Raw genomic sequence first — 55,840 nt, forward strand, 5'->3', positions numbered from 1 at the left:
ACGGATCGAAGATCGTCTCGCCCCAGCGCTCATAGAGGAGTGCCCATTGACTGACTTTCTTACGGTCCACCCCGAACTCTTTTCCTAACGTTGTGCATCCGTCTTTGCCCGTCAAGTAGCGTTCGGCTACATGAATTTTGAAAGCCTTCGTAAATTTGACCATAAAAACACCCCATAAAAGTAGACTGACTTAGCGAAATGAGACACTAATAAAAACACCTTGATTAGGCTGCCATCCCACCGTATTTTATCGGTGTGAGGTAGCCTAATTTTTCTTGGATACGTTCTTCTTTGTAGTAGGTCAAGTAATGGTTCACCCGTTCATGCACTTCCTGGTCACTTAACGAGTTGAATTTGACGTACTGGAAGCCCTCAGACTTCAAGTTCGAATGAAATGATTCGATTACCGCATTGTCCCAACAGTTTCCTCTTCGAGACATGCTGCTCGTCAGATGGTTCCTCTTGACGAAATCTTGAAAGGCATATGAGGTATAGACACTTCCTTGGTCCGAATGGATGATGACCCCTTCGGGGTTGTTCCGGCGCTCCAACGCCTTCTTTAACGTATCGATGACGAGGGGCGTCTGTTGATGCTCGTATAACTTATAGGCAACAATCTCATTGTTAAATAGATCGATGATTGTCGAGAGATATTTCGTCGTGCTCCCGTATTGGATATAGGTGATGTCCGTCACCCATTTCTTATTCGGTTCACTGGCCGTGAAGTCTCGTTTGAGAAGGTCAGGTGCGATGATGATACTCTCACCCTGAGACCTCCATTTTCGTTTGGGTTTGATCCGACACTGGAGATGGTGTTTCTTCATGATTCTCTGTACGGTGTTCCGGTTTGCTGTTAACTCATAGTTTTGTTCTAACAGGGCCTTTATCTTTCGATGTCCATATCGATACTTCGTAAGCTTACATACTTCGACGATTGTTTGCTCTAGCACCGAAGGGTGCTTCACCGGTTCTCTGACCCAACGGTAATAGGTTGCCCTTGGCACCTCTAGCACACTTAGGATGGTCGTGACAGTATATTTCCTCCTCAGGAGCTCTACAGCCTTTAGGACTACTTCTTTCTCAACTCTCTTTCGATCCCCATGAATTTTTTTAAGATTTCGTTCTCCGTCTTCAGGTGGGATAGTTGACGCTCTCTCTTGTCATCCTCACTAGCGGAATCAGGACCGAGTCCATAGGTGTATTGCTTCCCGATCGGCTGGTCAAATCGATAGATTTCATTGGACCGATACCATCTCATCCATGTATGGATCTGGGATTCATTTTTGATTCCGTGTTTCTCCATGATTTCTCTAGTCGTCAACTCACCGCTTAGTTTGTCTTTCACCACTGCCCATTTCACTTCACTTGAATATACGTTTTTGCCGACGCAAAAACACCTCCGATGCTAGCACTTTTTTAAAGTGTACTACTGCGAAGGTGTTTTTATATTGTCTCAAAAATTTAGGTTAGCCCAAAGTTGGATTTTTATGTCCAACTTTTATGGGGCAGTTCAAATGGGTCACTTATTTCAAGTGTCCTTCATTCGGGGTTCAGTTCAAATAACGAGGGGCGGACATCTTCATAACCAGATTCTAATCATTGTTGGTTAAGGAATAGACTAAATCTTAACGGAGAAGTTGAAGAACCGCTTGCGGCTGCTGGTTCGATTGGGCCATCATCGCTTGTGCAGCTTGGTTCAAGATGTTGTTCTTCGTGAAGTTCATCATCTCTTTCGCCATATCAACATCACGGATACGTGACTCAGCAGCCTGAAGGTTTTCGGCCGACGTGCTCAAGTTGTTGATTGTGTGCTCAAGACGGTTTTGGTTCGCTCCAAGCAACGAACGCTCTGATGATACTTTTTCGATTGCGCCATTAATAACTGTAATCGCTCCATTTGCTGCTGTCTGAGATGAAACATCAATTCCATCAGTCGTTATGGCCGCAGCTGCAGCAGTAGCAACTACACCACTAGCTCCAGCTACACCTAGAGACTCAGCATCCATAGCTCCAATTTTAAGTGTAAGTGACTGCCCAGTGTTAGCACCGATATGGAACGTTAAATCTGCAGCGTTAGTTACACCAGAACCCGTGCTTGCTGAACCATCAAGTAATTTCTTCGTGTTAAATTCTGTGTTGTTAGCAATACGCGTGATTTCTTTTGCTAACTCGTCTACTTCTTTTTGAATTTCGCCACGATCTGTATTCGTGTTCGTGTCATTCGACGATTGAACCGCAAGCTCGCGCATGCGCTGAAGGATCGAGTGCGTCTCGTTCAAGGCGCCCTCCGCCGTCTGGATCAACGAGATGCCGTCCTGCGCGTTCTTCGCTCCCATGTCGAGACCACGGATTTGGCCGCGCATCTTCTCAGAGATGGCGAGGCCGGCCGCGTCGTCGCCGGCACGGTTGATGCGAAGTCCTGAAGACAATTTCTCCATCGCTTTGCCCGTCTGCGCCGTGTTGAACGACATGTTGCGGTGTGCGTTCATCGAGTTAAGGTTGTGGTTGATAATCATAGTATTTTCCCTCCATAGGTGTGATTTGGCCAAGTCCTTTTGACCATCTTAGTGTATTAAATTACTGCTTAACGAAGAAGTTGAAGCACCGCTTGCGGCTGTTGGTTCGATTGGGCCATCATCGCCTGTGCCGCTTGGTTCAAGATGTTGTTCTTCGTGAAGTTCATCATCTCTTTCGCCATGTCGACGTCACGAATACGTGACTCGGCAGCCTGGAGGTTCTCGGCCGACGTGCTCAAGTTGTTGATTGTGTGCTCGAGGCGGTTTTGTGTGGCACCCAGTTTCGAACGTTCTCCTGAGACCGTTTCAATCGCTGTATTGATTGTACCAATAGCAGTGTTTGCTAATGCTTGTGTAGAAACGTCAATTCCAACAGTAGTGGCTTCAGTAGCACCAGTAGCTACGGCTAAAGTGGTGGCATCCATTGCACCAATTGTTAGTGTCAGGCTTTGGCTAGCATTTGCTCCAATGTGGAACACTTTACCGTCTGCATCTGATCCATCAAGCAATTTCTGAGTGTTAAATTCAGTATTTGCAGAAATACGTGTAATTTCTTTTGCGAGTTGTGTGACTTCTTTTTGAATTTCGCCACGATCTGTTGTCGTGTTCGTATCATTCGACGATTGAACCGCAAGCTCGCGCATGCGCTGAAGGATCGAGTGCGTCTCGTTCAAGGCACCCTCTGCCGTTTGAATCATTGAAATGCCATCTTGTGCATTTTTAGAGGCCATGTCGAGACCACGGATTTGGCCGCGCATCTTCTCAGAGATGGCGAGGCCGGCCGCGTCGTCGCCGGCACGGTTGATGCGAAGTCCTGAAGACAATTTCTCCATCGCTTTGCCCGTCTGCGCCGTGTTGAACGACATGTTGCGGTGTGCGTTCATCGAGTTAAGGTTGTGGTTGATAATCATAGTATTTTCCCTCCATAGGTGTGATTTGGCCAAGTCCTTTTGACCATCTTAGTGTATTAAATTACTGCTTAACGAAGAAGTTGAAGCACCGCTTGCGGCTGTTGGTTCGATTGGGCCATCATCGCCTGTGCCGCTTGGTTCAAGATGTTGTTCTTCGTGAAGTTCATCATCTCTTTCGCCATGTCGACGTCACGAATACGTGACTCGGCAGCCTGGAGGTTCTCGGCCGACGTGCTCAAGTTGTTGATTGTGTGCTCGAGGCGGTTTTGGTTCGCCCCTAATTTCGAACGTTCAGCTGATACCATTTCAATAGCATCATTTACAACTGTGATCGCAGCATTTGAACCATCGAGTAATCCACCAGTTGTAGTAGCTACATCATCAACATCAACAACTGCTAAATCAGTTAATTTGTCACCGATGCCAGTAGTTCCTAAAGTAGAGCTGTCCATTTGAGAAATGCTTAGAACCAATGTTTGCCCTGCATTTGCTCCAATATGAAAGTTCAAGTCAGCTGCCCCTGCAACTCCTGAAGTTACGTCCGCTGCACCATTTAAAAGTTTCTTTGTGTTGAACTCTGTGTCCGTTGAAATGCGATCGACTTCTTCAATAAGTTGGTTGAACTCTTTTTGAAGTTCTTTACGATCAGTCAAAGTATTCGTATCGTTCGAACCTTGAACCGCAAGCTCGCGCATGCGCTGAAGGATCGAGTGCGTCTCGTTCAAGGCGCCCTCCGCCGTCTGGATCAACGAGATGCCGTCCTGCGCGTTCTTCGCTCCCATGTCGAGACCACGGATTTGGCCGCGCATCTTCTCAGAGATGGCGAGGCCGGCCGCGTCGTCGCCGGCACGGTTGATGCGAAGTCCTGAAGACAATTTCTCCATCGCTTTGCCCGTCTGCGCCGTGTTGAACGACATGTTGCGGTGTGCGTTCATCGAGTTAAGGTTGTGGTTGATAATCATAGTATTTTCCCTCCATAGGTGTGATTTGGCCAAGTCCTTTTGACCATCTTAGTGTATTAAATTACTGCTTAACGAAGAAGTTGAAGCACCGCTTGCGGCTGTTGGTTCGATTGGGCCATCATCGCCTGTGCCGCTTGGTTCAAGATGTTGTTCTTCGTGAAGTTCATCATCTCTTTCGCCATGTCGACGTCACGAATACGTGACTCGGCAGCCTGGAGGTTCTCGGCCGACGTGCTCAAGTTGTTGATTGTGTGCTCGAGGCGGTTTTGTGTGGCACCCAGTTTCGAACGTTCTCCTGAGACCGTTTCAATCGCTGTATTGATTGTACCAATAGCAGTGTTTGCTCCTGCTTGAGTTGCAATAGTAACAGCACCAACTGCGAGACCTACAGAACCCATGTTAGCCACAGTTAAGTTCAAGTTTTGGTCCTGGTTCGCACCAATATGGAAATTTCCATTGAAAGTTCCGTCCAATAATTTTTTAGTGTTAAATTCTGTATCTGTTGCGATGCGATCGATTTCTTGAATTAATTGTCCAACTTCTTTTTGCATCTCAGTACGATCAGTGTTGGTGTTTGTATCACTAGCCGATTGAACTGAAAGTTCACGCATACGTTGAAGAATTGAGTGCGTCTCGTTCAAGGCACCTTCAGCAGTTTGGATTAATGAAATGCCGTCTTGTGCGTTTTTTGAAGACATATCCAGACCACGGATTTGACCGCGCATTTTCTCAGAGATGGCGAGACCAGCTGCGTCATCACCCGCACGGTTGATGCGAAGACCTGAAGATAATTTCTCCATCGCTTTACCAGTTTGTGCTGTGTTAAATGACATGTTGCGATGTGCGTTCATCGAGTTAAGGTTGTGGTTAATAATCATTGTAATTTCCCTCCATAGGTTTGAGTTTTTCCGCTCTTCCAAATCCATTTGTCCGAGCATACAAGGCTTAGGCCGGCCCTTGCCTTGCAAATGTTGGAACGTTTTATCGTTTCCATACTCTATATCGGAATCTACAGGTATCTCTTTAGTAATTATCAAAAAAAATTACACACTCTGACTACTTCTCTGCAAAACGCATAGAAAAACGACCCATCACAGGGTCGCTCCTCCTTACGCTTCCACTTTCACTTGTTCCGTCTCGTTCTGTAAACTCTCCGCGACACGGACGAGCTCCGTCATCGCGCCGTTCACTTCACCAAGGCTTGCCGCCTGCTGGCTCGCCGCCGACGTGACTTCCGTCGCGTAACGTGACGCTTCTTCGACCATACCAACGATACCGGCCGAGTTCGTGACGACCGAATCGATCTGTCCACGTGACTCGTCTAAGAGCGCATCGACCGAATGGACGTGGCTGTACACTTCGTTCGCCGAACTGTGGATCGTCGCGAACGCACCGCCCGCTTTCTCGACGAGCCCGACGCCCGTCTCGACTTCTGCTTTCACGTTCGCCATCGATGACGACGTGTCACCAACTAACCGTTTGACGTCGACGATCAAATCTGTGATCTCTTGCGTCGAGTTCGCCGTCTGTTCGGCGAGCTTTTTGACTTCTGCCGCGACGACCGCGAAACCGCGTCCGTGCTCACCGGCCCGTGCTGCTTCGATCGACGCGTTCAAGGCAAGCAAGTTCGTCTGCGCCGAGATGTCGCTGATGACGTCTGTGATGCGTGAGATCTCACCTGTCTTCTCCGTCAATTGACTATTGAGTGTTGATGACTGTTCGACTTTTCCAGCGATCGCATGCATCGCGTCGACTGACGTCGAAGCCAAACCTTTCCCGCTCTCGGCTTCTTGTTGCATCTCGCTCGCCGACTCGAGCGCCGAGCCCATCTCTTTACGGATGTTCTCCATCGTCCGAGCGACGGCACCGAGCAGGTCCATCGAGCTGTATGTCGCGTTGACATTGTCTTCAAGCATCTTGTTCAAGGCGTTCATCGCCGAGCGGATGCTTTCGCCGGCCGTGTTGCCTTCTTGGACCGCTGCCGCAATCTCTTGCGCCGAGCCCGTCAATTGGTCCGCCGTATAGCGCATGTTCGTCCCTTGTTCCCGCAAGTGTTCGACCATGTTGTCCATCGACAGAAGCAGACGTCCCATCTCCGAACGGTCGCTCGTCGTCTCACTTGCGAACACGACCGTCAAGTCGCCGTTGCCGACCTCGACCGCCTTGTCTGACGCTGACTCGATTGCTTTAAGCGGGCGACGGGCGATCAAGTAAATGACGCCCCCACCTAGTACTGAAATGAGCAAGGCCACGGCCGTCCCGACGAGCATGACCTGACCTTTCGCCATCTCGAGCTCCGTCAACAGCAAGAGCGTGATATACCCGACCGCTCCACCTGTAATGAAGGATGTGACCAAGATCCAGGCGAGCAGTTGAGTCGTAAAGTTTTTAAATACTTTCACTATGAGTTCCTCCTCTGTGCAATTCATCACTTACTATATCGTCCACTTGGAAGCTTTTGTATAGCGTTTTCACTTGAATTTTTGGTCAATGAAAAAACGCCCTCGAATTCGAGAGCGTCTTCGTCAAAACGGTTCATTGTCTTTTTTCATACGTGCCTGTTCACGGGTCGTCGTGAGCGCATCGATCGCAAGAGCGATCGCCGCCACCCAGTGCAACATCATGCCAACGAACGGGATGAAGCCGAGCACTGACGCCGTGATCCCGACGATCGGTCCGAACGAGACTTTGTTCAGCCGCGATACAGACAGAATCAACACGACGATGTGAAATACGAGCATGAATCCGAGCGGTGAATACCCCATACTGATGATGAACAGCCCACCGAGCACCGGGATGCCGAGCAATGCCTCAAACGCGGCACCTAACCATTTCAAATTACGAACCATCGTCTCCACCTCACAGTTCTAGTAAGTAAAACTCATAGCCGCCGTTCTCCGCGAATCCGGCCCGCTTGTAAATCTCGAGCGCGGCCTTGTTTTCGGTCTCAACGTCGAGCTCGAGCTTGGTGCGGCCCATGCGGAACAGTTGTTGGACCATCTGCTTCAACATCTTCGTGCCGTAGCCCTGACCCTGATCACTCGCCCGCACACCGAACGCGTGGATGCTCGCGGCATCGTCTCCTGACAATAGCGCGCGGATGACACCGACGGGACGGCCTTCAACTTCACCGATGTACGTCACCCGGTCCGGCGTGTCGATTTGGCTGTAGATGTTCTCGGTCACGTCGACCGGGTCACCGAACGCCTCACTGAGCGTCTCGATGATGACGGGACGGTCGGCGTCGGTCGCCTCACGGAGCGATACCTCGTTCGGTTTCAAGAACAGCTCGGCCTTCTTCAACACCAAATTGTACTCCGAGAACTGGTACGCCGCTTGAATGTGGTCGACGACCGCCTTGCCCGACTTCGACTTGCGGTCGATGACGAACGTGAACGCCTCGCAACCGTTCTCTTTCGCGTCGCGTTTCGCTGACGTCAAGAGCGCCGTGAAGACGCCTTGCTTGCGGTAGTCCGGATGGACGAGCGCATTGACCTCATACTCGTTCGGGAGATACGGGAACAACATCAAATAACCGACGAGCGTCTCACCGTCATAGACGGCGTAGTCGTTCTGTCCGACCGCGACGTGACCGATTTTCACGTCAATCGCGTCATGCGCGTTGACCGCTCCTTCGAGCGCTGTTACGTGTTCTGCCTGTCTTGCTTCTTCTACTATCCAATTCATACGAATCACCTCAACTGTATTGTAGCATAATCGAAAAAGCCCGCCGAAGCGGGCTGACTCATAACGTGCGGAACTCGAGCTCTGGGAGCGTCTTGAGCAGCTCAGCAATCTCATCTGTATGCGCCTCAGCGCCTGGGACGGCCTCGGTCGGTTCGACCCAGAAGAACGTCTTGTCGCTCGCGCCGAGATAGTTGCCGTAACCGATTTCGGTCGCGAACGCCTCTTCCGAGAGCTCACGGTCGATCAAGTCAAGGTGGAACAACAGTTGGTCGTCCCCCTCCTCGACATTGTAGTAGAGGTCGAACGTGCCGTAGCTATTTTTATCGCCGACATCGACGACGTCTTGTGCTTTCTCGATATAGACGTCACCGCGCTCGATCGCCTCGGCGATCTTCGACGGGAGAATGATCTCGTAGCCGAGGTCGCGGTCACGGATCGTCTGTGACGTATCATCGGTCCGTCCGCGCGACGAGACGACACCGACCGTTGCGACGAGGGCACCGGTCACGCCAAGCGCGACGGCCCATTTTACTGTTTTATTCATGTTGAACTCACTCCTCTTTAGTCTTTCCATGAGACGATTATCGCACAAAACATCACCAAATCATTAAATATTCTGAAAAAACTTTTTAGGATGCGTTGACGCCCGTCCGCCAATCCCATACGATAAAGATATCGTATTACAGAAAAGAGGAACTGACATGTCAAACGAATCCCAATTGTCGCGCGCACAGCTCGACGCGCTCTTGAAAAACGTCTTCGCCCTGCAAATCCCGGTCATCGAAAAATTCATGACGGATCTGTTTAAAAAATACGTCTCGACGGCGTCAACGTTCAAGCAAGACATGGACACGATGAAAGCGAGCGAGTGGCACCAACAATTCTTCGGTCAGAAGGCGATGCCGCACTTGTTCATCGAGAACCTTGGCTTCGGCGCTTCGTTCCGTCACCAGGAACAGGAAAAAGTCGTCAAGATCCCGGATAACATGACGGTCGTCAAACCGGATTCGGACAACCAAATCGAGGAGATCCTCCAAAACCTCGACAAGACGCTCGCGTCGATGGAAGTCAAAAACAAAGGACTCGTCAAAAAGTTCTATAAAGAGACGCTCGAACTCATCTGTCAGCTCGGCAGCCGTACCGGCATGATGGACGAGTTTTATGAGCAGGTCAAAGGCAGTTTGACGAAATCTTGATAAAACATCCACGTCCGCGGACGTGGTTTTTTTAATGCTTACCCCGCGGCTCGAACACGGCCAAGCGCTCGATGTTGGCGAGGATAGGTCGCGCTCGTTCAATCAGCGTCTTCGTCGTCTCGAGCGAGAGCGACTGCTGATGGGCGGCCTGACTCGCCCACACCTCATAGACGACGATCGCGTCGTCATCGAGTGAGACGCTCACTTCATACGTTTCGCACGACACTTCCTGTTGCATCGCTTCGGACGCCCCGAGCAAGATTGCGAGCAGTGTCTCACGCTCGCCTGGCACGGCGGTCAATTTCCCTATCAATCCATAAGACATGGTTATCCCTCCTTCCCGTATCGATTCGCCATCGCGACCAGCTTCTCCTCTCGCTTGAATTGACTCTTACTATGAAGCATGACACCAATCATGACGAGTGAGATCCCTACGAGCGATAGCCCAGACGGGAGTCCGGCGTGGAGGAACATCAACTCACCGATGAGCACGAACAGTACCTCGAACGCCTGCGTCGCCTCGACTGTCGCCAGTTTGCCCATATCGCGCTTGACGAGGTGGGTCGCCTTGATGAAAAGGACACATAAAGTCTCTCCTTTCCGAATCCTCACTTGTTCCATGACCGATGTCCGATTTCCCGCCTATACTAAAAAATCGAGCAGCGTCGGCTACTCGATTTCACTCAATGGATATCTCGTTTTTGGAAACTTCCACCTTTCACTTCCGTCACTTCATAGACGACGACGAACGCCTCCGGGTCGACGTGATCGATGATGTCTTTCAACTTCCGCTCCTCGAGCCGGTTGATGACGCACGTAATCTCATGGTAGGCCGCTTTCGAATACGAACCTTGAATCGATTTGACCGTCACGCTCCGTCCGAGCCGGTCGCGAATCGTCTCGACCATCTCGTTGGGTGCGCTCGTGATGATGTTGAACGTCTTCGCTCCGCTCAGGCCCTCCTCGACGATATGAATCACTTTCGAGGCGATAAAATAAGCGATGGCTGACAGGACGGCTCCTTGTAGCCCAAATACCGTCGAGATGACGATGAAGACGAATACGTTCAAGAAGAGGATCAAGTCGCTCGTACTGAACGGCAGCTTTCGCGACAATAGAACGGCTAGCATGTCGATGCCATCGAGTGCGCCCCCGTTCCGGAGCGAGAGTCCCATGCCGAAACCGAGGATGATTCCGCCGACGACGGTGATGAGAAGCGTATCGCCATCAATGATTGTTGGCACCCGGTGCATGACGACCGTCCCAATCGACAGCGACGCGATGCCGGTGACCGACAAAATGGCGAAGCTCTTACCGATTTGTTTATATCCGAGATAGATGAACGGGACGTTCAAGATGCCGATGAAGATCCCGAGCGGTAAGCCAAACAGCTGAGAGCCGACAACACTGATGCCGGTGATGCCCCCGTCAGAGACGTTGTTCGGGATGAGGACTGATTCGAGTCCATAGGCGGCAATCAACCCTCCAAGGACGTTCATGATGAGATTAACACTCCATTTTGTACGTTTCATAGAACCCTTCCTTTCATGTCACATTTCATCAGTCTAGCATATATTTAGTTATAATACATAACTAAATTCATTGAATCGTATCGTTCGCATCTAAAGTCAAAATGCTATACTAGGTAAAAAACGAAAGGGGCGATACGCGATGCAGCGTCCACCGATGCCTTCCCCGACCCCGGAGGAAGTGCTCCGCTTAAAGCGGGAACATAATCCAATCAAACCGACCGAGCTCTTCGCGAAAGCGCTGCTCCTCTTGATCGGCTCCTTCATTTTCGCCATCGGACTCGAGGCGTTCCTCGTCCCGAACCAGATCATCGACGGCGGCATCGTCGGCGTCTCGATCATCGTCTCTTATCTGACGGAAACAAAAATCGCCATCTGGCTCGTCCTGTTCAATTTGCCGTTCATTTACTTCGGCTACCGCCAGATCGGGAAGACGTTCGCCGTCGTCACGCTCGTCGCGATCTTACTCATGTCTGGCTTCACGATCCTGTTACACTCGATCGAACCGTTCACGGACGATCTGCTCCTCTCGACCGTGTTCGGCGGCTTCTTGCTCGGTGCTGGGATCGGGCTCGTCATCCGGGCCGGCGGATCGCTCGACGGGACCGAGATTTTGGCCGTGTCGTTCACGGACCGGCTCCCGTTCTCGGTCGGCGAGATTGTCATGTTCTTCAACATCTTCATCCTCGGCACGGCCGGCTTTGTCTTCAGCTGGGACCGGGCCATGTACTCGCTTATCACCTATTTCGTCGCCTTCAAGACGATCGATATCGTGTTAGAAGGGATCGACCAATCGAAAGCGGCCTGGATCATCACGACGTCGCCGGACGACGTCGGTCAAGCCATCATGGACCGACTCGGCCGCGGTGTGACATACCTTCACGGCGAAGGGGCGTACACGGGTGACGGCAAAAAAGTCGTCTTCACCGTCATCAGCCGACTAGAGGAGACGAAATTGAAAGACATCCTCGACGACTATGACGAGAAGGCGTTCCTCGCCATCGGTAACATCCACGACGTCCGGGGCGGACAGTTCAAAAAGAAAAATATCCACTAAAAAGGTCGGCCCCGGGGCCGACCTTTCGCGTTATCCTAAACGTGCCTGATCGCGTCCGCTCATCTTCGCCGCATAGAGCGCCGCATCGGCCCGCTCGAACACAAGCATGCTCGGTTCGGCGTCAGCGACCGAAGCCCCGATCGAGATCGTCATCGGGATCGTTTCCCCTTCAAACGTGAAGGGTGTCTCACGGACGACATCGACGACCGCGTCGGCAAGCGCCACAACGGCCTCCCCTACACCTTCGACGACCATCAAAAATTCTTCGCCGCCGTACCGGCCGACAAATCCCCCATCCGGGCAGTTCAGGCGTAACGTCTCACCGATTTGACGCAACGCCTCATCGCCGGCACGATGGCCATATGTATCGTTCAACTGCTTGAAATGGTCGACATCGATGACGAAGAGTGCCCACGGCCGACCCGACAGTTCCACCTCGCTCAATCGTTCGAGCGTCATGTAGCGGTTCGGGAGTCCCGTCAACTCATCGACCGTCGCCCGATGGGTATGCAGACGGAACATCCAAAGATGGGTCTCCAACTTCTTGGCCCCCCAGTAGCACATCCAAGCCCCGAGCGATGTCATCAGGAAATACGGGATGAACACGTCAATAAACGTATCGAGCGAGACGTTGCCGACGACGCGGACGAGGACGAGCGCCATGCCGATTGCGATGTACACCGCGAATGAATGACCTCGACGCACCGATTGGCGACCGAGCCCGACGGCAATCATCAAAAAAATGCCGATCATGACGAAGCCGTTCATGATGATCATACTGAATCCATCTGTCATCAACCTGACCGCGACAGACGTGAGGATGGCGACGGTCACCCCGACCGGACCGGCGAATGCCGCCGCGAGTGCGAACGGGATGATCCGCAGGTCGATTTTGGCCCCGTCGACGACGATTGAGTTGATCGTCAGCAACACAGCGATCAGTCCGTTCGACAGCCCGAACCCGATGCGGATGGCGAGCGGTGATGACACTTGAATCGGCAAAACGTCACGCATCACATAGAACGTCAACGAAATGAGCAAATAGATGATGCTGATATTGATGAAAAAAATGTTTACAACCTGACCCAATCGACCCAATCCTTTCCCAATTCTTCCTGTCTATCCTATCGTACCCGTGCGACACGTGTCAGCCTATCTAAAAAATCAGCCAGCTAAAAAGTCGAAAGCTCATGCTTCCGACTTGTTTTTAAGCATTTGTTTCATCAAATTGGCACTATCGCGGGCCGACTCGTTCTCGGTTTGCATCTGGACATACACCTCGTGGCGATGGATGTCGATGTGACGCGGGGCGTCGATGCCGAGCTTCACTTGGTCGCCTTCGATGGCGAGCACGGTGAGCGTCACATCGTCGCCGATATGGATCGCCTCACCTTGTTTTCGTTTCAATACGAGCATCAGCGCACCTCCGCTTTCTGGCCGCCGAGCGGGTAGCGGGCCGAGTAGGCATCGTCTAAGATGACTTGCTTGCCACGGCGCTCTTTCGTCTCGATGACGATCGGCGCCTTCAAGTTGAGCGTCGACGCGTCGAACGGTTCGCGAAGCGTGACGATGGCGTATACCGAAACGTGCTCGGCCTCACCGATCGCGAGCTGCTCCTTGGCACCGTCCGTCAGTTCGAACGCATAATCCGCCTTATGCCAAAACGGGTTCGTCACGACGAACGCACAAGCCGAATCTTCGATCGACTGCAACGACCAGAACGGGAGGTCGTCCCCGTACGGGATGAGGACGAACGTCTTCGAGTCCGGAAAACCGGGCACCTCGCTGACGAACGAAATCGTCTCTTCATCATTCACTTCAATCTTGCCAAAATAATCTGTCTCAATGAACATGGTTTGTCCTCACTTTCAACGCGTCTCATCATACATGCCACCGATCGGCCACATTTCGAGCGACGCCTCTTGGCGAAGCGAGATGTCCGTCGTCCATGGTGTGAACGAAATCTCGGCCGGGGTAAGCGATACATCTATTTGTGCCGGCGTCAGGTTCCATTCGATTTTGACATCCGCCGGCGTATACGTCAACTTGACGCGGTCGATCGACTTCGGCATATAGCCCATGTCGACGATCGGGTACGGGTCGTTCACTTTGCTCGCGGCGATGCTCGGGATCGGGTTACCGTTCTCGATCCGCATCAGTTGATCGCCTTCTTGTGCCGCCTGGCTCGTCGCCTCGCGCACGCCTTGTTCACCGAGCTGGCCGAAATAGCGGCCGAGTTCGAGCGCGCCTTTCAAATTGCTCTCACTGCGCGCGACCGATGAGTCGACTTCGAGCGTGCCTTGTCTCGTCTGTTGCGTCATCTCGACCTTGCCTTGCGTCATCGACAAGTCGGCCCGCCCTTGTCTCATCTCGAGCACGGGGCGGTTCGACGTCATCTGGATCGCGGCCTGTGTCTGCCGCATCTCAAGTCTCGCCAGGTTCATCCGCGCTTACCGGAGGAAGTCGAGGAGCGTCGGCTGGATGATGCGTGCCCCGGCCGACAGTGCGGCCCGGTGTACCGTCTCATGTGACTTGAGCTCCATGATGACTTTCTCGATATCGATATCTTCATTGTTCGACATGATCGTCTTGGCGATGATCTCGTGGTCTTGCAGACGATTATCGACGAGTTCGAGGCGGTTGGCGCGAGCCCCGAGTTCGGCCCGCTCCGTGATCAAACTTTGACCGAGCGTGTCGAGCGTCGCCAGTTCGGCTGATAATTCGGCACCAGTTGTCGTCGCTGTGCCAAGCAAGCCACTTAATTTTTGAAGTCCCTCAAACAGCTCTTGTCCAAAGACTGTCTCCGGTTGCATGTTGACTTGCATCTTGATCCCTTTCGAGACTTCGAACTCGATTTTTCCGCTCGGGTCAGGATCACCCGGTATTTCGTTTGCTGTATAAATTTCAGCAATCGTGACCGGATTTAAGGGATCGTTCTTTAAATAGCCCTTTAACTTGTCCATATCGATAAGCGGCTGATCCGTCTTCGTCCCGTTATAAATATACTTCTCGCCGGCTTTCGAGTTCGCGAGCGAACCGATATGTTCGACGAGTTGGTCGATCTCACTCTTGATGATCTCGCGTTGCGACGACTCGTACGTGTCGTTCGCCGCTTGCGTCGTCAGTTCACGGATCCGTTTGACGGCTTCCGTCACTTCGTTCAACGTCGAGTCGGTCAAGTCCATCCAGCTCGTCGCTTCGCTGACGTTACGACGGAACTGGTCGACTTCGCGCACTTCGGTCCGGTAACGGATACCTTGCATTGCGACGACCGGGTCCTCGGACGCTTTTTGAATCCGTTTCCCGCTGATCAGTTGTTCTTGGACGCGGGCGAGCGTGTTATAGCTGCTCGATAAATGTTTCAAGTTCGTCTGTGTGAGCATCGTTTGTGTGACACGCATTACTCATTACCTCCCTACGACACCCATGCCGTTAATGATTTTGTCGAGCATCTCGTCGACCGCCGTGATGTTCCGTGCCGCCGCGTTATAGGCGTGCTGGTACTGGATCATCATCGTCATCTCCTCATCGAGTGAGACTGCGCTAACAGACATCCTGCGCTGGTCCGAGCTCGCCATGAGCGCGAACGTGCTCTTGGCGAGACTTCCGCTCTGACTGGCCTCGACCGCCATGTTGCCGATGACGTTCTGATAATACTTGCCGATTGACGAATTAGTCGTGACCGAGCCACCCGTAAACGCCAACGCTTGGTTCTTCAAATTGGCAAGCGCCAACGCCCCGCTGCCGTCGCCGATGTTGCCGTCTTTTGAAGCAGCGATCAAATCGAGGTTCTTCATAATGTCATCGCCGACGGTTATATCCGCCGCACTCGTCACGTTCACAAAGAATTGATCCGTGCCGGCGACACCTGTCGCATCGATATTGCCACTATGCGCTGTATTGAAGGCAGTCGCGAATTGATTGGCCATCTCATCCAAATCTTTCAGCATGACGGTGAAGGCCCCGTCAATTCCTTCGCTCGCACCCTCGCCATACATTTCGACGAGCGCTTTCAACTTCCCGTTCGGAATCTCGGCGTGGGTGAGCGGCGTGACTGCGCCTGCCGCATCCGTCAATTCGAGGCCGTCAAATTTCCCGACCCCTCCTCCGATCGCGTCAACGAGCGTCACGTTGTTCGGTGCGGCTTTCGTTCCGAGGTTGACGACAATGTCGATCCGCCCCTCGGCCATACTCTGCGAGTTACCGCGCGTCTCGCCGTTCAAGTAGTCGACGGGTTTGCGCTCGAACTCGACATATTGTGCGAGCTCATCCATGTAGCGGTCACGTGCGTCATACAGTTCGTTCGGGAGCGCGCCGAGCGGTTCCGCGTCCCCGATTTGACGGTTGACGTCGCTAATCTTCGTCAACAAATCGTTCACTTTCTTGATGACGACGTCCGCTTCTGACTTCAAGTCGTCTTGGACTTTCGTGAGCGAGGACGACATATAGTTGAACGTCTCAGCGAGCGTCATCGCCCGTTGACGCACGACGCTGCGGGCGCCGGTATCGTCCGGGTTGACCGACAAGTCTTGTAGTGCGCCCCAGAACAAGTCGAGCGATTTGGCGAGCCCGTTCTCAGAAGGTTCATTGATGATGTCCTCCATCCGGCCGAACGCCGCTTCTTTCGTCGCATAAAACGAGTTTTTGACCGTCTCGTCACGGTACTGTTGGTCGACCATCAAGTCACGGATGCGGGCGAGCGTCTCGCCGCGTACACCTGTCCCAAATTGGCCGGCTTTCGTGCCGCCGAAGTTGACACTGAGTTGTTCGGTCATCCCGAGCGTCAGTCGTTGACGCGAGTAGCCCGGGTTCGAGGCGTTGGCGATGTTGTTGCCCGTCGCCTGCAGCGCCCACTGGTGCGTCGTCAAACTGCGTCGCGCCGTCTCTAATCCCATAAATGTTGAGCCCATGAATGTTCCTCCTTATACGTCACGGCTGAACGAGCGTGTCTCGAACGCCTGTTGCCCGTATGTGAAATCGTCTGCTTCTGGCATGAGCATGTCCAAATGCCAATTGATATACCGGAGCGACTGTTCGAGCAACGTCGCGTTCAGTTCATTCTGTCGCTTCAGTTCGAACAGCACCGGTCGTAGCGCTTCCTTCTCTTCATCGTCCAAAACGAGCAAACCTTGAAGTCGTTCCGTCTCTTTTTGTCCGATTTGTCGGACAATCGTCGCTTCTTCTTTGACGAGCGCGCTGAAAGCGGGCATATCACCTTTGATGAGCAGTTGTTCTTTTGCGTAAGCGAGTTCGAGTAAACGTGTATGTAATGTGAGCATAATAGTCTCCTTTTTCCAAAAAAAGAGCCGACTAAAAAGGGGTTCCCTTGTCTAGTCAGCTTCCGTGCCGTGTTATAAGTGCGAAGGCCTCAAGCGGACCTCGCTTCCATTCATCCTTGTAGAAAGCGTTTGGCGATGTCGCGCGCGTCCCGTGTATACGTCCCTGCGTTGATCTCCGCCTTCAAGGCGCTGATCTTCTCAAGACGGTCCGGATTTTTCACCGGTTCTTCAAACCGGGCGCGGGCTTCAGCCGATATCGATATTCGGTCCGTTTGGCGTGTTAGCTCGGGCTTCGTCTCGGCTAGCGTTTTCTTCTCGTAAGTGTTCGGTAAATGTACCCACTTTGCAGAATCGATGCGCATGCGTGTCCCCCCTCTTCTAAGTTGTTAGTCCAAACGATAAGCGCGAGCGCTCGTCTTGTTTACACTTGCTTGTAAACCTTGTAGTTCTTGCTGCATCTCTGCCTGACAAGTCGAACAAACTTTTCCTGCGTTCGTCGCCTTGCCGCAGCGCACACAAGCGATGCTCATTGCTGGGTTGTCCTTGATGATCAAGCGTCCTTCATGGATATATCGCGTGATATCAAGTTCGGAGACACCTGTCGCTTCGACTAAGGCCCCGATCGTTGTCTGTTTGTTGGCTGGTTCCCGAATGAAGTCCCGAACTTTCAAGAAGTTTTGGAAATCGACTTCACTACATGACGGACAGTACGGTGAGCGGCTTTGTTTCATAAACAAACGCCCACACATCTGACAAGTTGCTGCTTCCAATGTCATTCACCTCTGCCCTTTATATCGGACGCATTTTTGATTTGTTTAGCGCCCGGAACAGGCAAACCGCAGAAACTTCTGCATAGCCGGCTTTCTTCAGTGTGTACGCTGCTTGGTGGAGCGTCGTACCGGTCGTATAGACGTCGTCGACGAGCACGATTTTCCCATATGTAGTCGCAGCTTGTACAGCAAACGGGTTTGGACGGTGCCGCCTTTCTCCTTTCCCAAATTCACGCTGACTTGAAACCTCTTCTTTTTGAAGGAGTTGCTGCGTCGGTCCGATTGATCGGGCGAGCACGTCCGCCTGGTTGAAGCGACGCGTCAAAAGCCGCTCCTCCCCGAGCGGGATGGGCACGTAAATCACGCCCGGTTCACGAGCGTTTCGTAACGTGTCCCGAACATGATCGACGAGCGCGACATCCCCGCCGAACTTGAAGCGATGGAGCCACGTCGCACCGGCCTCGTCGTAGGCGTAGAGGCAACGGACCGTCAAATCGAGACCGAGCGCGAGCCAGCGGACGCAGTCCGGGCACGTCTTCCCGTCTAGGCTCGGATGACCGCAGCGGGGACAGCCCGGCTCGAGCGGGGTCAACATCGCTTCACAGTCCGGACAGACCCAGTCACGTTTTAAAAGTGTCGACGGACTCCACGGCACCGTCATCGGTTGGCGGCAGACGAGGCAGTTCATCGCCGGTTCGCCTCCTCGATCGCGCGGATGGTCTGGTCTTGCCGGAACGTCCGCTCGGTATAGAACAAGACGACGTCCCCGGTCGGCGCGTCAGGCTTACGTCCGGCCCGGCCCGCCATCTGGATGAGGGCGCGCGTCGAGAACAGACGATGGTCACTATCGAGAATGGCGACCTGGACGCCGCGGACGGTCATGCCGCGCTCCCAAATCGACGTCGCGAGCACGATGCCGTTCGTTTCTTCTAGCCAGACGAGCGTATCCGTCCGCGCATCGGTGTCGGCCGAGACGGCCCGGTAGTCGAGCCCGGCCGCCTCAAGTAGCTTTCCATAACGGACAAGGTCCGGTTTCGTCGGGACGAACAATAGGCGCGGTGCCTCATGGCTCCGGCAAAAATTGAGAATGGCTGACTCGGTCTGTTTGACGAGCCGCGGCATCGGCAAATCGTGGCCGTGGTAGCGGCGCGACAAGTGGGTGGTAGGGAACTGTCGCTGCCAGAGCGTCGGTGTCGCCGTCACGAACAAGAAGACACCTTTCCCCGCGCGCCAAAGCGTCCACCAGAGCGATAAGTCGAAGGCGAACGGGAACGCGTCCGACTCGTCAACGAGGACATAATCGAACACGTCGCGCACATTCACAAGAAGCGGGGCCGTCGCGACGGTGATCATCCCGATCGATTCCTTGTCCCCGCCCCCGTAGCGCCTTGTGACCGGGACGGTGAAGCTTGCCTCGAGACGGTCGGCCCACTCGATGGCGACGTCACGCCGTGGCGAGACAATCAACACACGCTTCTCTTCATTGACAATGCGAGCGATGACCGGGAACGCCATCTCGGTCTTGCCGGCGCCGCAGACAGCGTGGACGAGACCGGTCTGTCGTTTCTCCCACCACGTGAGCAGTTGCTCGCTGACACGTTGTTGCGCCTCTGCCAACTCGAACGGCATGACGAGTTCAGTCGGTTCGACCGGCGTCGTGACGTCGATCTCTGCTAAAAAGTCACAGCGGCATACCCGCCCGAGGTGCAAGCAATTGCGGCAATACTGACATGCGCCGTGATGACAGGTGAACGCGCGGATATCGGTGCTCAGACAGCGCTGACAGACGCCGAAGCGAATGGCCCGCTTCCCGCCTTGTTGCAAGACGAGTTGTCCCATACGATCAGTCCTTTTTGTCTGACGTTATCAGGTCGCTTGCTTCCGTGCCACACCCGCTATTTCAGGCAAGTCGACCCGTTTCATTCTAAAGGATGATGCCTTCCCGGATGGAATCGAGTAAAGTAATGGAAGTAGTCAACTATATTTAGCGAGGAAGTGGTGAACATGCGTCGTTTCTTTGGGACGTTGCTTGGAGCCGGGCTCATCCTTTATGGCGTCGGCATGCTCCTGTCACACACACTGTTCGGTGACCCGCGGGACGAACGGCGGGCCATAGAGGCGGCGGAACAATACGTCACTTCGACATATCCAGAGATGGATTTATCAGCCGTCCACGCCGGTTTGATGATTTGGGGCGACGATACATATGTCGTTACAATCGCTTCACCTTCGAGCGAGGACACTCAGTTTTATGTGACCGTCTCCCCAGATGGCACCATCCTGTCAGACGAATACGATGATGTCCTTTCAGGGATGGTGACGTTCAATCGGCTGAATGCGGAATATCGCCCGCTCGTGGAAAAAGCGCTCCTCTCGCTCCCGTTCGACCACGATTTGTATGAAGAAGTGTTGACCGTCTATGAAGGTGAGGGCTCGGATGAGGAGGCGCTTGACCCGGCAACGCTCATCCTCGATCACCCGTATGACATCAAACAAATCGGAGAAAATCACGGTTCCCTCTTCATCTCGATTGAAGGCGAAGACGCGACAGCCCGGCACGCAAGTGAACGGATGCGTGAAATCAAACGCGTTCTCGACGAGGCCGATGTGCCGTTCCGGACGCTCCTCGTCACGATTCAAGACGGGCGCGACTCGTTCTATTCCGGACGCGTCAACGCGGAAGATATCGACGATGATGGGTTGGCCGAGCGCTTGCAACGAAATGATAACGAATGGAAGGATATGAAGTAATTGATGCATAAACGACTCATCCACAACGTCTTGACCGGATTAGGTATGCTCGGCATCTTTTTGTTAGGATGGTGGTTCTGGTATGTGCTTGACGGAAGCGAAAAAGCCGAACAGCGTGCCATCCAAGCAGCCGAAGACTATGTCCACCAGACTTACACGGACCGAACGCTTCATGTGACAGACGTGATGTACTTATCACTATATGATCCGAAATATCACGTCAGAATGACTTCGGACACAAGCGTCGACACCGATTTCACGGTAAAGGTGACACGGAGTGGCAAGATTGTTGATGATAGCTATGAAGAAGATGTCGTCTCAAAGTTCAATACATACACGCGTATCCAAGAAGCTTACGACCGAGCTGTTCAAGATGCTCTCCGGTTAGTCTTTTCAGATCGTATCTCACTTATGGCCGAATTACCGTATTTACAATGGGATGAAGACAAAGACGAAGTAAACAAGATAGACCTTGACGACCTAGAGGTAGACCAAGTAACAGGGCTCGCCTTTTATGGAGCACGATACGGGAGTCTCTTTGCTCATGTGAGGAGTAAATCGTACACTTATGAAGAAGCAGCGGATTTATTACGTGACCTCAAATATGAGGCTGACGACCGTAACATTCGCTTCCACTCAATCAAACTCCAAATCACAATCGATGGGGTGGATCGTTATACTGAAGATATCTTCTATGATGACATCGATTCACCTGATTTTGTAAAGTACTTAGAACAACGTCTCAATAATTAGAAAAGGTTCATCCGCATACAGCAGATGAACCTTTTGTTGTGCCTCTTGGACGTCAGGGTGGACGAGGCTGGACGTGCCGCCATATTCGTCAAAGAAGATGGCACTATTTGTTCGCGCTTCGCACATTTGTTTCAATGTATCTTCTAACGGCAACATTTCGTGGACGACAGGCAACTCTTTCACGTACACCTTTTAATCGACGGAAGGCTGTGCTCCAACTCTTCAGCGGATAACCCAAGTGAATTCCACCCTAGTTCTTCATAAATGTTTAACAATTCTCCAAAGTCAGCAGGTGGCTCTTTCGTATAGTGTATCGATTCCATCATCGAATCCTACGTTCTTTTTGTAGACTCTTCCTTAATCACGGACGTGAATAATCGCCTAGAGCTACTATTCGTTTAGAGTTTATAATCAATCGAGTCGTGCTCATCCCCCGCTCCACTTACTAATGAAAAAAGGCGACCGGCCCAATTCAAGTCGGACCGATCACCCCTTTTATTCACTTCTTGTAGAACATGATTGCCTCGTACGCCCGAAGCGACAGCGTCGTCCCATCAAGTTGTGGCACGTCGTAGTTATGGCTAACGACATTGGCACATGTGAACGATTCAGGAATCTCATACGTTGTCTCCGGCCCATAGAAGTTGGCGACGACGAGCACTTCTTCATCGTCCGTCTTCCGCGTGTACGCCCAGACGTCTAAGTCCTGTTTCGTCAACAGCGTATAGTCCCCATCCGTCAACACGTCGAGCTCTTTGCGGAGCGAGATTAAGTTCTTGTAGTGGTAGAACACCGAATTCGGGTCGTCGAGCGCCGTCTCGACGTTGACCTCCGTATAGTTCGGCGCCACGTTGATCCATGGCGTCCCGCTCGTGAAGCCGGCGTGCGGCGTCGCGTCCCACTGCATCGGCGTCCGTGAGTTATCGCGTGACTTCTGTTTGATGGCGGCCATCATGTCCTCGTGCGACACTCCCTCGTCGCGCTTCAGCTTGTAGATGTTGAGCGTCTCGATGTCGCGGTACTCGTCGAGCGAGTCAAACCCTGGGTTCGTCATGCCAATCTCTTCGCCTTGATAGATGTAGGGCGTTCCTTGGAGGCCGTGGAGCACGGTCGCGAGCATCTTGGCGCTCTCGACGCGGTGGTCGGTATCGTTGCCGAAGCGGCTGACGACGCGCGGCTGGTCGTGGTTGCACCAGAAGATGGCGTTCCAGCCCTTGCCGTGCATCCCTTCCTGCCACGTCGACATGATGTCTTTCAGCTGCACGAAATCGAACGGTGCGGCGACGAACTTCTCGCCGTTCGGGTAATCGACTTTCAAGTGGTGGAAACTGAACGTCATACTGAGCTCACGCTCGTCCGGGCTCGAGTAGCGGACGCAATGGTCGAGCGTCGTCGACGACATCTCGCCGACCGTGATGACGTCATGGCCGTCGAACACTTCGCGGTTCATCACTTTCAAGAACTCATGGATGCGCGGCCCGTCCGTATAAAACTTGCGGCCGTCCGACTCGTCCTCCGGGAAGTCCTGTTGCTTCGAGATCAAGTTGATGACGTCGAGGCGGAACCCTTTGATGCCTTTCTCGCGCCAGAAGCGCATCATCTCGTAGACATCCTCGCGCATCTGTTCGTTCTCCCAGTTCAAGTCGGCTTGCGTCTCGTCGAACAAGTGGAGGAAGTACTGGCCGCTCTTGTCGTCATACTTCCAGGCGTTGCCCCCGAACTTCGACTCCCAGTTCGTCGGTTCGTCGCGCCAAATGTAATAGTCCCGGTACCGTTCGTCACCGGCGAGCGATTTTTGGAACCATTCATGCTCGGTCGACGAGTGGTTGACGACGATGTCCATCATCAGTCCGATCCCGCGCGCCTCGGCCTCGCGGACGAGTTCGTCAAGGTCTTCCATCGTCCCGTACGAAGGATCGATCGCGTAATAGTCGCTCACGTCGTACCCGTTATCGTTTTGCGGCGACTTGTACACCGGTGTCATCCAAATATATTCGATGCCGAGATCGGCCAGATAATCGAGTTTCGACGTCACTCCTTTAATCGAGCCGGTAGCGTTGCCTTCCGGGCTGTAAAAGCTTTTTGGATAGATTTGATAGACGACTGATTTGCGCCAGTTTGTTTGTGTCATGAACGACAGCTCCTTTTGTAAGAGTTTTCATTTTGATAGGAAAAGGGGAAGAACCTCCGTCCCTCCCCTTGTCTTTCCCATATTATGCAACTTTGTTTTCTTTGAGTTCGCCTTTTTTCATGTAGCGTTTCGACAAGGCGAATGTGAGCACGAACGGGACGACGATCGCAATTATCATCCCGACGATGAAGAACAAGATCTTGTCCGTGAAGATCGACAGGAAGCCAGGGAGTCCCCCGACGCCGATCCCAATGGCCTGGACGTCGTTCAGCGTGATGAAGACGGCGGCAATCGCCGACCCGATCATCGCCGAGTAGAACGGGAACTTGTTCGGCAAGTTCACCCCGAACATGGCCGGCTCAGTGATCCCGAAGTAAGCCGAGATCGCTGACGTCGACGCCATACTCTTTTGTTTGGCGTTATGCTTGTAGACGAAGAACATCGCGAACGCCGCCGAGCCTTGGGCGATGTTCGACAGAGCGAGCATCGGCCAGATGAACGTGCCGCCCGTCTCCGCGATGAGTTGCAAGTCGATCGCGATGAACAAGTGGTGCATCCCCGTGACGACAAGCGGTGCATAGAACAAACCGAACAATAGTGCACCGACAATCGGTACCGCTTCGAACACGTTGACGAGGCTCGTCGCGATGACGTTACCAATTCCGCGTGTGACCGGTCCGACGATCGCAAGGGCGAGGAAACCTGTGACGACGATTGTCGTAATCGGCACGACGAGTAGCTGAATCGCGTTTGGAACATGTTTTTTCAAGAACATTTCAATGTGGCTCAAAATGAAGGCCGCGGCCAAAATCGGCAAGATTTGACCTTGATAGCCAACTTTCTCGATTTCGAACAGCCCGAGGATGTCGAACGTCGGGATATCGCCTTCAAGCGCCGCTTGCCCGTAACCCCATGCGTTCAACAAGTCCGGGTGGACGAGTAGTAGACCCATGACGATACCGAGCACTTCGCTGCCGCCAAAACGCTTCGTCGCCGACCAACCGACTAGGGCTGGCAAGAAGACGAACGCCGTGTTCGCCATCATGTTGATGAGGTCCCATAAGCCTTGCAAGTTCGGATACGCCTCGATGAGCGTCGCATCGTCGACGAACAATCCTTCTGAGGCGAGCAAGTTGTTGATCCCCATCAAGAGACCGGCGACGATGATGGCCGGGATGATCGGCATGAAAACGTCCGAGAACACTTTGACGAGTTTTTGGAGCGGGTTCATCTTCTTGCCGCCTGACGATTTGACTTCAGCGACCGTTGCCGCCTCGAGCCCGGCAAGTTTGATGAACTCGGCGTAGACGCGCTCGACGTCACCGGCACCGATGACGACTTGGTACACTCCCGAGTTCTCGAACGCCCCTTTGACGAGATCGGCTTCTTTTACTTTTGCCTCATTGACGAGCGACTGGTCTTTCAGTGAGAGACGGAGTCGCGTGACACAGTGCGCCGCTTTATCAACGTTATCCTTGCCCCCGATGGCTTCTAGGATATCCGCGGCGATTTGACGATAATCTGCCTTCATAAGATAGGCCTCCTTTGTTTGAAAGCGTTTTTTGAGAACGGTTACATATGATTACAAACAAAGTTTAACTTATATAGACGAGTTCTGTCAACAACTTATCTATATAAGTTTATCGTGACGAATATGTGACATGCGTCCACTAATTTTGTTCCCTCTCCTCTCGATTCAAAACGACAAAAAAGACCCCTTCTTGAAGAAGGAGCCTTATCGGCGAGCCAGATCGCTGAACTGAAACTTGTCGAGCCGGTGACGGGACTCGGTATATTCGAACTGTCTGCCCTCGTATAAGAACGTGTCGTTCGTAATGACGATGACGTATTCGTAATCGTGAAGATCGAGGCGTGACCGATCAAGCTCGGTCACGTCCTCGGCCGCGATTTTCCGCTTCGCGTAGCTGATCTGTTGCCCGAGCTCGCGCTCGACGTATTGATAGATCGAATGCTCGGCAATCTGTTTCGTCAGACCGGGGACGAGGTCTTTGACGAAATAGTTCACGTCTAAAATGACGTTCTCCCCGTCGAAGTTGCGGACCCGTTCGATCCGGTAGACGAGCGTGGCGGGCTCAAGACCCATCCGCTCGGCGAGCCAACTCGGTGCCTCGATCTCCTCGAACGAGGCGACGCTCGTCTCGATCGACCGGCCGAGCATACTGGCGTATATTTCCGAGAAGCTGACGATGCCATTGAACTGGAACTCGATCTGGTCGCGGCGTAGCACGAACACGCCTTTACCGTGATGTTTGCGGACATAGCCGTGCTCTTGGAGCAGATCGAGCGCCTTACGGACCGTGCCTCGGCTCGCATCGTATTCATGCATGAGTTCTGTCTCCGACGGCAGTTTCGACTCCGCCTCGTACTCACCCGTTTTCATCCGCTCGGCGAGCCGTTCGTAGATTTGACGATACTTGGCCACAAGCCCACTCCTTTCTTCATCGAAAAAGACGACCCCCCGGCCGTCTTCCGTTTATCTTTCGCGGTGATACCACGTGATGCCGATCGCGCCAGGTCCAAGATGTGTCCCGATGACCGGTCCAAAATGACCGCCCGTAACTTGCGCTTGCGGAAACTTCTGTTTCATAGAGGCGATCTCTTCCGCCTGACGTTCCGGGCAGTTGGCGTGGATAATGCCGATGCAATATCCCGCGCCGTCACCAACGATCGATTGGTCCATCATCTCTTCGATGCGACGGACCGCCTTCTTGTACGTCCGGATCTTCTCGAACGGGACGATCTGTCTATCCTGAAAATGAAGGACCGGCTTGATCTGCAGGAACGAGCCGACGAGCGCTTGCGCCGCGCTGAGCCGTCCGCCCCGTTGGAGGTGGTCGAGGTCATCGACGACGAAATAGGCACGGATCCGTTCACGCGTCTTCTCGAGATGCTGCATGATCTCCTCGGCCGAAGCGCCATTGTCACGCATATGGACGGCCTCTTCGACGAGAAACGCCTGAGGCATGCACGAGATCTCCGAGTCGAACGCGTGCACGTTGACATCGACCATGTTGTTCAAGGCGATCATCGATTGATACGTCCCGCTGATCCCGCTCGAGAGCGTGATGGCGATGACGTCGGTCACTTCAGCCGGAAGGCTGTCGATCAATTCGACCGTCTCCCCGATGATCGGTTGCGATGTCGTCGGCAAATTCCCCGCCTCAATCCGTTCATAAAACGCCTCCGTCGTGATATCGACGGCCTCACGGAACGATTCTCTGCCAAAGATTACACTGAGCGGTGCGACGTGGACGTCGTGGCGCTCACAAAAATCGGCCGGCAAATAGGCGGTACTGTCGGTCAAAATCGCTATGTTTCCCATACTATATCCTCACTTTACATCGTTTCGTTTTTCCAATTGAATTAAGATTCCATTCCATATTGTAGCACAAAAGCGATGTATTGCATCGGTCGAGGTCAAATCTCGACCCACCCGCGGCGGATCGCATCGACCACGGCTTGCGTCCGGTCGTTCACTTCCATTTTGCGCAGGACCGACGAGACGTGGTTCTTGACCGTCTTCTCACTGATGAACAGCATGTCGCTAATATCGCGGTTCGAGCGGCCATCGGCGAGCAAGTGGAGCACCTCGACTTCACGGCGCGACAGCAACCGATAGACGGGATCGTCCGTCCGGTTCACGACGTTCCGTTCGGCTTGTTCTCCTTTGAACTGGAGCAGGCGGCGGTAATCCTTCAACACGTTCGTCGTCACTTTCGGATGCAAGTACGCCCCGTCTTTCGCGACCGAACGAACGGCCGAGATGAGTTCGCTTGAAGCAACTTCTTTCAACAGAAAGCCCGATGCCCCGGCCTCGAGCGCATGCGTTATGTAAGATTCGTCGTCATGGATCGACAGGATGAGGACGCGCGTGTCCGACGATGCCGCGGTCAACTGTTTCGTCGCCTCGATCCCGTTCAAGTCCGGCATGTTGATGTCGAGGATCATGATTTCCGGTTTCTCCTCTTTGGCGATGCGAATCGCATCAGCACCCGTCCGCCCTTCAGCGATGACGGTGAACTCGTCTTCTAAATCAAAGATCCGCTTCAAGCCCTCTCGAAACAGCTCATGGTCATCGACGATTGCGATGCGGATTGTATTTGTCATTTCCATCGTACACTCCCCTTTATCTGTATTACAAAATCGGGATCGACATGCGGACGACCGTCCCTTTGCCGATTTCCGAATCAATATTGATACTGCCGTTCACAAGCTCGATCCGTTCGCGCATACCAACGATGCCGAACGACTCTTGCCCGATCATACTCGGCACGAAGCCGACCCCGTGATCGCGCACGTGAATGTGAATCACGTCTAGCGCTTGCTCGACGTTGACGATGATTTCCGTCGTCTTCGAATGCTTGATCGCATTTTGGACCGCCTCTTGGACGAGCCGGAAGACGTTGATCTCGAGTTTTTCCGAGAGACGTACCCGGTTGCCGCGGTAGTTGAGCCGCGTCTTGATCGCCGTGTACTCTTCCGTCTGATGTAAATAACGCTCGAGCGTCGGCAAGAAGCCAAGGTCGTCAAGCGACATCGGCCGCAAGTCGTAAATCAAGCGTCGCACGTCGACGAGCGCCCCGCGAATCAGCCGTTTCAGCTCGTGCAGTTCGGCGAACGCCTCGTCCTTGCCTCTTCGGTCGAATGTCTTCTCGATCAAGTCGGCCCGAATCAAAATATGGGCAAGCGATTGCGCGGGGCCGTCATGCATTTCCCGGGCCAGGTGGCGCCGCTCACGCTCAGCCGCCTCGAAGACGCTGATTGCCATCTCTTGCTTCTTCATCATGTCCGAATACTCTTGCTGCAGGTCGTCGCGTAAAAAGTTGAGGACGACCGAGACGCGGCTGACTAACCGGTCCGCCCGCTCCATCGTATCCTGAAGGACGAGCAACCGCCGCTCGAGGTCGTTTCGGCGCTGCTGGCTCACCATCTCCTCTTTTTGGATGAGGAACCGCTCGAGCTGCATCTGGTTGGCGAGTTCATACGCCTCGCGGATCTCTTGCTCACTATGTATATGGAACTTCTTACTCACTTGAACGAGTTTATTCTTCGCCGCTTTCACTAATAGATCGAGGCGCTCGGACTCTTGAATGTGAAACTCGATCTTTTGCGTCAATTCTTTTAACTCCGTTTGGATCGACGAATACTCATTAGCTGAATTTTCAGTTATACGGACGATCTCCTCTTTACTCTCCGTCACCGTATCAATCATATTTGTTATGATATGCTCTAATGCTGTACGATCGGTAATATGATTCACGATGCCATCCCCTAATAGTTCGGTAGTAAGTCCTCATTTATTTCTATTATCGACTGCAGAAGCGTTCGTTTCCAGTAAGAATCAGAGGCTATCTTCACAATTCGCCACATAATCTACAGACGCCTACTCGATTTCAAAAAAATACGTGAAAATAGAAAGGAGAATTTTCAGAAATGTCTACTGAACAAAATTATACTATAAAACAAGACGGAGAATACGAGGTCGTCATACAAAAATCAAAATTTATCGCTCACTTTAAACGCGTCACGACCGAAGCGGAAGCCCAGACGTTCATCCAAACAATCAAAAAAGCGCATTGGAGCGCCAATCATAATTGTTCAGCCTACATCATCGGAGCCCGGAACGAATTCCAAAAAGCGAACGATGACGGCGAGCCGAGCGGGACGGCCGGCCTACCGATGCTCGAAGTGCTCCGGAAACGCAATTTGAAAGACACGGTCGTCGTCGTCACCCGCTACTTCGGCGGCATCAAGCTCGGCGGCGGCGGGCTCATCCGCGCCTACGGCGGGACGGTGAGCGAAGGGCTTGACGCGATCGGGATCGTCGAACGGTTGCCGATGCAACGTCTCACGCTCACGGTCGACTACGGATGGATCGGGAAAGTCGAGAACGAGCTCCGCCAGTCCGCTTATTTGCTTGACGAGATTGTCTATGCCGACACCGTCACGTTCCACATCTCGGTCCCGGTCGAAGCGACCGAGGAAGCGCTCGCCTGGCTCGTCGATTTGACGAACGGTCAAGGCCGACTCGAGACCCAGGACGTCCGTATCATCGAACGTGATTTTGTGCGCTAGGTCCCGTATACTAAAAGAAATGACTGAAATGAGGAGACGACATGGAACAAGACTCCCGCAAGAAACGCTCCGTGTGGAAAATCGGTCTGCTCGTGCTTGGCCTCGTCCTGCTGATCGGCGGTTCGGCCTTCGGCTACTTCGTTTTCAAGGCGAACGAGACGGCAGAGACCACGAACAGCGAACTGACGCGTGGCGACAAATCGGAACGTCGCGACGACACGATCGATTTGACGAAAAATCACTTCTCCGTCCTGCTCGCCGGCGTCGATGGCGGCGCCTCGCTCGAAGAGGGACGGACCGACTCACTGATGGTGGCGACGTTCAACAAGGAATCTCGCCAAGTGACGCTCGTCAGTATCCCCCGCGACGCGTACGTCGATATCGTCACGGAGGACGGCGAGTTCAAGGACAAGATCAACCATGCGTATGCGTACGGCGGCATCGACACGACGATCGCCACGGTCGAGACGCTGTTTGACATCCCGATCGATTATTACGCGACGATCAACTTTGACGGCATCGAAGACCTCGTCGATGCGGTCGGCGGCGTCGAAGTCGACGTGTTGATCCCGATCTCAGGACAGGCCACCGGAAACGTCGAGCTCGAACCGGGCGTCCAGATGCTAGACGGCAAGGAAGCACTCGCCTATGCCCGCATGCGGAAAGACGACCCTGAAGGCGACATCGGCCGGGCCAAGCGCCAACAACAAGTGCTCGAGGCCATCATCAACGAGGCGACGACAATCAATTCGTTCACGAAGCTCAACCGGATCATGACTGCGGTCGGGAATAATATCCGAACGAACATGTCGCTCTCCGAGGCGTCCCAGCTCCAGCCGTATACGAAATCGCTCCGCTCGTTCAACCAAGAGACGCTAGAGGGCGGCGACTTGACGATCGGCGGCGTCTACTATTATGAGTTGGATCAGGCGGATTTGAACGATAAGCGGGCACTGTTGAAAACAGAGCTCGGTCTTCCGGTCACGGCCGAAGACAGTGAACCTGACCCAGGCGCCGGTTTTAGCGAGACGACGACGTACTGACCTAAAAAAACGACCAAGGACATGGCGTCCTTGGTCGTTTCTATGTGTATATCCAAGTCACGTCTTCGCCCGGCCGAGCAGGCGGCGTGACGTCTGGATGATCGGTTTGTAGTTCGGGTGGATTAACTCCGTCGACTCGACGATCAGTTCGATGACGATCAAGACGATGACGAACGTGATGACGGCACCGATCATCGTCGTCTTCGCGAACAGAATCGAGGCGATCCCGAAGAAGAACGTCATCCCGTACATAAGAAGCACCGCTTGGCGCGTCGTGAACCCCATATCGATCAACTGGTGGTGCATGTGTGACTTGTCAGGCGACATCGGCGGGCGCCCTTGGACGAGCCGACGAACGATCGCGAAGATCGTATCCGAGATCGGCAGTCCGAGCAAGAGGACCGGCACGACGAGCGAGAACAGTGTCACGTTCTTGAAGCCGATCAGCGAGAACACGGCGAGCATGTAGCCGAGGAAGAGCGCACCCGTGTCCCCCATGAATATCTTCGCCGGGTAGAAGTTGTGGACGAGGAACCCGAGCGTGCTCGCGAGCAGCAAGAGCGCCATCATCGTCAAATAGACGTTCCCTTGAATGATGGCTAGGAGCGCGATCGTCCCGAGCGCGATGCTCGAGACCCCGGCGGCGAGACCGTCGAGGCCGTCGATCAAGTTGATCGCATTCGTGATCCCGATCAACCAAAGCACCGTCACCGGGATGCTCCAAGCGCCGAGATAGAGCTGTTGGTCGAACGGCAAGTTGATGAGTTCGATCCGCATCCCGGCGTTCAAGACGACGACCGTCGCGATCATCTGCCCCATCAACTTGATGCGGGCGTTCAACTGGAACCGGTCGTCGATCAGGCCGGTCAAGATGATGATGACCGCTCCGATCAAGATGGCCTCGTTATAACGACTCGTCGGCAACAACAAGGCATAGCCGATCAGGAAGGCGATGAAGATGGCGAGGCCGCCGATTCGCGGCATCGTCCGTAAATGTACTTTTCGGGCGTTCGGGTGATCGACCGCTCCGATCAGAAAAGCGAACCGGCGAACGAGCGGCGTGATCAAGATGGCCATCACAAAACTGACCAACATGGCAATCCATAACATGGCCAACGTTCCTCTCTCAAAAAAATAGACTCTGGCGAATTATAGCATATTTCCCGTCACCAAAATCGTATCAGAAATGTTACAGCAAAAAACCGACGAACGTTCTCGTCGGTCAAGCGTGTGCTGGTTCAGTCGTGACTTCTTCAGCTGATGCATATGTATATAGTCCGCGCCCGACTTTCTTGATTTCCGGATTGACCGATTCGATCTTGACCATCAATTGGTAGATGTTGCTAATATGATGACGGTAGCGAAGCTCGAGCTCCATCTGGATGTCACGCACACTCATCGTCTTCCGTTCTTTCAAAAGGTCTGTGACCTGATGGACGTAAACCTCGAGCGGATAACGTTGATTGACGCGACGCGGACGCAACCGTTTTGATGGATCTGTCGACAGCTCCTCTTCCCGTTTGTCCCGGCTCAGTTCAGAAATTAAGTATTCGGCCCGGCGCTGTAATTGACGATACGACTCCTCGATCTCCATCAGTTCGCGATAGATATGTTCGTTGACGTTCGTAGATTCCATACACAATTCCCCTTCTACATCCAATTGAAATTCTCGATTACCTATTTTAAATCAAGATTTTCTAATTATTACTTGTTATCTTCTAAAATTGTAACGGAGGTGTAATGTGTTTGTCATCTGTTTTTGGGCGTTTTGGACTTTTTAGGACTTTTGGACCACGAAAAAAGATGACGACTGTTCGGGGCAGTCGTCATCTCACGGAAGATGAACGTAGTCTGTTACGCGCCGACGCGTTCGAGGATGCGTCGGAGCGAGAGTTCATCGGTCGAAGCGACGATGAGGTCTGCATGACCAAGCATCGACTCTTCCCCGACGGCGACAGCAAACATGTTTGCCGCTTTGATTGCAGTCACGCCTGCGGCTGCGTCTTCAACGCCGATGGCATGTTCGGGTTTCACGCCAAGGGCAGAGGCAGCCTTCAAAAACACTTCGGGATGTGGTTTTGAGTCGGCGACAGTTGCTGCATCGACAATGTGATCGAAGTAATGGCGGACACCAAGTGCGTCAACGACCGCGAATGCGTTCTTTGAAGCAGATGCCATTCCGATTTTGAGACCGGCCTCTTTAATTTCATCGAGAAATGAAACGATGCCAGGAAGCAAATCGGCCGAAGAGATGTGCTGAATGAGTTCAACGTAGTGCTCGTTCTTCTTCTGGGCGAGTTCCGCCTTTTCATCCGGTGTGAAATCGTCCTGTCTTCCGCCGAGCGCAAGGATGCGTTCGAGCGAGTCAGTCCGGCTCACCCCTTTGAGCGTCTCATTGAACTCGCGGTCAAATGGAATGTCGAGCTCTTCTCCGAGTTGTTTCCAAGCGAGGTAATGGTACTCCGCGGTGTCAGTGATGACACCGTCCAAATCAAAAATGACTGCTTCAATCGTCGACATAAATGCTTTCCGCCTTTCCTTCAAATGTTTGTGTCCTCAGACTACATTTAGGGAACTTGACAAGTACCCGTTGCATGATTGGTCAATGATGCAAACGGTTGCACTTGTTCGATTTCTATTATATCGGATAACGCCTTATCTATGCAACCGCTTTCGCAGAAAAAATAAAAAATAGGAAGAGCGCTTCGCTCCTCCTATCATTTTACAATTGAATGCCGACGACTTTCACGTTCACCGCTAGCGGTGTCATCGCGAGCATCGTATCCATGTCTTGGGTGATGCGCTCTTGGACAGCCGTCACCGTCTTGACGATCGATTGACCGTAAGCGATGTAGAGCGACAAGTTGATGATGACGCCTTCCGACGACTCATCGACTTTGACGTGCTTCATGAGTGCACGCTCTGAGAGTTTCGTGTCTTCTTGTGTGAACGACACGTGTTTCGTTTCTTTGACGACGACCGCGGCAATCATCTCGACGACGTGGCGTGAGACGTTGACGTCTCCTTCTGTACTGTTCATTCCATTTTCATATGGCATGCTGTCACTTCCTTAGCTCTAGTTTCGGTTCCCATCTAAAGTGTAGCGGAAAACCGCCGTTTAGAAAAGGGTTTACGATTTTGGGTCTTTCACGTCCTGCGCACGGCGGACGTCGATTTCGACGAGCGGCCTCAACATCCGGACGGCCGGCGGGCTGATGATGAGCAGAACAATGAGGCAGGCGACACCGAACAAGACGAGCAACTGTTGCCATGACGTCGGCATGAATCCGGCCGGCACGAACGCCTTCCAGGCGACGATTAAAAACACATGGACCAAGTAGACGTACAGACTATACTTCCCCGCCCGAGTGAACACGGGCAACTCCCGCCCCGGTACGATGAGCGCGAAGCTGACGGCCATGAGCGTCGACACCGTATAGACGATCAAGAAAGCGAACGGGCCGCTCCAAATCGCCTCCGGCACCGCCGTCTCGTAGGCGAACCGGAATTTGAACAAGTTGCCGACGTGGTAGAACGTGTCTTCTTTTTGGAAGCTCATCGAGGCGAGCAGTCCGAGCGTGAGCACGGTGAAGACGACCGCCCCGCCAATCCGGTAGCGGTTCCGTTGCTCGGCCCGCTTCGGCAGCTCGAAGAAGTTCATCGTGTTGCGCTCACTCATCCAGTTGCCGATCAAGAAGAACGGATAGAACATGATGACTTTCCGGAGCGCGAAGAACCCGGTCGATTCTTCTTGGAAACCGAACAACAGGGCGAACAACAGCGCATAGAGCACATACCCTTTCAACTGGGTCACATACGGCGTGATGACGTACCAGATGACGATCGCCATCAAATACCAGAGCGCCCAGTACGGCTTGAGCACGTTCAGTCCCGGGTTCTCGAGCGACAAGAGCGGGACCCCTTCCGTGAAGGCAAACCACGAGCCGAGAATGACTTGCCAGATCACGTAGACGACGAACAGCTGGATGACACGCAAATAACGGTTCTCCCGAAAGAAGTAACCGCTCAGCATAATGAATAACGGCATATGAAACGTATATAAGAACAAATAAACCCACTTCGGCAGTAAGTCGTCGTAGGCACCGCGCACATCGGTCAGCAAGTGACCGAAGACGACGAGCAAGACGAGCACGCCTTTAATATTATCGTACCAATGATTTCGCATAGCGTCCCCTCTAGTTCTCCTGTTGCTTTTCTTCTTTAATATTGACGTATCGCTTCTGAGCGACGAGCCGGATTTCAGCCGTTCCCTACACCGATCATGTTTCGTTCAGTTGGCGTTTCTTTCGCTCCCACTACTTGAGCAGGCCCGCCTTGTCCTCAGCCGGGACGTGCTCGAACAAATGATCGACTTCTTCGGTCAATCCGAAGACGACGAGCTCGGGTTCAGTTTGTAACGTCTTCATCAGCTTATCGAATTCGGTGAAATAAGCGTTCAACTCACCCGGCGCGACCGAATGAATCACATCGGCCTGCCTTTCCACATATTCGACGAAATAGTTTAGATAAAAGACCCGCACAACGTTTGTCGCAACCGGGTCGGTGAATGCGGTCGCCTCTTTAACAAACTTCGCCCCTTCCCGTAATTGAGTGAACTTGAATAGATTCCGCGGATTCGGCTCGTCTAGCTTTTGGATGGCACCGACGAGTCGATGGACCTCTTCTTGTTCGAACCCTTCGTTGAAGTATCGATTCAACGTCGTCTTCACATCATTGTGCTGTTTATACAAACCGACGACGAGCTCAATCAACTCGTCTTGAGTGAAGCGCTTCAGCTCGGCACGCAGTTCGCCGACTTTTAACTTCTTCATCTGACCACCCATTTTATTTTTTTCCTTTCCCATCATAGCCGATTTTTACGAGCGATGAAATTACGATTCAACAAAAAAATGATGACATCATTGTCATCATTCCCCGTATCTTCCTCTTACAAGCCGAATCGTCGACAAATCTTCATGCGCGAGCAGGTTTTGCGCGTATTCAAATGGACGAGAGTGGGTAGAGTATAGTATAGTGGTTTTACTAAATAATCAGAATATTCTAATAAAGGAGGTGTGGAGAATGGCTTCTGTCATCCGTAACCGTCATCACATGGTCCATGACCCGAAACGTTCGTTCTCTAACTTTGGATTTTGGTGGAGTATCGGCGCGCTCTCGATCGGTTTATTCATCATCGCCTTCGAACCGCTCCGTGAACGGTTCAGCGCCTTACATCCGGTCGCTTCAGTCTTGTTCCTGATTGGCATCTCGTTCGTGGCCGGTGTCGTCATGAAGCTCGCCCGTGACGTCTGGTGGCTCAACTACCTGCTCGAGCGCACGTCGAACCGGTATATGTATATCGGGGCGGATACACTGCGGAGCTGGCAGTACACGCTCGACTCGATCTGGTTGTTGACCCGCACCTCACAAAAAAAGCTCGGCCGATTGTACATCCAAATCGACCGAACCGTTCGTGCTGAAGAAGCGAAACGCATGTTCGCTGCCTATTTGATTGATCGTGGCGTCCTCGTCGTCTACTCGAGATCGTCCAAACCAAAGAAAATGGCCTGACCGTTTCAATCGATTAACGGCACAACCCATGCTCGAGCTGCTTCGACTTCCTCCATTCGCAGCTCGTGCCCGCCTCCGTGATAGAAGAGCTCGACGTCCGCTCCGGCTTCCCGTAGCGTCGACGTCAGCTCTTCTGTTTCTGGTTTCGGACAAATTGGGTCACGCTCGCCGGCCGAGATGAACACGTTCGCACCCGTTAAGTCAGGAAGTGTGAGCGAGCGGTCCGGCACCATCGGATGGAACAAAAGCGACGCCTTGAACGCGTTGTCCCGGTATAAGGCCGAGCCGATCAAATTGGCACCGTTCGAGTATCCGAGCGGGATCATCTTGTCACGGGCAACGCCGTATTTAGCTGCCGCCTCGTCAAGAAACGCAAGGAAGCGCTCCGTCTGTTTCTTCAGATCCTCAAGGTCTAACACGCCTTCTGCGTGACGACGGAAGAAGCGGGACATGCCGTTCTCGAGGACGTCGCCCCGGAGCGTCAGAATGTTCACTTCAGTTGATAGTTCGCGGGCGAGCGGGATCAAGTCCTGCTCCGTCCCCCCTGTACCGTGCAACAAGACGAGCGTCGTCTCGGTCGTGCCTTTAATGAATTGATGAATCATGTTCGATCTCCTCTCGGGATTGTGATGGTTGGTAGCGTTCGTGTGATCTTGTCGCGGTCGGCTTCGAGCCAGTCCGGCAGTTTCAGCGCGTTGCCGAGCCCGTCGAACGTTTCATCGACGAGGAACCCCGGTGCGTCGGTCGCGAGTTCGTGTAAGATGCGCCCCTCGTCATGGAAGTAGACCGAGCGGAAGTAATGCCGCTCTTTCACCTCGGTCGGACGGAGGCCGCGGTCGAAGATCGCATCCTGCCACGTGGTATAATCGTCGCCGTCCGTGACACGCCAGGCGATATGATGGACCGTCCCCGACCCCGGTACCCCGTTCGGGAGGACGGCTTTTTTGACGTCGATGACGTTGCCGTAATCGGCCTCGCTCTCAAGTCGGACCCATTCCGAATCTTCCCCCGTCTTCATGAAGCCAAACAGCTCGGTCAAAAGCCGCACCGTCGCCTCCGGGTCTTTCGACAAAAGCGTCGCCCCGGCGAACCCGGTGATCGCTTCTTGTTTCGTCACGCCTGGAACGACCCAGTCCGTCTGCTTCGTACTCGCCCGGGCGACGAGTTCGACGACGAGTCCGTCCGGGTCTTCGAACAATAGCGACGGCTCACCAAATCGTTCGGTCGCGACCGTCGCGATGCCGTGTTCGCGGAGACGCGCTTCCCAAAATAAGAGACTACCGACTGGTACGAGATAGGCGGTGACACCGACCTGCCCGCTGCCGACACTACCTTTTCCGATGCCTGGGATCGGGAAGAACGTGATGACCGTTCCTGGAGCCCCGGTTTCATCGCCAAAGTATAAATGGTACGTACCCGGGTCATCGAAGTTGACCGTCTGTTTGACGAAACGAAGCCCAAGGACGTTGCCGTAAAAATCTAATGTACGTTGCGGATCTTTCACCATCGCCGAGATGTGATGGATACCTGCTGAGTGCGTCGTCATGACATGCACCCCCTTTTTATTATCTTGATTTCAAGATAAATCATTTTCGACGAAAAGTGAAACTTTTTGCTCACAATGCCGTACGCTAGAAGTAGACACTTAATAAGGAGGACTTACATATGACTTTACAAATTGACCGTGTCTCAAAGCAATTCGGGGAGTTCACGGCCGTCGACGACTTGAGCTTTCACGTCCCTAGTGGCGAGATGTACGGCCTGCTCGGGGCGAACGGTGCCGGCAAGACGACGACGTTCCGGATGATCTTAGACATTTTAAAGCCGACCGACGGCACGATTCTCTGGGACGGACGCAACGTCGACCACCGCATCGTCGGCTATTTGCCGGAAGAGCGCGGCCTGTATCCGAAGTCGCCCGTCCGCGACCAGCTCGTCTTTCTCGCCAGCCTGAAAGGCATGAAGTCGGCTGAGGCGAAACGTGCCGTCAAGTCGTGGCTCGAACGGCTCGAAATCCCGCAGTACGAAACGATGCGTGTTGAACAGCTGTCAAAAGGAAACCAGCAAAAGATTCAGTTGATCGCGGCGCTGCTCCACAACCCGGAACTGCTCATTTTGGATGAGCCGTTCAGCGGCCTCGATCCCGTCAACGTCGAGATCTTGAAGCGTGAAGTGCTCGCCCTGCGCGACGAAGGGACGACGATCGTCTTCTCGAGTCACCGGATGGAGCACGTCGAAGAGCTGTGCCAACATATCGGCATCTTGAAAGGTGGCCGCGCCGTCGTCAGCGGCGACGTCCCGACGATCAAGTCGCGTTACGTCGAGCCCGTGCTCTTCATCGAGACCGATCGCGTCGACGTCCTCACGGCACTCCCGATCGTCAAAGCGGTCGAACCTCACCGCGACGGTCATCTCGTCCGGCTCGACTCGTTCGAAGGCAGCGATGCGGTGCTCGGCGCCCTCGTGCAAGCAGGTGCTTCCGTCAAAACGTTCATGCGTCAACCCGTCTCGCTCAACGACATCTTCATCAAGGAGGTAGGCAGCCATGTTTCATAACTTCAAACCATTGTACGCGTTCACGCTACGCTCGAAACTGCGGTCGAAGGCGTTCCTCATCTCGACGATCTTGACGATTGTGTTCATCCTCGGCTTCACGAACATCGACCGCCTGCTCGCGAACTTCGAGGACACCGACCAAGGTCAGGCGCTCCTCGTCACGCAAAACGCCGAACTGACTGAAATCATGCAGTCGCTCGGTTACGAAGGGGTCGAATCGGCCGACATCACCGAGACCGAGGCGCGCGCGGGACTCGAAAATGGGGATTACGAGATCGTCGCCTTCATCGACGGCGCTTCGGCCCGCGTCTTGTCCGACCGTCCGGAGCCCGATTTCACGACACTCCTGCAGACGGCACTCCGCGAAGTCCGCAACGCCGAGCTGATCGAGACGTCGAACATTGACCCGACCGTCCTCGCCGCTTTGAACGAGCCGGTCCCGATCGAGGAGTCTTACCTCGGCCGCGGCGGCGAGAACTCAGAGGAGCTGTTCTCGTCATTCGCTTTCGTCTACATCATGCTCATGCTGCTCTACGTATCGATCATCACGTACGGTTCGATGATCTCGACCGAAGTGACGACCGAGAAGTCGTCGCGCGTCATGGAACTGATTATCTCGACGACGCATCCGGTGACGCACATGCTCGCCAAGATCTCGGCGATCGGTACGCTCGCCCTGTTACAGATCGGCATCTTCCTCGGGTTCGGTTACTTCAGCGCCCGCAGCAATGAGATGGCCCAATCGGTCATCGACAACGCCGGCAACGCCCGGGCCGTCATCTACTTATTGACGTTCTTCACGCTCGGCTATCTGCTCTATGCGGCCATGTTCGCCGTCCTCGGCTCGCTCGTCAGCCGCGTCGAGGAGTCGCAGCAGATGACGATGCCGGTCATCATGCTCCTCGTCGCCGGTTTCCTCGCCGCGATGTTCGGGTTGAACAATCCGGAAGCGCAGATCGTCACGATTTTGTCGTTCGTTCCGTTCTTCACGCCGATGCTCATGTTCCTCCGCGTCATGCTCGTCGACGTACCGGTCTGGGAAGTCGCCTTGTCGATCGGCATCATGCTCGGCTCGATCGGTGTCATCCTCTGGATCGGCTCGAAGTTCTATCGCGGCGGCGTCCTGTTCTACGGCAACAACGCGATTAAACAATGGCGTCAAATATTACAAAATCGTCAATAACGTTTACAGCATTTTCGTTTTCGTATACTCTAAAGAATGTGCAAAATGAGGAGGAAACGAACTATGCGATCACGATTACTCGCAGCCTTGATCTTTACATTCATGACGACGCTCACGACGTTCATTTGTTATACCGTCTTCTTAGAGGCCGACGCGTTGTGGCAAATCTTGCTCGCATACGCGGGCAGCACGTTCCTCGGAACGCTCGCGTTTTGGTATCCGGTCAGTCGACGTTCTGAGACGTCAAGGTTCGGCGGCGCGTGGATCGGGATTTTGATCACGCTGACGACACTCGTCGGATTCACGATCATCCGCTTCACCGTTCGCGGTGATGCCGCATCCTTACTCGACTGGCAGACGATGCTCGCGAGCCTCGCCTATACGTTCGGTTACATCGGCTGGGTGCTCACGATCCTAAACATCGTGCTCGGCTTCCTGCTTGCCGGGACGAAACCGAAAGTGCGTTATGAAGCAAGACCAATGCGTTAAATCAAAAGCAGCCGTTCTGCTCAGAACGGCTGCTTTTTTGTGCTCACTGTAACTTATACGACTTATCGACGATGCCAAACTCCGTATATTGGAACGAGTTATCGACGAACTGCTCCGGGACGAGCTGGTCGACGTAGCGGGCGAACGGGACGATGCGATGTGTCGCCTCATGCGTCCGTCCGAGGTCGAGCACGGCATCGACCAACGCTTCTAACGCGTGGTGCGACGTCGGTTCCTCGTCCTCTTCAAAGATGCGGCGCAGTTCCTCTTCGTGCATCAAGTCGAAGATGCGCATGCGCGTCTCGAGCTGATGCTGCATGTCTTCCGTCGACTTCCCGTGCATCGCTTCTTCATAGGCGAGCTTCATCTGTTCGAGTTCAGGGGCTTTGCCTTTCATGAGCACCTTCAAGGACTCCCCCGTCCAAATGTGCCGTGCCAAGTAGTTCGCGTCAATCTTCAGCGCCTCGGCGAGCGCCTCTATGTAAGGCATCGTCGGGTACACTTCACTGAGCTCGGTCCGGCGAATAAAGTACGGAGCGACACCGATCTGTTCGGCGAGTGCCTCGATCGAGATACCCGTCCGCTCACGCAAGATTCGGATTCGGTCCCCATAACCCCGGTACGGTGCATTTTTACCATCCATTGAATTCTACCCCCTCTTTTCCATTATAGTTCCCGAATCCACAAAAAAATACTCGGAAGCGCATGCTTCCGAGCAAATGGTCGAATTAATTATTTTTTCGTCAACTCGACGACTTCAGATGAACCGGCTGTGACGTTGTCGCCTTCGGCAACAAGTTTGTTCACAGCGAAGCTGTCATGGTTCGTGATGATGATCGGTGTGATCGTCGACGGTGCGTTCGCTTTGATGAAGTCAAGGTCGAACGTGACGAGCGGGTCGCCTGCTTTGACGGCTTGGCCTTCAGTGACGTGCGTCTCGAAGCCTTCACCTTTAAGGTTGACCGTGTCGAGACCGATGTGGATCAAGTACTCCGCACCGTTGTCCGCGTTGATACCGATCGCGTGTTTCGTCGGGAAGACCGTCGCAATTGTCCCGTTGACCGGTGACACGACTTTTCCGTCTGTCGGTTCGATGGCGATGCCATCACCCATCATTTTTTGTGAGAACACTTGGTCAGGCACGTTCGTAATATCGATGACTTTCCCTGTAAGCGGTGACACCGCGTTCAGTTGCTCGTCTTTACCACCAAAAAGTTTTTTAAAGAATCCCATAGCTTAATCCCTCCAACATGTTCTGTTAATCAAAGTCTTAGCTTCTATACCCGAAAAGCTATTACTTCAATCCCTACCCTATTCACGGTATAGTTGTATTAAGGTAGTGCGAATTCGTTTACACATCGTAAGAATACGAGTGTGCAATCGCTTTTGCAAGCCCTTTTTACACTTTATAAAAATTTCACATGATGGAGGCGCTTACAATGACGACTTTCACAAAATTGTCATACGAACGGCCCGACGTGGACGCTTTAAACAGCCGATTGTCGGACTATTCAGTCGAATTGCAGCAAGCGAGCACACTCGAAGAGGCGAACGAATTGATTCGCCAAATCAACCAGGAACGGAACGCGTTCGAGACGCAAAGTCAGCTCGTCGCGATCCGCCACTCGATCGATACGCGCGATGCATTCTACGAAGCCGAGCAGACGTTCTTTGACGACGCGTTGCCGGTCTACGAGAAAGAAGTCCAGGCGTACTATCGCGTCTTGACGGAGCACGATCTCCGCAGCCAGCTCGAAGCGGAATGGGGCAGCCAATTGTTCGAACTCGCGGAACGGGCACTCAAAACGTTCGACGAGTCGCTCATCCCGAAACTGCAAGAAGAGAATCGGCTCGCGACGAGCTATCAAAAAGTGATGTCGGCCGCACAGATCGAGTTCGATGGTAAGACGCTCAACTTGTCACAGTTCGGCCCGTACTTACAGTCACCCGACCGGTCGGTACGAAAAGCAGCGTCCGAGGCGCGTTATACATACCTCGCCGACAACGGTCTAGAACTCGACCGCATCTATGGCGAACTCGTCCGCGTCCGGACCGAGATCGCCCACGCGCTCGACTTCCCGTCGTTCGTCGAACTCGGCTACGCCCGGATGCAACGCGTCGGCTATGATGAGTCGATGGTCGACAACTTCCGTAAACAAGTGCGCGACGTCATCGTCCCGCTCGCGACGACGTTAAAAGACAAGCAAGCGAAACGCATCGCTGTCGATACGCTCCGCTACTATGACGAATCGTTCGTCTTCCCGGACGGCAACGCGACACCGCAAGGCGACGAGTCGTTCATCATCGATGGCGGCAACAAGATGTACCGTGAGCTCTCGGGCGAGACGGACGAATTCTTCCAGTACATGCAAGAGCGCGGCGCCCTCGATCTTACGGCGAAGCCCGGCAAAGCCGGCGGCGGTTACTGCACGTACTTACCGTCTGAAGGTCTCCCGTTCATCTTCTCGAACTTCAACGGCACGGCCGGTGACATCGACGTGCTCACGCACGAGGTCGGTCACGCCTTCCAAGTATATGAGAGCCGTCATTTGACGACACCGGAATACGCGTTCCCGACGTACGAGGCGTGTGAGATCCACTCGATGTCGATGGAGTTCTTCTGCTGGCCGTGGATGGAGCTGTTCTTCGGCGACCAGGTCGACAAGTACAAGTTCAACCACTTGGCCGGAAGCGTCACGTTCCTCCCGTACGGCGTCCTCGTCGACGAGTTCCAGCACATCATCTACCGGAAGCCGGACATGACGGCAGAAGAACGTCGTCAGGCGTGGCGTGACCTTGAGAAGGTATACTTGCCGCACCGCGACTACGAGACGAACGACTACCTCGAGTCGGGGGCATGGTGGCACCAACAAGGTCACATCTTCCAAAGCCCGTTCTATTATATCGACTACACGCTCGCCCAAGTTTGTGCCTTCCAATTCTGGGTGCGCATGCATGAGGACCGTGAGTCGGCGTGGAGCGATTACCTCACACTCTGTCAGGCCGGCGGTAGCCGCTCGTTCCTCGAGCTCGTCGAACTGGCCGGACTGAAGTCACCGTTCGAAGACGGTGTGTTAAAAGACACGATCGGACAGATTGAAGACTATCTATTGAAGCACCCGTTAGCGAACTGAAGATAGAAAAAGGGTGAGTCCGCATGGGCTCACCCTTTTTGTCCTCAAATCACATCTAACGGTTCTTTCCCGCTCGGCGGCGGGAACGCCTCGTCGAGCGCTTTGAAATCTTCTTCAGTCAGATTGAGGAGCAGCGCCGCCCCGTTCTCTTCGACGTGCGCTTTCTGCCCTGCTTTCGGGATGGCGATGACGTTGCCGCTCCGGACAGTCCACGCGAGCAGGATTTGGGCCACCGACGCATGATACGCCTCGGCGATTTGTTTCACCGTCTCATCGTTAAAGATTTTCTCTTTCACGTCGCTGCCTTCGGCGAGCGGCGAATAGGCCATCATCGGGATGCCCTGCTCTTCTAGAAACGGCAACAAGTCGTGCTCGATGCCGCGGCTGCCGAGATGATACAGCACTTGGTTGACCGCGCAATGCTTCCCGTTCGGCAAGGCGAGCAGTTCTTTCATGTCGTCGACGTCAAAGTTTGAGACGCCCCACGCCCGGATCTTCCCGTCTGCTTTCAGCTGTTCGAGCCCGTCGACCGTCTCCTTGAGCGGGATGTTGCCGCGCCAATGCAACAAGTACAAATCGAGATAGTCGGTGCCGAGCCGTTCGAGCGTCGCGTCGCACGCCTGTACGAGCTTATCGCCCCCGGCGTTATGTGGATACACTTTCGAGACGAGGAAGACGTCCTCGCGCCGGTCTTGGATCGCTTCCCCGACGAGTGATTCTGACTTTCCTTCCCCGTACATCTCGGCCGTGTCGATGACGTGTAATCCGCAGTCGAGACCTGTCTGTAGCGCCTCGATCTCCGCGTCATGTTTTGATGCGTCATCGCCCATGCGCCACGTGCCTTGACCGAGGGCACGCATCTCGCGCCCGTCCGGCAATTTGACCACGTGTTGTTTCAATGCCGCCAAAATCAGTGTGTGTGGAATTCGGTTCATGTTGTTTCCTCCTTGATCCATTGATCGTGCAACGGCCCTGCCGTCCCAAAGACGGGATCGGTCGCCGGTTTGTCGACGCGTTCGATGCGATGGACGTTGTCCGGGCGTTCTTCCGGCTTGCCCGTCAACGTGTCATAGTCGCGTCCTTCCGGATACGCCCCAACGATTTCGAAGTCATCGCTCGCCTCGAGTCGACGGTGTCCCGTCCCTGCCGGCAGGATCAACACGTCACCCGCATTCAACGAGACGAGATCACCGGTCGCGCCGCCGAGTTGAACGGTCGCACGGCCTGACCTCACCCCGAGCACCTCGTGCGTGTTGCTGTGATAGTGGTGATAGTCGAACACACCGTTCACCCAACTGTTGCCCCAACCGTTATGCTCGAACGTCGCCTGGATGCCGTCCGCCTCATCGAACACGCGTCGGTATAACAGCACCGGGAAATACGGGTTGTTCGGGATCGAACCGTCATCTTTAAACCGATATGTGGACATGTCCATGTGATCGCCTCCTTGTCTCTGACACTGTACCCGACTTATAGAGGATATAATCGACACAAAAAATGACCCGACCCTTTACTAAGGGCCGAGCCACTGAGTTAGCGTACTTCGCTCTCGAGCTGTTTCAACTTCGTCGAGTAGTACTCGATGATGTCACGGCGTCGGATGATGCCGATGAAATACTTGCCGTCATCGACGACCGGCACGAAGTTTTGATCGGTGATCGCATCGACGAGCTCCTCGATTTGCGCCGTGATCGATACCGGTTTATAGCGTATGCGTTGTTTGATGTCTTTCAGGCGAGTCCGGAGCACTTTCTCGTAATCTTCTTCCCCGCGAAGTTGTTCAGCGAGTGCCCACAGTAAGTCTCCTTCCGTCATCGTTCCGGCGTAAAAGCCGTTCTCGGATACGAGCGGCACCGAGGTGAAGCGATGATGCTTCATCTTCTCGAGCGCTTGCCGCACCGTCGACTCCGGGTCTAAATATTTGACGTCTTCTTTCGGATATAAAAAGAAAGCGATGTTCATATATAATCTCTCCTCAATCTGTTAATCCACCACGCTATTGTACCATGAATCGTAGGGTTGACCGCAATAATTGACCGCACCCCACAATTGTTTCACCCTCCCTTCATTAGTTGCTGTCACAGAAAAAAGTCCTTCACAAGAACAGGACCGGCGTGACACGTCATCAACAGAAAACTGGAAAGTAACTCCAATTATTTATACCCTGTACGCATCGATTCTACCCGTCCGAGTCCATAAAAAAGACGCCTTTCGATCAAGGCGTCTCGTCTAATCAGATAAAATGTAACATCGTTTGATTGAACTTCTCCATCTCATCGAGCACGGTACCGTGACCGCTCTCCTCGAAACGCTCGATGCGCGCGTTCGGGATGCCTTTTTCCATCTCTAGGGCAAACTCGAATGGACAGACTTTGTCGTGGACGCCATGGATGATCAGCGTCTCGACGCCGACTTTCGGCAAGTCTTCACGAAGGTCCTCGTCGCGGAGCGCTTTCGCCGAGGCGATCGTCCCGTGGCTCGAGGCGATGAGCGACAAGCTGTGGAACCAGTTTTGAAGCGGCTCTGGATGCTTCTTCTCAAAGAAGATCTCGCCGAACCCGGTCAACATCGAGGCACGGTCGCGTTTCGTATCTTCGATCAACGCGTCGACTTCTTCTTTTGTCATCCCGTACAGATAGTCCGGGCGTTGCGTGAACACCGGTGCCGCCGCGCCGGCGAGGATGAGTTTTTTCAAACCGCCGTCCGGATAATCGACCGCATAGCGGATCGCGATCGCCCCACCCATCGAGAAGCCGACGAGTGTGAAGTCTTTGACACCGAGGCCGTTGACGACCATGTTCACGTCAGACGCCATCGTCTCGTAGTCATAGCCCGTAGCTGGTGCGTCCGACTTCCCGTAACCGCGGTAATCGATACCGACGTAGCGATAGCCCGCATCCAAGAGCGCGTTCTTCTGATACTCGAACATGTTGTTGTTCGCCGGCCAGCCGTGCAAGAAGACGACCGCGTCACCCGTTCCGACGTCCTCGACAAAAATAGACGTCCCGTCATGTGCTGTAATGTAATTTCCCATTATTCAAAACCCCCAATCGTATTGTTGAGCGTTGTGCGCCGTACGTTTGCCCACAACCCATCTGTTCCCGTTTGAGCGAACTGAAAACCTGTCAACCGTCGCGCCAGAGCGATTCGGCCTTCAAAATATGCTCGACCGCTTGCGCGCCTTCTCGTAACACGGACGTCTTCCACGTCTCGTCTTCCGGGTAGAACATGGCCATGAATTCTTTTTTGATGCCATTCCGTGCCTCCGGGTCTTTCGTGCCTTCGAAATAGAGACGATTCTCTAAAATGATCGTCAAAAATTCACGGATCAGCGCTTTCGTCGACGTGCCGAACGTCCCGAATTCGAACAAGGCCGAGACGAGCTGCTTGTCCGGATGCTGCGTGTCGCGGACGTAATAGAAATGGTTCGTCGAGTCGCCGAGCACGTCATCCGGATTGTACGTCTTGATGTTCTTCAACCCGTATGTCTGTTTTAACTGCTCGGTGCTGCGTCCGTCCCGCTCGCTGACGAGCATCGTCACTTCGTTCGTCGGTCCGAGCGCGGTGTGCCAGTCCATATGGACGACCCGGTCGTAACGGTCGAGAAGATCGTGCTGGATCTCTTTCAAGAAGACAGCGGACGGTTCGTCGGCGTCCCCGCCATAATAGACGCCTTTCGGGAATTGGTATTGGCCCATCCCTTTCGCCTCGGTCATCGCGTCGAACCCGTCGAGCTTGATGCCAGAGCCGAGGAACGAATAAATGTGTTCGCGCGCCTCGTGGTAGTCGTCGATGACACCGTCCGGGACGAACAAGTGGCGCATCACCTCATACTCTTTATTGACGTTTCGCGGCAGCGATTCCCGGTCGACGACGTAGTTTCGGTTCAAATCGACGTTATGTTCGTTGACGCGCCGGAAATGTTTCATCCCCCATGGGTTGACCGCATGGATGAAGCAGACGCCTGTCACGTCATGGCGGACGTTGCCGAGCTGGGTCTCGATGAATTGCGTGGTCACGGCCGCACCGGCGTAGCCTTCGATCCCATGCTCGCCGATCGTCATGAGCAGCATCGCCTCACGTGACCCGGCCGGTTCGCCGATGATCACGTCGATCGTATCTTCCCCGATCGAATGCGACATCGTCCGCGCGCTCGGGTAGTATTGTTTGACGGTGTCGAGCAAATCGAGAAACCTCTCGCGTGACTCGTCGTAAGATGATGAAAAATAAGTACTCATATGATTCCCTCCATTCATGTCTTCTGTACCCCTTTCCCATTTCGAGGCAAGCTAAAAACGCCTCCCGAGGGAGGCGTTTCGATTAATGGGCTCCGGCTTTCGTGCCGCGGTCTTGGCGGCGGAACGCAAACAAGTAGACGAGCGGGGCGAGCAAGACGGCACCGAACAGCCAATACGCACCAGGGCTTGCGAACAGCGGTACGAACGCGCGGAAGAACAAGGCGACAAGTGAAAACCCGACGACGAGCTCGGCTGTCCAAATGACGGCGCGCCGGACGGCAAGCGTGAGCGTGTTCGTTTTTTGGAACAACGCTGCGGTAAACGCGATCAAAAAAGCCGGGAAGCTACTGAACCATAGCATCCGATTCAACGTCGATTCGGCAAAGTAGGTGTTGCCGAGCGACACGGTCATCACGTAATGGGCAATCAACACGAGCAAGACGACGATCCAACCGACAAGGACATCTCGTTCCCATTTTTTCATCCTTCTCCCTCCATTCTTTAGAAAAAGAGCTACACTTGTATTTACCCGTTTTCTAACCCGTTCCATAGGTCTACAAGCACGATTTTCGACAGATTTCGCAAACTGTCGAACGATTTTCTAATATAATTTCCGTTTTTCCATCTACTTCCTAATAGATTTGTAGTATCGTACGTATTTGTGAGCATTCACTAAACATTTTTTTGTAGATGAAAGGAATTATATTATTTTGAAAAAATTTAAAAGCATTTCTTTGATTATTGTAGCGTCTTTATTTCTATTACTCGGTTTTCTCGCCATGGCAGATGGGGCAATCGTAGCAGGACTTATTTTGGTAGCAGGGCTTTTACCGATTTACAAACTATGGAAGCGCGAAGGTAAAAAACGCGTGATGCTTCCTTTGATTGCCGCATCATTTGTAATTGGAATGATCGTTCTTGGTGCAACCATCCCTACTGAGGACGTGACAGATGGTCAGGCGGAAACTGCATCTGCAGAAAATGAAGTCGAACAGGCACCTGAACTGACAGAAGAAGAAAAACAAAAGGCAGATGCAGAGGCAAAACGAATCGCTGAAGAAGAGGCAAAAGCCGAGGCCGCACGAATTGCTGAAGAAGAAGCCAAGGCAAAACAAGAAGAAGAGGAGCAAAAGCTACGCGAAGCTGAGGAAGCGAAAGAAAAAGAGGCAGCTTTTGCAAACTCGACCATTGAGTTCAAGCATTTGAGTAAAGGTGCGGATCGATACGCGGGTGAGGCAGTTCGCTTCAAAGGAGAGATCGTACAAATCCAAGAAGACGAAGAAGGGACAACAATTCGTCTGGCCGTCACGCAAACATCTTACGGGTGGAGTCCAAATGACATTATCATGCTCTACTATCCAGAATTGACAGACTTTTTCACTGACGATGTCGTCACGGTCGATGGCTATATTATCGGTGATCATACTTACACATCGCAAGCTGGGTGGGACATCACAGTTCCATTGATCGGTGCTGAAACAGTTTACTAATAAAGATAGCGCATTCCTCGAACGGGAATGCGCTATCTTTATTTATCGAACAGATGACTTGCCCAGTCGCGGGCCCGCTCGAGCTCTCCATCTTTGAGCGGTCCTTCTTTGTCGAGGACGAGGAATGATTCTTGAAGCACGGGCTCTGCCCCTTTTTCCGTAAGCTCCCGGCCGATCCGGGTCGAGGCGTGGCCGAACCACTTGACGATCTTCCCGACGAAAAAGCCTTGGTCTTCTTCGGCCATGCTCGTATCGAACGCTGCGGCCCGCACTCCGCGGAGCGCGTGATCCGACAGTCCGTCGAGAAACGTCTTCACGTCCTCGGTCTCGCGCCCGCCGTGTGTCGGTGATCCGACGACGAGCAAATCAAGGTTGGCGAGATCCCCGTAGCCGATATGACTGATGTGAACTGCCTCGACTTGATGAAGCTCGCCGAATCCGTCCTTGATGGCGTGGGCGACTTTTTCTGTGCATCCGTACATCGAGTCAAAAGTGATGAGGATTTTCATGACTGTCCCTTCTCTCTTTCCAAGACCATTTAACACCTACACGAATCTGTTCCCGTTCTTGGCGTTTCTATACCAATTTACATGCTCATTCTTTTTTCGTGTGTGACATCATATTGGCGATCACTTGCACGACAAATAGCCCTAACATGATGCCACCTTGGACGACGGAATGTCTCCATGTCATAATGATAAACCCATAATTCATCGACCAGTACAGCATCAAATACGGCGTCAACTGTTTCCAATATTTTCGGAAGTTCTCACGGAACGAGATTTTCAATACGAAATCATAAAGTCCTTCGAGAATGAGAAAAGCTATAAATATCCCTAAAAAAATACTGTACTGGATCGGCTGTTGTTGCTGTTGCGCAATGATGATTCCGTATAGCGCCGGGATCGCCAGGAATAAATACGCCATTCCTACAACTTTCAGTTTCGACATGTCAGAGAATTTCGCTAACAAAAAAATCGTGATCAATAATAAGCTGTTGATAATCCCTAGTATAAAATAATAAGTTTCAAACATAGTGGTCGTCTCCTCCATGTGAGAGTCGTCGAACGACAAGTCGTATGATGTCACTTGATCTATGGGCAATACATATTCGTCCTAAAATCAGCCTACTACTCTTCTTTTCCTCAACCACCCATATACAAACACAGCAATCCCGACACCGATGGCCGCATAGGCGATCACGTCTACATGATTCCGGCTGTCAAACGGCGCCTCATGGACGAATACGGCCCGCTTCCACTCCGTCCCATCCTCAACCGCGAGCACGTCTTCGACCGACTCCCCCTCCACTTGACGATATTCTGTGCCGATCGGATACATGTTCGAGGCGTCCCCATAATAGTCGCCGGTCATATCGTCAGCCAACGTCTCGACCTCGCCGACGACAGCGCCAAGATCAGCCTCCGAGACCTTAATGTCCGTCACTTCATACACTCGTCCGTCCAAGACGACGAACGCATACGCCCATGACAAGGCGTGGACCGACACTGAGACGGACAGCAGCAACGCCACCATCCAGACGACACGTTTCATTCGATCGCCCAGACGAACGTCGCCGTATCGCTCAAATCGATATCGTCCGGCTGAAGCTCTGGCATCGACGCCTGTGAATGGAACACTTCTTCATGGAATACTAAATTAGTTGGCGAGTAAAGATGTAGCTCGGCCCACGTATAGTCAATCCGCTTCAATTCCCCAAGCTCCGCACCGGCCGCTTTCGTCAACAGTTCAGCCCGATGCAACGCACTCTCCGCCGCGCTGGCGAGGAGTGCATCGCTAACCGTATCTGAATCTTTAATTGTGAACTTGATGGATAGTTTCGGATCCGCCATTGAATTCGTGACGCTTTGGATGACGTCAGACAATCGTTTCGTGTCGAGGTCAAACTCAAGTTTTGTTCGTTGCTCACACACATAGCCACGGAATCGAGATTTATAATTTCCGTCCTCGTCACGGTAACTTTCATAGTCTGTATCAATCGAGAAGTCCGTCGTCTTTAGAGCGGTCTTATCGAAGCCGGCCTGTCCAAGCGCTTTTTGCAGACGCGCCACGGCCGCCGCCGCTTCGCTCATCGTCTCCTCGTAACGCACGGCTTTCGAGGTCAACTCCATTTTCACGACAGTCAAGTCTGGCTTGGCCGATACTTTTCCCGTTCCTTTGACAGTGATGGTACGTTCCATGTTTCATTCTCCCCTTTCTCTCTATCCTAAGTCGCTTAATTGTGCAATTGCCATTGCGTCATCGTCCGAAACGGAACGAAGCCAATATTGTAATAAAACGTTTGGTCTGAAGCGACAATTGCCTGTTCCGCCCCTAGTTTCCCACTCCGTATGATCGCCTCATAGACGACCGACTTCCCAAAGCCTTTCCCCCTGTATGTCGGGTCCGTCACGACCGGTTCGACGTAACTATAGCGATCACCCGGGCGATACCAGACACCACAATGTGCCACATACTTCCCCTCAGGTGAGGCAATGGCAACGAGCAGTTCGGGTAGAATCGCAGGACTCGACAACATTTTTTTCCGTCCTTCGATGGTCGCGGCATCATCCGGCGCATTCCCATCATGGTCAAAGCCACGCCACATCACTTGGTTGTATTGTCGCCAATCCCATTCATCCGCAAGAGATACGTAGGAGAACCCGTGCGGCAACGACTCCTTACTTATCCGGGAAACATGGATTTTCGCGAACCGCTCGATGTGTCTCGTCGGTCGAAATCCTGTCTCTAAGGCGGCCAGTTGCAAACACTCATCCTCATCCGGTAACAATAGTCGCAAATCACCATGACTATGCAACCGCTCGACCGCATAGGCAACGAGTTCAGGCTTCAATGCGTTGTACCCTTTCTCCACGACCAAAATCGCTTCCCCTAAATTGAGCTCATACGTCGCCAGGGCGACAAGGCGCCCCTCATCTTCCCACATACCAATCCGATGCACATGTTCTTGATCACGAAGCGCATGGTTCACCGCCCAGTCCCACGCCCCCCATAAAAGACGTGGTGCCTGCAGCTCCGTTAAGTTGATTCTGATGAGAAAGTCTCTTACTTTTACAACATCCTCCGACACATAAGGCTCATGTGAATACGATCGAAATGAGATCACTGGGCCACCCCCTCTGTAAAGCTTTCACTGAACAGCATCCAGTCTCTGTCAATACGTGATGTTGCTACAATTCGCCAGCGACTTCGAAACCTCCTTCACGATGACATCGTGCCAGCTGAGCACTTTATGTCGGTCAGTTCATATGGGGATATATAAAGAGTGAGCAACCGACGACTCGGTTCCCACTCCCATTTTAACTAGTCTCTTGTTTCAAACGGTCGATAATATTATCCGACTTCACTTTCGAGATGGCATACACCATCGAAGAACCGACGATGAGGAAAATCACAATCGTGACGAACAAGATGTCGCCCCACGGCAATGAGAACGGTGCTTCGAACGTGTTCACCTGCGCCCGATAAATGAGGTACATGATGAGCACACTGATCGGAAGTCCGTATGCCAGCGCCTTCACGCCGTAGAAGATACTCTCGTAGTACACCATCTTGTTGAATCCTTTCGGTGTCATCCCGACCGATCGCAGCATCGCGAATTCGCGGCGCCGGAGCGAGACGCTCGTCGAGATTGTGTTGAAGATGTTCGCCACCGAGATGAGCGAAATCAAGACGATGAACCCATAGACGAAAATCGATAGCAACAACAACACTTGCTCTTGTTGTTCCCGCTGTTCCGACACGTTGAAGATGTATTGGTCCATATTTTGCTCCGCTTCAATCACTTGCTGCGTCGCATCAGGATCACTCGTGTTCAAGGCGATCGATGGGCTTGATTGTTGCATCAACTTCCCGATCGCATCCTCTTCGAACGTCCCTTCCCGGACGATCACATCGAGCCATCCGAGTGGCTTCGTCATCACACCGGTCGGGGCGACGTCGGTCATAGCCGCGACTTTGATTGTTTTTAATGGTGCCGTTTGGTCCGATGCGTTCTCGTCCCGGAGTTCGATCGTATCACCGATTTCGGTCTCAATCGTCTTCGAGTTGACAAACTTTTTCTTGTCAACGTCTTGATACGAGATTTCATCAATCAAGACGGCACCCGGCATGTCTCCGTCTTCAAAGTTGCTGGCGGATGCACCGATTTGCTTCAAGTACGCATCGAAACTTGCATCATCCAATTGATAGAGCGAGACATAGTACGTAAATTTCCCATCGACGGACGTGAACATCAAGTCTTCGTTCTCGGTGACCGCGCTCGGTAACCGTGCTTCGTCGACCATCGTCTGGACGGTCGTGTTCTCGAAGTACGTTCCGCCCGTCACATGGTCCAACGTCTCATAGCGACGTAAGTCATCCTTCGTGAGATTCGACCCGTTCACAAGAATGTCGAACTCATACGATCCTTGTGCCATCTCGAGCGACTGCTCGATCCGATCCGTGAAGTAGCTGACGACCAAAAATAAGACGATACTGATGACGAGCGAGAACACGGTCGCCAAATACCGTTTCCGGTTGCGCTTCGTATTTTTCAATCCGATCTCCGCCTCCAACCCGAAGATGCGGCGGACGAGTTTCGACGTCTTCACGTTCTTCGACGTGAGTCGCACGTCCTGGGTTTGACGAATCGCGTCAATCGCCGAAATCTTCGAAGCGCGACGGGCCGGAAGATAACAGGAGATGAAAATCGTCACGCTCGAAATAAAAATCGTCAATAGGAGCGTGACCGGTGTGACGACGACTTCAAACTTCTCCGTCATATTGAGCGCTTTCTCGGCAAAGGCGTTAATAAATAGGAACGTGACCCCAATCCCGGTCACCCCTGCAAGGATGCCGAGCGGGATGCTGATGCCGCCGATGACGAACCCTTCAAAGAAGACCGAGTTCCGCTTTTGCCGTTTCGTCGCCCCGACACTCGCGAGCATCCCGAGATAGCGCGAGCGCTCGGATACGCTGATGGCGAAGGCGTTATAGATGAGCGAAATCGAGCCGATGACGATGACCGTCATGATAATGCCCCCGAACCCATACAACGTCTTGTGCAAGCCGTCATCATCGGTCACCCCGTAATACCGGAGCAACGAGGAGTTATACGCGATGCCTTCAATCTGTTGTTCACTCATCAGTTGTTTCGTCTCTTCATAAATCGAGCCGTCGACATCATTCAAGGCGACGAACGTATCGACGGTCGCACCGTTCAACGCCTTGTCGTCAATGTATCCGACGACCGTGTAGCCCGGCGACCACGTCGGTTCCCATGCCGGTCGCGTCATCGTGCCGACGACGGTCAACGTCAAGGTGTCCTCGACGTTCAACTGTTCCAGAATCGTCTCCCCGTCACGAATCAAGCCGTCGTCTTGCGTCAACACGCGTCCGGACGATTCGTCCATGCGTTCGCCGATTTCAATCGTCAATTCGTCCCCGATGTTGTACGTGACTTGCGCATTTTGACGGATGGCCTCGGAAATGACGACTTCGCCTTCTTTGTTCGGCAAGCGTCCTTCCGTCAAATCGACGGGGAAGTTCTTCAGTCCCGAGGTGTTATAGTTCCGGACGTATAAGTATGGTTTATACGCATTCTGCGAATCCGTTAATGCCGCATAGCCGTCACTCGATAGGATGACGTCCTTCGTCGACTCATCCTTCCGAATCGCCTCGACCTGTTCTTCGTTCGTGTTGACATATTTGACGTGCCATTCCCCGTTATCGGCGATGTCTTGACGAATCATCAAGTCCAAAAACGATGAACCGAGTGTCGTCACGGCCGTAATCATCGACACCGAGATGATGACCCCGATGATGGTGACGAGCGAACGTCGCTTGTTCTCGCGCAAGTGCCGCAGCGTCATTTTATTGATAATGTTCATGACCGGACGACCTCGTTCTTCGCAATCTTCCCATCTTCAATCGAGATGATCCGGTCCGCCTGTAAGGCGATCCGTTCGTCATGCGTGATAATGATGAGCGTCTGATTGAACTTCTTGTTGAACAGTTTCAATAGACTCATGATCTCTTCACTGTTTTGACTGTCCAAGTTCCCCGTCGGCTCGTCGGCCAAGATAATGGCTGGGTTACTGATGAGCGCCCGTCCAATGGAGACGCGTTGCTGTTGCCCGCCCGACAGTTGATTCGGCAGATGCGTCAAGCGGTTCGACAGCCCGAGGATGCCAATGATGCGCTCCAAATGGGCGGCGTCGACTTTTTGCTCGTCCAACAACATCGGCAGCGTGATATTCTCCTCGACTGTCAAAATCGGGATTAAATTATAGAACTGATAAATCAAACCGATTTGACGACGCCGGAAGATGGCGAGCTGCGTCTCGTCCAACTTGTAAATATCCGTGTTATCGATTAACACCTGTCCGCTCGTTGGGACGTCGACACCTCCTAGCAAATGTAACAGTGTCGACTTCCCTGAGCCCGACGGTCCGACGATACAGACGAACTCCCCTTTTTTCACGGTGAACGACACGT

General features: G+C 53.1%; 65 protein-coding genes (1 of these 65 cut by a window edge). 12 read left to right on the forward strand and 53 right to left on the reverse strand.

Annotated elements, in window-relative coordinates; all coding sequences use genetic code 11:
- Positions 1-224 precede the first annotated feature (224 nt).
- The 9 genes from EVJ24_RS00005 to EVJ24_RS00045 all read right to left on the reverse strand — a co-directional run bounded on the left by EVJ24_RS00005 (position 225) and on the right by EVJ24_RS00045 (position 8,620).
- Complete coding sequence (locus EVJ24_RS00005; protein ID WP_131438730.1) at positions 225-1,142, reverse strand: IS3 family transposase; 918 nt, start codon at positions 1,140-1,142, stop codon at positions 225-227.
- A 483-nt stretch (positions 1,143-1,625) separates the two neighbouring features.
- The gene (gene hag / locus EVJ24_RS00010) at positions 1,626-2,516 is read right to left on the reverse strand and encodes a flagellin Hag (protein ID WP_131438731.1); all 891 of its coding nucleotides are present in this window, start codon (positions 2,514-2,516) and stop codon (positions 1,626-1,628) included.
- A gap of 68 nt (positions 2,517-2,584) precedes the next feature.
- Entirely contained in the window at positions 2,585-3,427 is an 843-nt protein-coding gene (gene hag / locus EVJ24_RS00015) for a flagellin Hag (protein WP_131438732.1), read from the reverse strand.
- A 68-nt stretch (positions 3,428-3,495) separates the two neighbouring features.
- A complete protein-coding gene (hag, locus tag EVJ24_RS00020; protein ID WP_131438733.1) occupies positions 3,496-4,389 on the reverse strand; it encodes a flagellin Hag in 894 nt (297 codons plus the stop codon).
- Between the two features lie 68 nt (positions 4,390-4,457).
- Positions 4,458-5,267, reverse strand: a complete 810-nt coding sequence (locus tag EVJ24_RS00025; RefSeq protein WP_131438734.1) for a flagellin N-terminal helical domain-containing protein — start codon at positions 5,265-5,267, stop codon at positions 4,458-4,460.
- Between the two features lie 231 nt (positions 5,268-5,498).
- Entirely contained in the window at positions 5,499-6,791 is a 1,293-nt protein-coding gene (locus EVJ24_RS00030; protein WP_131438735.1) for a methyl-accepting chemotaxis protein, read from the reverse strand.
- Positions 6,792-6,914: 123 nt separating this feature from the next.
- Positions 6,915-7,238: a hypothetical protein gene (locus tag EVJ24_RS00035; protein ID WP_236637491.1), complete on the reverse strand. Its 324-nt coding sequence runs from the start codon at positions 7,236-7,238 to the stop codon at positions 6,915-6,917.
- 10 nt (positions 7,239-7,248) lie between these two features.
- Complete coding sequence (locus tag EVJ24_RS00040) at positions 7,249-8,076, reverse strand: GNAT family N-acetyltransferase (protein WP_131438737.1); 828 nt, start codon at positions 8,074-8,076, stop codon at positions 7,249-7,251.
- Between the two features lie 58 nt (positions 8,077-8,134).
- Positions 8,135-8,620, reverse strand: a complete 486-nt coding sequence (locus EVJ24_RS00045) for a hypothetical protein (RefSeq protein ID WP_131438738.1) — start codon at positions 8,618-8,620, stop codon at positions 8,135-8,137.
- 157 nt (positions 8,621-8,777) lie between these two features.
- On the opposite strand from EVJ24_RS00045, the gene EVJ24_RS00050 reads away from it, so the two are divergent.
- A complete protein-coding gene (locus EVJ24_RS00050) occupies positions 8,778-9,272 on the forward strand; it encodes a hypothetical protein (protein ID WP_016509305.1) in 495 nt (164 codons plus the stop codon).
- A 31-nt stretch (positions 9,273-9,303) separates the two neighbouring features.
- Here EVJ24_RS00050 and EVJ24_RS00055 read toward each other — a convergent pair whose 3' ends face one another.
- The 3 genes from EVJ24_RS00055 to EVJ24_RS00065 form a co-directional block, all read right to left on the reverse strand.
- On the reverse strand, positions 9,304-9,597 hold the full coding sequence (locus tag EVJ24_RS00055; RefSeq protein WP_131438739.1) for a putative quinol monooxygenase: 294 nt from the start codon (positions 9,595-9,597) through the stop codon (positions 9,304-9,306).
- A 2-nt stretch (positions 9,598-9,599) separates the two neighbouring features.
- Complete coding sequence (locus EVJ24_RS00060) at positions 9,600-9,893, reverse strand: multidrug resistance efflux transporter family protein (RefSeq protein ID WP_131438740.1); 294 nt, start codon at positions 9,891-9,893, stop codon at positions 9,600-9,602.
- A gap of 62 nt (positions 9,894-9,955) precedes the next feature.
- Positions 9,956-10,804 carry a YitT family protein gene (locus EVJ24_RS00065; protein ID WP_131438741.1) on the reverse strand — a complete coding sequence of 283 codons (849 nt, stop codon included), beginning with the start codon at positions 10,802-10,804 and terminating at the stop codon, positions 9,956-9,958.
- A 139-nt stretch (positions 10,805-10,943) separates the two neighbouring features.
- On the opposite strand from EVJ24_RS00065, the gene EVJ24_RS00070 reads away from it, so the two are divergent.
- The gene (locus EVJ24_RS00070) at positions 10,944-11,858 is read left to right on the forward strand and encodes a YitT family protein (protein WP_233589581.1); all 915 of its coding nucleotides are present in this window, start codon (positions 10,944-10,946) and stop codon (positions 11,856-11,858) included.
- A gap of 30 nt (positions 11,859-11,888) precedes the next feature.
- Here the strand turns inward: EVJ24_RS00070 and EVJ24_RS00075 are convergent, their stop codons facing one another.
- From EVJ24_RS00075 to EVJ24_RS00125, 11 genes are all read right to left on the reverse strand, one after another.
- Positions 11,889-12,947, reverse strand: coding sequence for a GGDEF domain-containing protein (locus tag EVJ24_RS00075; RefSeq protein ID WP_236637493.1), 1,059 nt, complete (start codon positions 12,945-12,947; stop codon positions 11,889-11,891).
- Between the two features lie 99 nt (positions 12,948-13,046).
- Positions 13,047-13,274: a carbon storage regulator CsrA gene (csrA, locus tag EVJ24_RS00080; RefSeq protein WP_016509303.1), complete on the reverse strand. Its 228-nt coding sequence runs from the start codon at positions 13,272-13,274 to the stop codon at positions 13,047-13,049.
- The gene (gene fliW / locus EVJ24_RS00085; protein ID WP_131438743.1) at positions 13,274-13,711 is read right to left on the reverse strand and encodes a flagellar assembly protein FliW; all 438 of its coding nucleotides are present in this window, start codon (positions 13,709-13,711) and stop codon (positions 13,274-13,276) included. The genes csrA and fliW overlap by 1 nt, the downstream gene beginning before the upstream one ends.
- Before the next feature lie 15 nt (positions 13,712-13,726).
- Positions 13,727-14,302, reverse strand: coding sequence for a DUF6470 family protein (locus EVJ24_RS00090; RefSeq protein ID WP_131438744.1), 576 nt, complete (start codon positions 14,300-14,302; stop codon positions 13,727-13,729).
- Positions 14,303-14,308: 6 nt separating this feature from the next.
- Positions 14,309-15,259, reverse strand: a complete 951-nt coding sequence (flgL, locus tag EVJ24_RS00095; RefSeq protein ID WP_131438745.1) for a flagellar hook-associated protein FlgL — start codon at positions 15,257-15,259, stop codon at positions 14,309-14,311.
- 6 nt (positions 15,260-15,265) lie between these two features.
- Positions 15,266-16,768 (reverse strand): flagellar hook-associated protein FlgK, encoded by a 1,503-nt coding sequence (gene flgK / locus EVJ24_RS00100; protein WP_201740329.1) that lies wholly within the window; start codon positions 16,766-16,768, stop codon positions 15,266-15,268.
- A gap of 12 nt (positions 16,769-16,780) precedes the next feature.
- Positions 16,781-17,137: a flagellar export chaperone FlgN gene (flgN, locus tag EVJ24_RS00105; protein ID WP_070328643.1), complete on the reverse strand. Its 357-nt coding sequence runs from the start codon at positions 17,135-17,137 to the stop codon at positions 16,781-16,783.
- Positions 17,138-17,247: 110 nt separating this feature from the next.
- Complete coding sequence (locus tag EVJ24_RS00110; protein ID WP_016509310.1) at positions 17,248-17,499, reverse strand: flagellar biosynthesis anti-sigma factor FlgM; 252 nt, start codon at positions 17,497-17,499, stop codon at positions 17,248-17,250.
- Between the two features lie 24 nt (positions 17,500-17,523).
- On the reverse strand, positions 17,524-17,868 hold the full coding sequence (locus EVJ24_RS00115) for a flagellar protein (RefSeq protein WP_131438746.1): 345 nt from the start codon (positions 17,866-17,868) through the stop codon (positions 17,524-17,526).
- A gap of 58 nt (positions 17,869-17,926) precedes the next feature.
- Positions 17,927-18,595 carry a ComF family protein gene (locus tag EVJ24_RS00120; protein WP_131438747.1) on the reverse strand — a complete coding sequence of 223 codons (669 nt, stop codon included), beginning with the start codon at positions 18,593-18,595 and terminating at the stop codon, positions 17,927-17,929.
- Positions 18,592-19,746 carry a DEAD/DEAH box helicase family protein gene (locus tag EVJ24_RS00125; protein WP_131438748.1) on the reverse strand — a complete coding sequence of 385 codons (1,155 nt, stop codon included), beginning with the start codon at positions 19,744-19,746 and terminating at the stop codon, positions 18,592-18,594. The genes EVJ24_RS00120 and EVJ24_RS00125 overlap by 4 nt, the downstream gene beginning before the upstream one ends.
- 165 nt (positions 19,747-19,911) lie before the next feature.
- On the opposite strand from EVJ24_RS00125, the gene EVJ24_RS00130 reads away from it, so the two are divergent.
- A complete protein-coding gene (locus EVJ24_RS00130) occupies positions 19,912-20,658 on the forward strand; it encodes a hypothetical protein (protein WP_131438749.1) in 747 nt (248 codons plus the stop codon).
- A 3-nt stretch (positions 20,659-20,661) separates the two neighbouring features.
- Positions 20,662-21,411: a hypothetical protein gene (locus EVJ24_RS00135; RefSeq protein WP_131438750.1), complete on the forward strand. Its 750-nt coding sequence runs from the start codon at positions 20,662-20,664 to the stop codon at positions 21,409-21,411.
- Here EVJ24_RS00135 and EVJ24_RS00140 read toward each other — a convergent pair.
- The 7 genes from EVJ24_RS00140 to EVJ24_RS00170 form a co-directional block, all read right to left on the reverse strand.
- On the reverse strand, positions 21,388-21,594 hold the full coding sequence (locus tag EVJ24_RS00140; RefSeq protein WP_131470804.1) for a hypothetical protein: 207 nt from the start codon (positions 21,592-21,594) through the stop codon (positions 21,388-21,390). The genes EVJ24_RS00135 and EVJ24_RS00140 overlap by 24 nt on opposite strands.
- 316 nt (positions 21,595-21,910) lie before the next feature.
- Positions 21,911-23,542 carry an alpha,alpha-phosphotrehalase gene (gene treC, locus EVJ24_RS00145; protein WP_131438752.1) on the reverse strand — a complete coding sequence of 544 codons (1,632 nt, stop codon included), beginning with the start codon at positions 23,540-23,542 and terminating at the stop codon, positions 21,911-21,913.
- An 82-nt stretch (positions 23,543-23,624) separates the two neighbouring features.
- On the reverse strand, positions 23,625-25,073 hold the full coding sequence (treP, locus tag EVJ24_RS00150; RefSeq protein ID WP_131438753.1) for a PTS system trehalose-specific EIIBC component: 1,449 nt from the start codon (positions 25,071-25,073) through the stop codon (positions 23,625-23,627).
- A gap of 204 nt (positions 25,074-25,277) precedes the next feature.
- Complete coding sequence (gene treR, locus EVJ24_RS00155) at positions 25,278-25,985, reverse strand: trehalose operon repressor (protein ID WP_131438754.1); 708 nt, start codon at positions 25,983-25,985, stop codon at positions 25,278-25,280.
- Between the two features lie 51 nt (positions 25,986-26,036).
- On the reverse strand, positions 26,037-26,885 hold the full coding sequence (locus tag EVJ24_RS00160) for a DegV family protein (protein ID WP_131438755.1): 849 nt from the start codon (positions 26,883-26,885) through the stop codon (positions 26,037-26,039).
- 95 nt (positions 26,886-26,980) lie between these two features.
- Positions 26,981-27,676: a response regulator transcription factor gene (locus tag EVJ24_RS00165; protein WP_131438756.1), complete on the reverse strand. Its 696-nt coding sequence runs from the start codon at positions 27,674-27,676 to the stop codon at positions 26,981-26,983.
- Positions 27,677-27,698: 22 nt separating this feature from the next.
- Positions 27,699-28,823 carry a sensor histidine kinase gene (locus EVJ24_RS00170; RefSeq protein ID WP_201740330.1) on the reverse strand — a complete coding sequence of 375 codons (1,125 nt, stop codon included), beginning with the start codon at positions 28,821-28,823 and terminating at the stop codon, positions 27,699-27,701.
- Positions 28,824-28,996: 173 nt separating this feature from the next.
- On the opposite strand from EVJ24_RS00170, the gene EVJ24_RS00175 reads away from it, so the two are divergent.
- Positions 28,997-29,638 (forward strand): YigZ family protein, encoded by a 642-nt coding sequence (locus tag EVJ24_RS00175; RefSeq protein ID WP_131438758.1) that lies wholly within the window; start codon positions 28,997-28,999, stop codon positions 29,636-29,638.
- Positions 29,639-29,679: 41 nt separating this feature from the next.
- Positions 29,680-30,681: an LCP family protein gene (locus EVJ24_RS00180; protein ID WP_131438759.1), complete on the forward strand. Its 1,002-nt coding sequence runs from the start codon at positions 29,680-29,682 to the stop codon at positions 30,679-30,681.
- Positions 30,682-30,738: 57 nt separating this feature from the next.
- Here the strand turns inward: EVJ24_RS00180 and EVJ24_RS00185 are convergent, their stop codons facing one another.
- The 6 genes from EVJ24_RS00185 to EVJ24_RS00210 all read right to left on the reverse strand — a co-directional run bounded on the left by EVJ24_RS00185 (position 30,739) and on the right by EVJ24_RS00210 (position 35,513).
- Positions 30,739-31,791, reverse strand: coding sequence for a glycosyltransferase family 4 protein (locus EVJ24_RS00185; protein WP_131438760.1), 1,053 nt, complete (start codon positions 31,789-31,791; stop codon positions 30,739-30,741).
- A gap of 112 nt (positions 31,792-31,903) precedes the next feature.
- Positions 31,904-32,317, reverse strand: a complete 414-nt coding sequence (locus tag EVJ24_RS00190) for a Rok-like winged helix domain-containing protein (RefSeq protein WP_071398026.1) — start codon at positions 32,315-32,317, stop codon at positions 31,904-31,906.
- Between the two features lie 218 nt (positions 32,318-32,535).
- Positions 32,536-33,201 (reverse strand): beta-phosphoglucomutase, encoded by a 666-nt coding sequence (gene pgmB, locus EVJ24_RS00195; protein WP_016509311.1) that lies wholly within the window; start codon positions 33,199-33,201, stop codon positions 32,536-32,538.
- Between the two features lie 202 nt (positions 33,202-33,403).
- On the reverse strand, positions 33,404-33,721 hold the full coding sequence (locus EVJ24_RS00200) for an Asp23/Gls24 family envelope stress response protein (protein ID WP_236633343.1): 318 nt from the start codon (positions 33,719-33,721) through the stop codon (positions 33,404-33,406).
- A gap of 90 nt (positions 33,722-33,811) precedes the next feature.
- Positions 33,812-34,867, reverse strand: coding sequence for an acyltransferase family protein (locus tag EVJ24_RS00205; protein ID WP_131438762.1), 1,056 nt, complete (start codon positions 34,865-34,867; stop codon positions 33,812-33,814).
- Positions 34,868-34,997: 130 nt separating this feature from the next.
- Positions 34,998-35,513, reverse strand: a complete 516-nt coding sequence (locus EVJ24_RS00210; protein ID WP_131438763.1) for a hypothetical protein — start codon at positions 35,511-35,513, stop codon at positions 34,998-35,000.
- A 250-nt stretch (positions 35,514-35,763) separates the two neighbouring features.
- On the opposite strand from EVJ24_RS00210, the gene EVJ24_RS00215 reads away from it, so the two are divergent.
- A complete protein-coding gene (locus tag EVJ24_RS00215; protein WP_131438764.1) occupies positions 35,764-36,252 on the forward strand; it encodes a hypothetical protein in 489 nt (162 codons plus the stop codon).
- A gap of 5 nt (positions 36,253-36,257) precedes the next feature.
- Here the strand turns inward: EVJ24_RS00215 and EVJ24_RS00220 are convergent, their stop codons facing one another.
- Positions 36,258-36,857: an alpha/beta hydrolase gene (locus EVJ24_RS00220; RefSeq protein WP_131438765.1), complete on the reverse strand. Its 600-nt coding sequence runs from the start codon at positions 36,855-36,857 to the stop codon at positions 36,258-36,260.
- Positions 36,854-37,798, reverse strand: coding sequence for a ring-cleaving dioxygenase (locus EVJ24_RS00225; protein WP_131438766.1), 945 nt, complete (start codon positions 37,796-37,798; stop codon positions 36,854-36,856). Before EVJ24_RS00225 ends, EVJ24_RS00220 begins: the two co-directional genes overlap by 4 nt.
- 119 nt (positions 37,799-37,917) lie before the next feature.
- Between EVJ24_RS00225 and EVJ24_RS00230 the strand changes: the two genes are divergently transcribed.
- From EVJ24_RS00230 to EVJ24_RS00240, 3 genes are all read left to right on the forward strand, one after another.
- The gene (locus tag EVJ24_RS00230) at positions 37,918-38,808 is read left to right on the forward strand and encodes an ABC transporter ATP-binding protein (RefSeq protein WP_131438767.1); all 891 of its coding nucleotides are present in this window, start codon (positions 37,918-37,920) and stop codon (positions 38,806-38,808) included.
- Complete coding sequence (locus EVJ24_RS00235) at positions 38,798-39,991, forward strand: ABC transporter permease (RefSeq protein WP_070328621.1); 1,194 nt, start codon at positions 38,798-38,800, stop codon at positions 39,989-39,991. The genes EVJ24_RS00230 and EVJ24_RS00235 overlap by 11 nt, the downstream gene beginning before the upstream one ends.
- Before the next feature lie 63 nt (positions 39,992-40,054).
- The gene (locus EVJ24_RS00240) at positions 40,055-40,480 is read left to right on the forward strand and encodes a hypothetical protein (RefSeq protein WP_070328620.1); all 426 of its coding nucleotides are present in this window, start codon (positions 40,055-40,057) and stop codon (positions 40,478-40,480) included.
- A gap of 43 nt (positions 40,481-40,523) precedes the next feature.
- Here EVJ24_RS00240 and EVJ24_RS00245 read toward each other — a convergent pair whose 3' ends face one another.
- A complete protein-coding gene (locus EVJ24_RS00245; protein ID WP_016509316.1) occupies positions 40,524-41,123 on the reverse strand; it encodes a helix-turn-helix domain-containing protein in 600 nt (199 codons plus the stop codon).
- Positions 41,124-41,212: 89 nt separating this feature from the next.
- Positions 41,213-41,713, reverse strand: a complete 501-nt coding sequence (locus tag EVJ24_RS00250) for a PTS sugar transporter subunit IIA (protein WP_070328619.1) — start codon at positions 41,711-41,713, stop codon at positions 41,213-41,215.
- 206 nt (positions 41,714-41,919) lie between these two features.
- Between EVJ24_RS00250 and EVJ24_RS00255 the strand changes: the two genes are divergently transcribed.
- Positions 41,920-43,614: a M3 family oligoendopeptidase gene (locus EVJ24_RS00255; protein WP_131438768.1), complete on the forward strand. Its 1,695-nt coding sequence runs from the start codon at positions 41,920-41,922 to the stop codon at positions 43,612-43,614.
- A 44-nt stretch (positions 43,615-43,658) separates the two neighbouring features.
- On the opposite strand, the gene EVJ24_RS00260 is transcribed toward EVJ24_RS00255, so the two are convergent.
- The 6 genes from EVJ24_RS00260 to EVJ24_RS00285 form a co-directional block, all read right to left on the reverse strand.
- A complete protein-coding gene (locus tag EVJ24_RS00260; protein WP_131438769.1) occupies positions 43,659-44,549 on the reverse strand; it encodes an aldo/keto reductase in 891 nt (296 codons plus the stop codon).
- Positions 44,546-45,049: a cupin domain-containing protein gene (locus tag EVJ24_RS00265; protein ID WP_131438770.1), complete on the reverse strand. Its 504-nt coding sequence runs from the start codon at positions 45,047-45,049 to the stop codon at positions 44,546-44,548. Before EVJ24_RS00265 ends, EVJ24_RS00260 begins: the two co-directional genes overlap by 4 nt.
- A gap of 98 nt (positions 45,050-45,147) precedes the next feature.
- Complete coding sequence (locus tag EVJ24_RS00270; RefSeq protein WP_016510664.1) at positions 45,148-45,576, reverse strand: CBS domain-containing protein; 429 nt, start codon at positions 45,574-45,576, stop codon at positions 45,148-45,150.
- 271 nt (positions 45,577-45,847) lie between these two features.
- Positions 45,848-46,648, reverse strand: a complete 801-nt coding sequence (locus EVJ24_RS00275) for an alpha/beta fold hydrolase (RefSeq protein WP_131438771.1) — start codon at positions 46,646-46,648, stop codon at positions 45,848-45,850.
- A gap of 91 nt (positions 46,649-46,739) precedes the next feature.
- Positions 46,740-47,852, reverse strand: coding sequence for a M14 family metallopeptidase (locus EVJ24_RS00280; RefSeq protein WP_131438772.1), 1,113 nt, complete (start codon positions 47,850-47,852; stop codon positions 46,740-46,742).
- 82 nt (positions 47,853-47,934) lie between these two features.
- Positions 47,935-48,336, reverse strand: coding sequence for a hypothetical protein (locus tag EVJ24_RS00285; protein WP_131438773.1), 402 nt, complete (start codon positions 48,334-48,336; stop codon positions 47,935-47,937).
- 226 nt (positions 48,337-48,562) lie between these two features.
- On the opposite strand from EVJ24_RS00285, the gene EVJ24_RS00290 reads away from it, so the two are divergent.
- Positions 48,563-49,342 carry a hypothetical protein gene (locus EVJ24_RS00290; RefSeq protein WP_131438774.1) on the forward strand — a complete coding sequence of 260 codons (780 nt, stop codon included), beginning with the start codon at positions 48,563-48,565 and terminating at the stop codon, positions 49,340-49,342.
- A 38-nt stretch (positions 49,343-49,380) separates the two neighbouring features.
- On the opposite strand, the gene EVJ24_RS00295 is transcribed toward EVJ24_RS00290, so the two are convergent.
- From EVJ24_RS00295 to EVJ24_RS00325, 7 genes are all read right to left on the reverse strand, one after another.
- Positions 49,381-49,851, reverse strand: a complete 471-nt coding sequence (locus tag EVJ24_RS00295; RefSeq protein WP_131438775.1) for a flavodoxin family protein — start codon at positions 49,849-49,851, stop codon at positions 49,381-49,383.
- Between the two features lie 85 nt (positions 49,852-49,936).
- A complete protein-coding gene (locus EVJ24_RS00300; protein ID WP_131438776.1) occupies positions 49,937-50,377 on the reverse strand; it encodes a hypothetical protein in 441 nt (146 codons plus the stop codon).
- A gap of 87 nt (positions 50,378-50,464) precedes the next feature.
- Positions 50,465-50,896 (reverse strand): hypothetical protein, encoded by a 432-nt coding sequence (locus tag EVJ24_RS00305; protein WP_131438777.1) that lies wholly within the window; start codon positions 50,894-50,896, stop codon positions 50,465-50,467.
- On the reverse strand, positions 50,893-51,543 hold the full coding sequence (locus EVJ24_RS00310; protein ID WP_131438778.1) for an SIMPL domain-containing protein: 651 nt from the start codon (positions 51,541-51,543) through the stop codon (positions 50,893-50,895). Before EVJ24_RS00310 ends, EVJ24_RS00305 begins: the two co-directional genes overlap by 4 nt.
- 35 nt (positions 51,544-51,578) lie before the next feature.
- Positions 51,579-52,469 carry a GNAT family N-acetyltransferase gene (locus EVJ24_RS00315; protein WP_131438779.1) on the reverse strand — a complete coding sequence of 297 codons (891 nt, stop codon included), beginning with the start codon at positions 52,467-52,469 and terminating at the stop codon, positions 51,579-51,581.
- Positions 52,470-52,662: 193 nt separating this feature from the next.
- Positions 52,663-55,233 carry an ABC transporter permease gene (locus EVJ24_RS00320; protein ID WP_131438780.1) on the reverse strand — a complete coding sequence of 857 codons (2,571 nt, stop codon included), beginning with the start codon at positions 55,231-55,233 and terminating at the stop codon, positions 52,663-52,665.
- Positions 55,230-55,840: the 3' portion of an ABC transporter ATP-binding protein gene (locus EVJ24_RS00325; protein ID WP_131438781.1), read on the reverse strand. 73 nt of this gene lie beyond the right edge of the window; 611 of the gene's 684 nt are visible here — the last part of the coding sequence; the start codon falls outside the window, past its right edge; it ends in the stop codon at positions 55,230-55,232. Before EVJ24_RS00325 ends, EVJ24_RS00320 begins: the two co-directional genes overlap by 4 nt.

Origin of the sequence: Exiguobacterium sp. SH1S21 (genome assembly GCF_004337175.1) — a bacterium.
GTDB classification, from domain to species: Bacteria; Bacillota; Bacilli; order Exiguobacteriales; family Exiguobacteriaceae; genus Exiguobacterium; species Exiguobacterium aurantiacum_A.

Coding starts and splice junctions, on each gene's coding strand:
- hag (WP_131438731.1), bottom strand. CDS start 2,516: ATGATTATCAACCACAACCTTAACTCGATGAACGCACACCGCAACATG.
- hag (WP_131438732.1), bottom strand. CDS start 3,427: ATGATTATCAACCACAACCTTAACTCGATGAACGCACACCGCAACATG.
- hag (WP_131438733.1), bottom strand. CDS start 4,389: ATGATTATCAACCACAACCTTAACTCGATGAACGCACACCGCAACATG.
- EVJ24_RS00025 (WP_131438734.1), bottom strand. CDS start 5,267: ATGATTATTAACCACAACCTTAACTCGATGAACGCACATCGCAACATG.
- EVJ24_RS00035 (WP_236637491.1), bottom strand. CDS start 7,238: ATGGTTCGTAATTTGAAATGGTTAGGTGCCGCGTTTGAGGCATTGCTC.
- EVJ24_RS00040 (WP_131438737.1), bottom strand. CDS start 8,076: ATGAATTGGATAGTAGAAGAAGCAAGACAGGCAGAACACGTAACAGCG.
- EVJ24_RS00045 (WP_131438738.1), bottom strand. CDS start 8,620: ATGAATAAAACAGTAAAATGGGCCGTCGCGCTTGGCGTGACCGGTGCC.
- EVJ24_RS00050 (WP_016509305.1), top strand. CDS start 8,778: ATGTCAAACGAATCCCAATTGTCGCGCGCACAGCTCGACGCGCTCTTG.
- EVJ24_RS00055 (WP_131438739.1), bottom strand. CDS start 9,597: ATGTCTTATGGATTGATAGGGAAATTGACCGCCGTGCCAGGCGAGCGT.
- EVJ24_RS00060 (WP_131438740.1), bottom strand. CDS start 9,893: ATGGAACAAGTGAGGATTCGGAAAGGAGAGACTTTATGTGTCCTTTTC.
- EVJ24_RS00065 (WP_131438741.1), bottom strand. CDS start 10,804: ATGAAACGTACAAAATGGAGTGTTAATCTCATCATGAACGTCCTTGGA.
- EVJ24_RS00070 (WP_233589581.1), top strand. CDS start 10,944: ATGCAGCGTCCACCGATGCCTTCCCCGACCCCGGAGGAAGTGCTCCGC.
- csrA (WP_016509303.1), bottom strand. CDS start 13,274: ATGCTCGTATTGAAACGAAAACAAGGTGAGGCGATCCATATCGGCGAC.
- fliW (WP_131438743.1), bottom strand. CDS start 13,711: ATGTTCATTGAGACAGATTATTTTGGCAAGATTGAAGTGAATGATGAA.
- EVJ24_RS00090 (WP_131438744.1), bottom strand. CDS start 14,302: ATGAACCTGGCGAGACTTGAGATGCGGCAGACACAGGCCGCGATCCAG.
- flgL (WP_131438745.1), bottom strand. CDS start 15,259: ATGCGTGTCACACAAACGATGCTCACACAGACGAACTTGAAACATTTA.
- flgK (WP_201740329.1), bottom strand. CDS start 16,768: ATGGGCTCAACATTTATGGGATTAGAGACGGCGCGACGCAGTTTGACG.
- flgN (WP_070328643.1), bottom strand. CDS start 17,137: ATGCTCACATTACATACACGTTTACTCGAACTCGCTTACGCAAAAGAA.
- EVJ24_RS00110 (WP_016509310.1), bottom strand. CDS start 17,499: ATGCGCATCGATTCTGCAAAGTGGGTACATTTACCGAACACTTACGAG.
- EVJ24_RS00115 (WP_131438746.1), bottom strand. CDS start 17,868: ATGAAACAAAGCCGCTCACCGTACTGTCCGTCATGTAGTGAAGTCGAT.
- EVJ24_RS00120 (WP_131438747.1), bottom strand. CDS start 18,595: ATGAACTGCCTCGTCTGCCGCCAACCGATGACGGTGCCGTGGAGTCCG.
- EVJ24_RS00125 (WP_131438748.1), bottom strand. CDS start 19,746: ATGGGACAACTCGTCTTGCAACAAGGCGGGAAGCGGGCCATTCGCTTC.
- EVJ24_RS00130 (WP_131438749.1), top strand. CDS start 19,912: ATGCGTCGTTTCTTTGGGACGTTGCTTGGAGCCGGGCTCATCCTTTAT.
- EVJ24_RS00135 (WP_131438750.1), top strand. CDS start 20,662: ATGCATAAACGACTCATCCACAACGTCTTGACCGGATTAGGTATGCTC.
- treC (WP_131438752.1), bottom strand. CDS start 23,542: ATGACACAAACAAACTGGCGCAAATCAGTCGTCTATCAAATCTATCCA.
- treP (WP_131438753.1), bottom strand. CDS start 25,073: ATGAAGGCAGATTATCGTCAAATCGCCGCGGATATCCTAGAAGCCATC.
- EVJ24_RS00160 (WP_131438755.1), bottom strand. CDS start 26,885: ATGGGAAACATAGCGATTTTGACCGACAGTACCGCCTATTTGCCGGCC.
- EVJ24_RS00165 (WP_131438756.1), bottom strand. CDS start 27,676: ATGGAAATGACAAATACAATCCGCATCGCAATCGTCGATGACCATGAG.
- EVJ24_RS00175 (WP_131438758.1), top strand. CDS start 28,997: ATGTCTACTGAACAAAATTATACTATAAAACAAGACGGAGAATACGAG.
- EVJ24_RS00180 (WP_131438759.1), top strand. CDS start 29,680: ATGGAACAAGACTCCCGCAAGAAACGCTCCGTGTGGAAAATCGGTCTG.
- EVJ24_RS00185 (WP_131438760.1), bottom strand. CDS start 31,791: ATGTTATGGATTGCCATGTTGGTCAGTTTTGTGATGGCCATCTTGATC.
- EVJ24_RS00190 (WP_071398026.1), bottom strand. CDS start 32,317: ATGGAATCTACGAACGTCAACGAACATATCTATCGCGAACTGATGGAG.
- pgmB (WP_016509311.1), bottom strand. CDS start 33,201: ATGTCGACGATTGAAGCAGTCATTTTTGATTTGGACGGTGTCATCACT.
- EVJ24_RS00200 (WP_236633343.1), bottom strand. CDS start 33,721: ATGAACAGTACAGAAGGAGACGTCAACGTCTCACGCCACGTCGTCGAG.
- EVJ24_RS00205 (WP_131438762.1), bottom strand. CDS start 34,867: ATGCGAAATCATTGGTACGATAATATTAAAGGCGTGCTCGTCTTGCTC.
- EVJ24_RS00210 (WP_131438763.1), bottom strand. CDS start 35,513: ATGAAGAAGTTAAAAGTCGGCGAACTGCGTGCCGAGCTGAAGCGCTTC.
- EVJ24_RS00215 (WP_131438764.1), top strand. CDS start 35,764: ATGGCTTCTGTCATCCGTAACCGTCATCACATGGTCCATGACCCGAAA.
- EVJ24_RS00220 (WP_131438765.1), bottom strand. CDS start 36,857: ATGATTCATCAATTCATTAAAGGCACGACCGAGACGACGCTCGTCTTG.
- EVJ24_RS00225 (WP_131438766.1), bottom strand. CDS start 37,798: ATGACGACGCACTCAGCAGGTATCCATCACATCTCGGCGATGGTGAAA.
- EVJ24_RS00230 (WP_131438767.1), top strand. CDS start 37,918: ATGACTTTACAAATTGACCGTGTCTCAAAGCAATTCGGGGAGTTCACG.
- EVJ24_RS00235 (WP_070328621.1), top strand. CDS start 38,798: ATGTTTCATAACTTCAAACCATTGTACGCGTTCACGCTACGCTCGAAA.
- EVJ24_RS00240 (WP_070328620.1), top strand. CDS start 40,055: ATGCGATCACGATTACTCGCAGCCTTGATCTTTACATTCATGACGACG.
- EVJ24_RS00245 (WP_016509316.1), bottom strand. CDS start 41,123: ATGGATGGTAAAAATGCACCGTACCGGGGTTATGGGGACCGAATCCGA.
- EVJ24_RS00250 (WP_070328619.1), bottom strand. CDS start 41,713: ATGGGATTCTTTAAAAAACTTTTTGGTGGTAAAGACGAGCAACTGAAC.
- EVJ24_RS00255 (WP_131438768.1), top strand. CDS start 41,920: ATGACGACTTTCACAAAATTGTCATACGAACGGCCCGACGTGGACGCT.
- EVJ24_RS00260 (WP_131438769.1), bottom strand. CDS start 44,549: ATGAACCGAATTCCACACACACTGATTTTGGCGGCATTGAAACAACAC.
- EVJ24_RS00265 (WP_131438770.1), bottom strand. CDS start 45,049: ATGGACATGTCCACATATCGGTTTAAAGATGACGGTTCGATCCCGAAC.
- EVJ24_RS00270 (WP_016510664.1), bottom strand. CDS start 45,576: ATGAACATCGCTTTCTTTTTATATCCGAAAGAAGACGTCAAATATTTA.
- EVJ24_RS00275 (WP_131438771.1), bottom strand. CDS start 46,648: ATGGGAAATTACATTACAGCACATGACGGGACGTCTATTTTTGTCGAG.
- EVJ24_RS00280 (WP_131438772.1), bottom strand. CDS start 47,852: ATGAGTACTTATTTTTCATCATCTTACGACGAGTCACGCGAGAGGTTT.
- EVJ24_RS00285 (WP_131438773.1), bottom strand. CDS start 48,336: ATGAAAAAATGGGAACGAGATGTCCTTGTCGGTTGGATCGTCGTCTTG.
- EVJ24_RS00295 (WP_131438775.1), bottom strand. CDS start 49,851: ATGAAAATCCTCATCACTTTTGACTCGATGTACGGATGCACAGAAAAA.
- EVJ24_RS00300 (WP_131438776.1), bottom strand. CDS start 50,377: ATGTTTGAAACTTATTATTTTATACTAGGGATTATCAACAGCTTATTA.
- EVJ24_RS00305 (WP_131438777.1), bottom strand. CDS start 50,896: ATGAAACGTGTCGTCTGGATGGTGGCGTTGCTGCTGTCCGTCTCAGTG.
- EVJ24_RS00310 (WP_131438778.1), bottom strand. CDS start 51,543: ATGGAACGTACCATCACTGTCAAAGGAACGGGAAAAGTATCGGCCAAG.
- EVJ24_RS00320 (WP_131438780.1), bottom strand. CDS start 55,233: ATGAACATTATCAATAAAATGACGCTGCGGCACTTGCGCGAGAACAAG.